At 56.8% G+C, this 47863-nt stretch carries 39 protein-coding genes, 1 tRNA gene and 1 pseudogene; 23 read left to right on the forward strand and 18 right to left on the reverse strand.

Annotated elements, in window-relative coordinates; genetic code table 11:
• Positions 1–83: 83 nt before the first annotated feature.
• The 3 genes and pseudogenes from BLT54_RS20815 to BLT54_RS20830 form a co-directional block, all read left to right on the forward strand.
• Positions 84–813, forward strand: a pseudogene (locus BLT54_RS20815) (transposase); the annotation flags it as partial.
• A 17-nt stretch (positions 814–830) separates the two neighbouring features.
• Positions 831–1277 carry a LysR substrate-binding domain-containing protein gene (locus BLT54_RS20820; RefSeq protein WP_083351931.1) on the forward strand — a complete coding sequence of 149 codons (447 nt, stop codon included), beginning with the start codon at positions 831–833 and terminating at the stop codon, positions 1275–1277.
• A 661-nt stretch (positions 1278–1938) separates the two neighbouring features.
• Positions 1939–2691, forward strand: coding sequence for a DUF2199 domain-containing protein (locus tag BLT54_RS20830; protein WP_083351932.1), 753 nt, complete (start codon positions 1939–1941; stop codon positions 2689–2691).
• Between the two features lie 537 nt (positions 2692–3228).
• On the opposite strand, the gene BLT54_RS20835 is transcribed toward BLT54_RS20830, so the two are convergent.
• Together BLT54_RS20835 and BLT54_RS20840 are read right to left on the reverse strand one after the other, a co-directional pair.
• A tRNA-Arg gene (locus BLT54_RS20835) sits at positions 3229–3305 on the reverse strand.
• A gap of 86 nt (positions 3306–3391) precedes the next feature.
• Positions 3392–3703: an ETC complex I subunit gene (locus BLT54_RS20840; protein ID WP_074647368.1), complete on the reverse strand. Its 312-nt coding sequence runs from the start codon at positions 3701–3703 to the stop codon at positions 3392–3394.
• Between the two features lie 545 nt (positions 3704–4248).
• Here BLT54_RS20840 and uvrB point away from each other — a divergent pair.
• Positions 4249–6435 carry an excinuclease ABC subunit UvrB gene (gene uvrB / locus BLT54_RS20845; RefSeq protein ID WP_074647369.1) on the forward strand — a complete coding sequence of 729 codons (2187 nt, stop codon included), beginning with the start codon at positions 4249–4251 and terminating at the stop codon, positions 6433–6435.
• Positions 6436–6718: 283 nt separating this feature from the next.
• Complete coding sequence (locus tag BLT54_RS20850; protein WP_074647370.1) at positions 6719–7006, forward strand: hypothetical protein; 288 nt, start codon at positions 6719–6721, stop codon at positions 7004–7006.
• Between the two features lie 72 nt (positions 7007–7078).
• Here BLT54_RS20850 and BLT54_RS20855 read toward each other — a convergent pair whose 3' ends face one another.
• Both BLT54_RS20855 and BLT54_RS20860 read right to left on the reverse strand, forming a co-directional pair.
• Positions 7079–7660: a rhodanese-like domain-containing protein gene (locus BLT54_RS20855; protein ID WP_074647371.1), complete on the reverse strand. Its 582-nt coding sequence runs from the start codon at positions 7658–7660 to the stop codon at positions 7079–7081.
• Positions 7660–7977 carry an antibiotic biosynthesis monooxygenase family protein gene (locus tag BLT54_RS20860; RefSeq protein ID WP_074647372.1) on the reverse strand — a complete coding sequence of 106 codons (318 nt, stop codon included), beginning with the start codon at positions 7975–7977 and terminating at the stop codon, positions 7660–7662. Before BLT54_RS20860 ends, BLT54_RS20855 begins: the two co-directional genes overlap by 1 nt.
• Before the next feature lie 412 nt (positions 7978–8389).
• On the opposite strand from BLT54_RS20860, the gene BLT54_RS20865 reads away from it, so the two are divergent.
• Both BLT54_RS20865 and BLT54_RS20870 read left to right on the forward strand, forming a co-directional pair.
• The gene (locus BLT54_RS20865; RefSeq protein ID WP_074647373.1) at positions 8390–9082 is read left to right on the forward strand and encodes a response regulator transcription factor; all 693 of its coding nucleotides are present in this window, start codon (positions 8390–8392) and stop codon (positions 9080–9082) included.
• An 84-nt stretch (positions 9083–9166) separates the two neighbouring features.
• Positions 9167–9670 (forward strand): pyridoxamine 5-phosphate oxidase, encoded by a 504-nt coding sequence (locus BLT54_RS20870; RefSeq protein WP_074647374.1) that lies wholly within the window; start codon positions 9167–9169, stop codon positions 9668–9670.
• A gap of 75 nt (positions 9671–9745) precedes the next feature.
• Here the strand turns inward: BLT54_RS20870 and BLT54_RS20875 are convergent, their stop codons facing one another.
• The 3 genes from BLT54_RS20875 to BLT54_RS20885 all read right to left on the reverse strand — a co-directional run bounded on the left by BLT54_RS20875 (position 9746) and on the right by BLT54_RS20885 (position 14366).
• Positions 9746–12034 carry a glycosyl hydrolase family 28-related protein gene (locus tag BLT54_RS20875; protein WP_074647375.1) on the reverse strand — a complete coding sequence of 763 codons (2289 nt, stop codon included), beginning with the start codon at positions 12032–12034 and terminating at the stop codon, positions 9746–9748.
• A gap of 214 nt (positions 12035–12248) precedes the next feature.
• A complete protein-coding gene (locus tag BLT54_RS20880) occupies positions 12249–12644 on the reverse strand; it encodes a DUF4864 domain-containing protein (protein WP_074647376.1) in 396 nt (131 codons plus the stop codon).
• 78 nt (positions 12645–12722) lie between these two features.
• Positions 12723–14366: a lysine--tRNA ligase gene (locus BLT54_RS20885; RefSeq protein ID WP_074647377.1), complete on the reverse strand. Its 1644-nt coding sequence runs from the start codon at positions 14364–14366 to the stop codon at positions 12723–12725.
• Between the two features lie 233 nt (positions 14367–14599).
• Between BLT54_RS20885 and BLT54_RS20890 the strand changes: the two genes are divergently transcribed.
• Positions 14600–15040 carry a tellurite resistance TerB family protein gene (locus BLT54_RS20890; protein ID WP_074647378.1) on the forward strand — a complete coding sequence of 147 codons (441 nt, stop codon included), beginning with the start codon at positions 14600–14602 and terminating at the stop codon, positions 15038–15040.
• A gap of 144 nt (positions 15041–15184) precedes the next feature.
• Here the strand turns inward: BLT54_RS20890 and dacB are convergent, their stop codons facing one another.
• Together dacB and BLT54_RS20900 are read right to left on the reverse strand one after the other, a co-directional pair.
• Positions 15185–16669 (reverse strand): D-alanyl-D-alanine carboxypeptidase/D-alanyl-D-alanine endopeptidase, encoded by a 1485-nt coding sequence (dacB, locus tag BLT54_RS20895; RefSeq protein WP_074647379.1) that lies wholly within the window; start codon positions 16667–16669, stop codon positions 15185–15187.
• A 121-nt stretch (positions 16670–16790) separates the two neighbouring features.
• Entirely contained in the window at positions 16791–17396 is a 606-nt protein-coding gene (locus BLT54_RS20900) for a nicotinate-nucleotide adenylyltransferase (protein WP_074647380.1), read from the reverse strand.
• A gap of 108 nt (positions 17397–17504) precedes the next feature.
• On the opposite strand from BLT54_RS20900, the gene BLT54_RS20905 reads away from it, so the two are divergent.
• On the forward strand, positions 17505–18380 hold the full coding sequence (locus tag BLT54_RS20905) for a helix-turn-helix domain-containing GNAT family N-acetyltransferase (RefSeq protein ID WP_074647381.1): 876 nt from the start codon (positions 17505–17507) through the stop codon (positions 18378–18380).
• Between the two features lie 10 nt (positions 18381–18390).
• Here the strand turns inward: BLT54_RS20905 and BLT54_RS20910 are convergent, their stop codons facing one another.
• Positions 18391–18999 (reverse strand): hypothetical protein, encoded by a 609-nt coding sequence (locus BLT54_RS20910; protein ID WP_074647382.1) that lies wholly within the window; start codon positions 18997–18999, stop codon positions 18391–18393.
• Positions 19000–19059: 60 nt separating this feature from the next.
• On the opposite strand from BLT54_RS20910, the gene ettA reads away from it, so the two are divergent.
• From ettA to BLT54_RS20925, 3 genes are all read left to right on the forward strand, one after another.
• Positions 19060–20715: an energy-dependent translational throttle protein EttA gene (ettA, locus tag BLT54_RS20915; protein WP_074647383.1), complete on the forward strand. Its 1656-nt coding sequence runs from the start codon at positions 19060–19062 to the stop codon at positions 20713–20715.
• 12 nt (positions 20716–20727) lie between these two features.
• Positions 20728–22032 carry a RelA/SpoT domain-containing protein gene (locus tag BLT54_RS20920; protein WP_245708088.1) on the forward strand — a complete coding sequence of 435 codons (1305 nt, stop codon included), beginning with the start codon at positions 20728–20730 and terminating at the stop codon, positions 22030–22032.
• A gap of 304 nt (positions 22033–22336) precedes the next feature.
• Positions 22337–22543 carry a cold-shock protein gene (locus BLT54_RS20925; RefSeq protein WP_009573514.1) on the forward strand — a complete coding sequence of 69 codons (207 nt, stop codon included), beginning with the start codon at positions 22337–22339 and terminating at the stop codon, positions 22541–22543.
• An 87-nt stretch (positions 22544–22630) separates the two neighbouring features.
• Here BLT54_RS20925 and BLT54_RS20930 read toward each other — a convergent pair whose 3' ends face one another.
• A complete protein-coding gene (locus tag BLT54_RS20930; RefSeq protein WP_074647385.1) occupies positions 22631–23140 on the reverse strand; it encodes a PhnA domain-containing protein in 510 nt (169 codons plus the stop codon).
• A gap of 202 nt (positions 23141–23342) precedes the next feature.
• Here BLT54_RS20930 and BLT54_RS20935 point away from each other — a divergent pair, with 202 nt between their 5' ends.
• Both BLT54_RS20935 and BLT54_RS20940 read left to right on the forward strand, forming a co-directional pair.
• Positions 23343–25097 carry an autotransporter assembly complex protein TamA gene (locus BLT54_RS20935; RefSeq protein ID WP_176832943.1) on the forward strand — a complete coding sequence of 585 codons (1755 nt, stop codon included), beginning with the start codon at positions 23343–23345 and terminating at the stop codon, positions 25095–25097.
• Positions 25094–28417 (forward strand): translocation/assembly module TamB domain-containing protein, encoded by a 3324-nt coding sequence (locus BLT54_RS20940; RefSeq protein ID WP_074647387.1) that lies wholly within the window; start codon positions 25094–25096, stop codon positions 28415–28417. Before BLT54_RS20935 ends, BLT54_RS20940 begins: the two co-directional genes overlap by 4 nt.
• 319 nt (positions 28418–28736) lie before the next feature.
• Here the strand turns inward: BLT54_RS20940 and BLT54_RS20945 are convergent, their stop codons facing one another.
• From BLT54_RS20945 to BLT54_RS23175, 6 genes are all read right to left on the reverse strand, one after another.
• Positions 28737–29039 (reverse strand): hypothetical protein, encoded by a 303-nt coding sequence (locus tag BLT54_RS20945; RefSeq protein WP_074647388.1) that lies wholly within the window; start codon positions 29037–29039, stop codon positions 28737–28739.
• A gap of 469 nt (positions 29040–29508) precedes the next feature.
• Positions 29509–30486, reverse strand: a complete 978-nt coding sequence (locus BLT54_RS20950) for an ATP-binding protein (RefSeq protein WP_074647389.1) — start codon at positions 30484–30486, stop codon at positions 29509–29511.
• The gene (locus BLT54_RS20955) at positions 30483–32669 is read right to left on the reverse strand and encodes a Mu transposase C-terminal domain-containing protein (RefSeq protein ID WP_074647390.1); all 2187 of its coding nucleotides are present in this window, start codon (positions 32667–32669) and stop codon (positions 30483–30485) included. The genes BLT54_RS20950 and BLT54_RS20955 overlap by 4 nt, the downstream gene beginning before the upstream one ends.
• Positions 32666–33427 carry a hypothetical protein gene (locus tag BLT54_RS20960; protein ID WP_074647391.1) on the reverse strand — a complete coding sequence of 254 codons (762 nt, stop codon included), beginning with the start codon at positions 33425–33427 and terminating at the stop codon, positions 32666–32668. The genes BLT54_RS20955 and BLT54_RS20960 overlap by 4 nt, the downstream gene beginning before the upstream one ends.
• A gap of 47 nt (positions 33428–33474) precedes the next feature.
• A complete protein-coding gene (locus tag BLT54_RS20965; RefSeq protein WP_074647392.1) occupies positions 33475–35421 on the reverse strand; it encodes a TniQ family protein in 1947 nt (648 codons plus the stop codon).
• Positions 35422–35707: 286 nt separating this feature from the next.
• Positions 35708–35941, reverse strand: a complete 234-nt coding sequence (locus BLT54_RS23175) for a helix-turn-helix domain-containing protein (RefSeq protein ID WP_074647393.1) — start codon at positions 35939–35941, stop codon at positions 35708–35710.
• A gap of 629 nt (positions 35942–36570) precedes the next feature.
• On the opposite strand from BLT54_RS23175, the gene BLT54_RS22060 reads away from it, so the two are divergent.
• From BLT54_RS22060 to BLT54_RS21020, 9 genes are all read left to right on the forward strand, one after another.
• Positions 36571–38175: a phage minor head protein gene (locus tag BLT54_RS22060; RefSeq protein WP_083351934.1), complete on the forward strand. Its 1605-nt coding sequence runs from the start codon at positions 36571–36573 to the stop codon at positions 38173–38175.
• 2 nt (positions 38176–38177) lie between these two features.
• Positions 38178–38507, forward strand: coding sequence for a hypothetical protein (locus BLT54_RS20985; RefSeq protein WP_074647394.1), 330 nt, complete (start codon positions 38178–38180; stop codon positions 38505–38507).
• Positions 38508–38531: 24 nt separating this feature from the next.
• Positions 38532–38951 carry a hypothetical protein gene (locus BLT54_RS22415; RefSeq protein ID WP_143026913.1) on the forward strand — a complete coding sequence of 140 codons (420 nt, stop codon included), beginning with the start codon at positions 38532–38534 and terminating at the stop codon, positions 38949–38951.
• Between the two features lie 82 nt (positions 38952–39033).
• Positions 39034–39171, forward strand: a complete 138-nt coding sequence (locus BLT54_RS22705) for a hypothetical protein (RefSeq protein WP_176832945.1) — start codon at positions 39034–39036, stop codon at positions 39169–39171.
• A gap of 2 nt (positions 39172–39173) precedes the next feature.
• Positions 39174–39509, forward strand: a complete 336-nt coding sequence (locus tag BLT54_RS21000) for a hypothetical protein (RefSeq protein ID WP_074647397.1) — start codon at positions 39174–39176, stop codon at positions 39507–39509.
• A 659-nt stretch (positions 39510–40168) separates the two neighbouring features.
• Positions 40169–40456, forward strand: a complete 288-nt coding sequence (locus BLT54_RS21005) for a hypothetical protein (protein WP_074647398.1) — start codon at positions 40169–40171, stop codon at positions 40454–40456.
• A gap of 285 nt (positions 40457–40741) precedes the next feature.
• Positions 40742–41308 (forward strand): ImuA family protein, encoded by a 567-nt coding sequence (locus BLT54_RS21010; RefSeq protein WP_074647404.1) that lies wholly within the window; start codon positions 40742–40744, stop codon positions 41306–41308.
• Positions 41259–42737 (forward strand): Y-family DNA polymerase, encoded by a 1479-nt coding sequence (locus BLT54_RS21015; RefSeq protein WP_074647399.1) that lies wholly within the window; start codon positions 41259–41261, stop codon positions 42735–42737. The genes BLT54_RS21010 and BLT54_RS21015 overlap by 50 nt, the downstream gene beginning before the upstream one ends.
• Entirely contained in the window at positions 42734–45982 is a 3249-nt protein-coding gene (locus BLT54_RS21020; protein ID WP_074647400.1) for an error-prone DNA polymerase, read from the forward strand. Before BLT54_RS21015 ends, BLT54_RS21020 begins: the two co-directional genes overlap by 4 nt.
• A 131-nt stretch (positions 45983–46113) precedes the next feature.
• Here BLT54_RS21020 and BLT54_RS21025 read toward each other — a convergent pair whose 3' ends face one another.
• Positions 46114–47262: an SEC-C domain-containing protein gene (locus tag BLT54_RS21025; RefSeq protein ID WP_143026914.1), complete on the reverse strand. Its 1149-nt coding sequence runs from the start codon at positions 47260–47262 to the stop codon at positions 46114–46116.
• Positions 47263–47863: the final 601 nt, after the last annotated feature.

Here is a 47863-nt window from a genome sequence, read left to right on the forward strand (position 1 = left end):
GGGCGTATTTTGTTGAAAAACTCGTGCTTGATCGAAGCGTAAGTTGCTGATTCAATTCTTCTGACGGGCGGGAGGGTTTGACGATGATGGGGCCGAGACAGGAAGCACAGGCAGCACTTTTCTACGAGTTCTCGCTTGAGGATCATGTCCCGCAAGACCACCTGCTGCGATCGATCGACCGGTTTGTCGACCTGAGCAGCATCCGTGCCCATTTGGCGGATTTCTACAGCCACACCGGCCGTCCCTCCGTCGATCCCGAGCTGCTGATCCGGATGCTGCTGGTCGGATACTGTTTCGGCATCCGGTCGGAACGACGGCTCTGTGAGGAAGTGCATTTGAACCTGGCTTATCGCTGGTTCTGCCGTCTCGATCTGAACGATCGCATTCCAGACCATTCGACCTTCTCAAAGAACCGCCATGGCCGTTTCCGCGAGAGCGAGCTGCTGCGCCATCTGTTCGAGACGACAGTTGCACGTTGCATCGAAGAAGGACTTGCCAGCGGGCAGCGCATGGCAGTGGACGCCAGCCTGATCGAAGCGGATGCGAACAAGCAGAACTCAACCCCGAAGGAAGAATGGGATGCGTCGACCATCGATCCGGCAGACGCGGGGCGCGCGCGCGGTCCGCGAGTATCTCGACACGCTCGACGATGCCGCATTTGGCGCTGCCAGCGATGTCCAGCCCAAGTTCACCTCGCATTCCGATCCGGCCAGCCAGTGGACTGCGGCCCGCAAAGGGCCTGCTTTCTTTAGCTATTCCGACAATTACCTGATCGACACGGATCACGGTGTTATTTTGGACGTCGAAGGCAACCCCTTGTGCCAAACGACATGATCGCCATCCCGCTCGGGCCTGCGCGGCGCTACGCGGTCGTTGCGACACCCACCTATTTCGAAAGCCGGGAACCGCCCAAGGTGCCTTCCGATCTGATGGCGCATGCTTGCATTCGGACACGCCTGCCGAATGGCGCGCTCTTTCGCTGGCAATTCGAAGCCGAGGGGCAGCCGGTTCACGCCGATGTCGAGGGGCCGATCACGCTGGACGAAGCCAGCCTCGCGCGCATTGCCGTGCTTGATGGTCTCGGGATCGGTTTCTTTATGGAGTCGGACGTGCGAGAGGATATCGAGACGGGGCGGCTGGTGCGTGTTCTCGACGCCTGGACGCCGCCGCTGGCGCCGCTTTGCCTATACTATCCCAGCCGGCGCAATCCGCCGGCGGCCTTCAAGGTCTTTGTCGACCTCGCACGGGAACTCGCGCGATCCTCGAGAGCGAGTTGAAGGCGTCGTGCTCATCCCGTCGCAAAAGCACCCAGTGGGAGTCCAACATCAGTGCAGCGAACGATTAAGAGGCCTCTCACCGCTGCCCTTCGCGCATCCGATTTTGCCGCGCAATGTGCCGAAAGGCTGGTCCGGGGAAGCTGCGTTGCAGCGATGATCACCTGGCGAATGTCGCCTGTGGGCCGGGCTCGCCGCTCGTGTCTCCGCAGGATGTACCATTTTGGATTGCTGGAGGCAGGGATTCGACAAGAATAGATCGGCGCTTGGGTAAGCCAAGACCTAGCAGCTTTATCGGCTAGATCTCGGCCAATCATCCTTTTAATGCTCAAGTTGTGTGGCAGGCATTTGCGCAGTAGAAGCACCCATTGGCGTTGTAGCCTTTAGCTTTTGCGGCAGAGACAGCTGAGTGGCAGTCCGAATGCCAGCCGAGCGAAACCCTGTTCCACGATGAAGCTGGATTCTGACAGCCTACTTCATCGCTCCGATGCACTTCATTGTCGCCATTAGCTTGAGCGTTTGAATTTACATAATAATCAGGCAATTTATATCCTCCCTGTTGGTAATGACATCGATGGTCACCTTCAGGAAGATTCGAGTCCAGTACTTTCACCTAAAGTGATAGCAGGCGTCCTCTGTAAAGAGCTGGGACCGCTCGTCTGTCATGCCTGGGGCAAAGGTCCGCGAAGGGCAGTCAGCGCCCGAAGGCCTGGCCCGCCAAGTTGAGGGGCCTGCTGCGCCGCCGCAGGTCTGCTTCGAGCCCGACCTACCTCCATTGCACACCAACACAATGTCTGCTTCAAATTGGTTCGAAGCGCGGAAAGGGAATCCATTGTTCAAACGACTGTTCGGCAAACGACAATTTCAGTACAAGTGCAACGAGTGTGGTGAACTTCACCAAGGATCGCCGTCGTTCTCGTTTAAGTTTCCAACATACTACTTTGACGTCCCCGAGGCGGAACGAAAAGATCGGACTGTCGCTTCGGATGATCTTTGTCACATTAGGCCTGCAAAGGATGATGACGAAGGCAACGAGATTTTCTGTATTCGTGTCGTCCTTGAGATCCCGATCAAAGGTGCCGATGCCCCATTTACTTGGGGAGTTTGGGTTACTCAGTCGAAAGATAGCTTCGAAAAATACGTCGAAACTTTTGGTCAAGATCAGTCGTCGCTCGGGAGCTTTGGGTGGTTGCCCGTCGACATGCCGTTCTACAATCTTTCTGATGCGGGCACTCCTCTTGAGCACCTTGAATGTGATATTCAATGGAGCGCGAAGGGACAAAGACCAAAGGCCTATCTTTGGGAAGGGTCCCATCCACTTTCAGTTGATCAACGCGAAGGGATAAGCTGGAGAAAGGCAATAAAAATTGCCAATCTCGCAAATCACGCTTTCTCAGGGAGAGACCATCTCGTTTAACATAGAAAAGCCGACATTCGCGCAGCTGTAGCGAACGGCAGGAATGTCCGCATACAGGACATTGGTCTGCCAGCGCGTGTAGCCGAGGTCGCGGTTGACCGGACAGCAGGAAACCGCACAGGAGCGTCGATCTCCTCAGTGAGGTTCCGCCCTAGGTCGAGGTGGTGTCCTCGTGGCCTCGCTATACAGGTCGGGGATTCTAGGCGGGGTCATAGGGATAAATTTTGCAGGTCCAATCAGTCGAATTTTGAATCATGGCGTTGTCAGGGTGCCTACCTCAGGTGCTGGGCCTGCTGATTGTACAATCTTTTGTCTCATCGACGCCTTAGGGAACTCCGTGTCGACGTTCCCAGGCAACCCTAGGCGCTTCCCCCACCCAACGCTCGTGAGGCTTCAATATCATTATTTATATATATTTATCAGCCTGTTGAGCTTGCCTCCGGGACCCACTGCAAAAACTTCTTGACACGACGTGCATGAAAAAATGCCATTTTGCGCATTCATATGCGCCATCTTCATCTTCACAATAAGAAAAAATGGCGATCCCGGGAGGACTCGAACCCCCAACATCCTGATTAGAAGTCAGGTGCTCTATCCAGTTGAGCTACGGGACCGTGGCTCTGTGATAACGGTTCGAAAAACGGTTCGCAAGCCCGAGCCATTTTCCTATCCGTCTGTTCTCGTTCGTCTTTTCAACAGATCAGTGCGACCAAGGCTCGCGGCGGTTGGTTGCGAAGTTTTCGCCATAGCCGCCGGGACGCACCACGGGGGCGCGGGTTTTGGGCTCTTGCACGACATAGTCGAGACCATGATGATCGGCATAGGCGATGGCGGCCTCTTTGCTGTCGAAGCTCATGCGCACTTGGGCTTGGGTATCATTGGAAGATGTCCAGCCCATCAACGGGTCAATGTCGCGCGCCGATGCGGGCGCGTAGTCGAGAAGCCAATGTTTGGTCTTACCCTGCCCGGATTGCATAGCATTTCGGGCGGGCTGATAGATACGAGCGCGCATCGGGAGACTCCTTTTTGCCTTGCTGCCTTATCCCCGTTTCCGTGCGCCGTTTCAAGCCCTTCGCACATCTGCCGCCACAGGGACAAACAGGTAACGCGGCTCAGGCGAGAGCTGTTGCACACAAACCAAGCAAAACCCGCCCACTTAAAGAAAGGGGACGGGCTTGGAGGGGGGGTGACTGCCCGGCCAAGGGTGGAGAGCGAGGGGTGGGGTGGGTGGTGCACCCAAGGCCGGGACAGTCTGTTCTGCTGCTTGCAAGATCAGACTAGAATCCGCACAGGCCATACGCAAGGATTAATATCCTTAAGGTTGTTTTTAATCTCATAAAAATCTCCCTAAAGTGGTAACTTTTTGTTAACCTTTCCGCAGTGCCCCCCACGGAGCCACACGGAGCCACACAAAACCCGCCGTTCTGCCCTGCGAGACTTGAAACGTGAACAAAAAGGGATCATTTATTCACCTTACCGCATCTCGAAACAGGCCTTGTCGAAACTTGCTTTTGAAATGCTCACGAAACGGAATGGACGCCAAGGAGTTCCGCCCCAATGCCGATGGACACGCCAATCCTGCACAGCCCGAACCCGGAACTAAAACTGCGCCCGAAATTGGAGGGCGGCAAACGGTTTGTGTTGCACAGCGATTTTGAGCCCTCTGGGGATCAACCGACCGCGATCAAAGAGCTGTCAAACGGGTTGAATGCGGGCGACCGTGATCAGGTGCTGTTGGGTGCAACGGGCACGGGCAAGACCTTTACCATGGCGAAAGTCATTGAGGCGACGCAACGCCCGGCGATCATCTTGGCCCCAAACAAAACCCTCGCCGCCCAGCTTTATGGCGAATTCAAAGGGTTTTTCCCGGAAAATGCCGTCGAATATTTCGTCTCCTATTACGACTATTACCAACCCGAAGCCTATGTCGCGCGCTCCGACACGTTCATCGAAAAAGAAAGCCAGATCAACGAACAGATCGACCGCATGCGCCACGCCGCGACGCGTGCGCTTTTGGAGCGGGACGATGTGATCATCGTGGCCTCCGTGTCCTGCATTTACGGTCTGGGGTCGCCCGAACTTTACATGGCAATGACGATGGATTTGGAGGTCGGCAAAGAGTACGACCAGCGTCAGATCATGGGCGATTTGGTCGAACAACAATATCGGCGCAACGATCAGGCGTTTGAACGTGGCTCGTTTCGGGTGCGCGGTGACAGTCTTGAGATTTGGCCCGCTCACTTGGATGACCGGGCGTGGAAACTGTCGTTTTTTGGCGAAGAGTTGGAGGCGATCACCGAATTTGATCCGCTCACCGGCAAGAAAACCGACAATTTCGACCAGATCCGCGTCTATGCCAATTCGCATTATGTGACGCCGAAAAAGACGATCAAACAGGCGATCCAAGGCATCAAGAAAGAGCTGCGACTGCGGTTGGATCAGTTCAACAACGAGGGCAAACTCTTGGAAGCGCAGCGGTTGGAGCAGCGCACCAATTTTGATCTTGAGATGTTGGAAGCCTCGGGATTTTGCAACGGGATCGAGAACTATTCACGTTATCTGACGGGCCGCGCGCCGGGTGAGCCGCCCCCGACCCTGTTCGAATTTATCCCCGACAACGCCATTGTGTTTGCTGATGAGTCCCACGTCTCCGTGCCACAAATCGGCGGCATGTATCGCGGTGACTTTCGGCGCAAAATGACGCTTGCGGAACATGGGTTTCGCCTGCCGTCCTGTATGGACAACCGGCCTTTGAAATTCGAGGAATGGGACGCGATGCGGCCGCAGTCGGTGTTTGTGTCCGCCACGCCGAAAGACTGGGAATTGGAACAATCGGGCGGGGTGTTTGTCGAACAAATCATCCGCCCCACCGGGCTTTTGGACCCGGTGATCGAAATCCGTCCGGTGGATACGCAGGTCGATGATCTGATGCATGAGGCCAAACGCCAGGCGGCCAAGGGCAACCGGGTTTTGGTCACGACGCTGACCAAACGCATGGCCGAAGACCTGACCGAATACCTCCACGAACAGGGCGTGCGGGTGCGCTATATGCACTCGGATATTGATACGATCGAGCGGATCGAAATCCTGCGCGATCTGCGGCTTGGGGCGTTTGACGTGCTCGTCGGGATCAACCTGTTGCGCGAGGGGTTGGACATCCCGGAATGCGGGCTTGTGGCCATTCTGGACGCCGACAAAGAGGGCTTTTTACGCTCTGAGACCTCGCTGATCCAAACCATCGGCCGCGCCGCGCGCAACGTCGAGGGTCGGGTGATTTTATACGCCGATAAAATCACCGGCTCGATGGAACGCGCTATGGGGGAAACCGAACGGCGCCGCGAAAAACAGATCGCCTATAACGTCAAACACGGCATCACGCCGGCGACAGTCAAAAAGAATGTCGAGGATATTTTAGCCGGTCTGTACAAAGGCGACGTGGACATGAACCGCGTCACCGCCAAGGTTGACAAGGCGCAGGCCGGGCAGAATTTGCAAGCCGTGTTGGACGGGCTGAAATCCGACATGCGCAAGGCGGCGGAGAATTTGGAATTCGAAGAAGCGGCCCGCCTGCGCGACGAAATCAAACGACTGGAAACTGTCGATCTGGTGCTGCACGACGACCCCATGGCGCGGCAAACTGCGGTGGACCAAGCGGTCGAAGGCGCGAAGGCCGCGAGTGGTCGGAGTACCGCTGGCCGTGGCGGGATGCGTGGGGGGAATGCTGGTCGGCGGGGGAAGCGGTGAGGGACATGCGTGTGCTTCACGAAATGAATATTTCTGAACATCGCATCCCAGTTCTTTTTCCGCAACTCGCCCTGTCTGTACCTCGTCCCCAATTTAAGCCTGTGCAATCCGACCCCACCTGAGATCAAGGCACGCATAGCGGGTTCCGGTTATACTCCTTTCTGTTTCAAGGGAGGTTTCTATGAGCAATTATATTTTCCAACTTACACATCCACGGACTAAAACGACGATCCGTATCCGAATGTACGTCGTCTGGACAATAAATGACGAGGGCGAAGAAATAATGATCATGCGCTGGGAGGAATTGCCCGAAGGCAAGCCGCCCTACAAGCTGATGCTTCAGGGCGGCTTGGTCTACTGGCTCCCGGCTTCAGGCGTCTGGACGCTTTGCAAAGACGTGATGTCGCAAAATTTCATCCTGAAAATCGACGCACCGTCCTATATCGGTCTTGATGACATGACCGAGGCCTACCATGGGTCGGTCCCGGGCAAAATCCAACTCAATCTCGATGCAAGCGACAAACACAAGCTGCCCAGCACCGGCTGGGAATGGCATTTTGTCGGCGATTAATACACTCTCTAAAGAGGTGGAGACTTGTACATCCCCTCTCGGTCACGATTGAAACGTCCTTCTGGGCGTTTCTCATCCCCCCGTCACCGTCAGCCCCAGCATTCGCCAGACCTGCATTCCGCCGCGGTAGTAGAAAATTTTCTCCGCCGGAAAGCCTGCTTCGATCATGCGGCGCGCGGCAGTGGGGGATTGGCCGCACCATGGGCCGTTGCAATAGAGCGCGACGGTTTTGACTTGATCGCCGTCGCAAATGAAGCCTTCGAAATCTGGTTCACAGCCCAGTTCGCCCAGCCGATCCGCCGCTTCCGTGTAGGGCATATGCACCGCTCCCGGAATGGCACCGCCGTCGAAATCCGGTTTGACCCGGCTGTCGAGCACCATGGCATTCGGGTCCTGCAACATCGCCATGAGTTCCAATTCGCCAATGGTGGTCACGCCCGGCGCTGGATTCATCGGTTGGATGCAAAAATTCGGACAAGGCCGCGAGGTTTGCGCCCATGTGCCGGAGAGTTCATTGGCATTGTCCTGAATGCGCGAAATCTCCATCGGACCGGAGGGGGTTTCGACCGTGATCGCCATCGTGTCGGGGGTGATCCCGACAGGCTCCGCAAAAGCCGCCCCAGCCATCAGGCTCATCATCATTGCCAAACGCATCAATAAATTCCTTCTACTTCATACATGACGGGTTCAAATGTTTTGCACATGCCGTTGATCACCCGGTTGCGTTTGCGCATCTCGTCGGTGCGCAACATCGCCTGATAATCCTCGCGCTTGGTCCATTGTGAATAATTGGCGATCCGGGTTTGGGCGTCATTGATATGAAGCGCCGCCGAAATGAACCCCGGCTGTTTGGAAATCACCTCCGCATAGGCGGATTGAAGCGCCTCCATCAGGTCATGCGCTGAACCGGGCGTGGTTTCAAATGTGGTCAAGACGGTTTGACAGGCATTGTCTTTGGAAATCGTTGGCATCGGATCCTCCCTGATCTGTCGCTGCGATCTCACTTAGCCTAACACGAATGTATCGGGTTGTAGCAACAGAGCTGTGGAGAATCATATTGCACAGGGGCTAAGATCAAAGCGCGGATGTTGTGTTTTGCAACGTCGATCCGGTCCAATTAACCACGGTTTTTGCACCATTCTCCCCATAGCTTTCACCCTCTCGCCCCACCTCTGCCGCATTCTATGAGGTGCGCCATGTTTTTTTGGATTTTCTTTTCTTTTCAGACATTAACCATAACAAATCCTTGCCAAAGCCCCACCCAAATTAGCTAAAATTAGATCAACCTCACAACAGCGCGCCAAAACGCCCGCCACAGTCGTCCAGAACGGACCCATCTGAGCCCCCGACCTCAAAGGGCGGCGAACAACAAAAGGGTCGAATATGCGTGTGCTTCTCTCTGAAACGAACTGGAATTCCATGGCGGCCGCCGCCGGGCTCGTTGACGCCGGTCTTTTGGTGACGCGGGTCAATGACGGGCGCGAAATGATGGATTTTGCCGAATTTGGCGAACAAAGCGCCATCGTGCTTGATCTCGACATGCCGGACATGGATGGGTGCAAATTGATTGAACATATGCGCCAGCGTAACCCTTTGATCCCGATCTATGTTTTGAGTGAAACCGAAAATTGGGACGTGCGCAAAAAGGCCTATGCCATGGGGGCCGACGATGTGATTTACGGCCCGGTCAATGCCGCGGCCCTTGCCGCACAAATCAAAGCCGCCGTACGCCGCACGGCGGGTTATTCAAGCAAAGACCTGACCATTGGGCCGCTGATCCTCGACACCCATCACGGCATCGCAACCCTGAATGGGCGGGCGCTGCATTTGACGCGCAAGGAGTATGAAATCCTTGAAATGCTGTCGCTGCATCGCGAACGGTTGGTGACGCGTGAGGCCTTTATGAACCACCTCTATGCTTGGGATGATGAACCCGATGCGCGGATCATCAACGTCTATCTCAGCCGCATTCGCCAACAGATTGACCTGAGCGGCGGCGAACCGGATATGGTGCAAACGGTTTGGGGGCTGGGGTACCGGATCGTCTCGCAACCTGCCGCTCAGCAGGCCGCTTAGGGGTTGACTTCCCCCTCTTGAGAACAACCGCCCCGCCACCATATTCAAGATTGGCGGCGCGGCAGTTAGGGGCTAGACAGAGGTATGACACAAGATGCCCCCTCCCCCTTTCGTGACACAGATGATGCGGCCCGGCGCTTGGCACAGGACGTGATTGGCGCGGCACGGCTCGCCGCCCTGGCTGTGCTTGACCCGACCACCGGCGCACCGCATGTCACACGCATCGCCTTTGGCTTGGCGCAGGATGGCACTTGGATGACGTTGATCTCGGATTTGTCGGCTCACACCCAGGCGCTCAAGGCCGACATCCGCGCCGGGGTTTTGCTTGGCGAAGCGCCGGGCAAAGGCGATCCTTTGGCCTTCCCGCGTCTTTCTGCCAGTGTCGATGCTCATTTTGTGCCCCGAGACGATCCGCGTCATCGCGACCTGCGCGCCGCATGGCTTGGCCATCACCCAAAGTCAGCGCTCTATGTCGATTTTGCCGATTTTTCCTTTGTCACCTTCACCCCGCTCTCTGCGGATTTGAATGGCGGTTTTGGCAATGCATATCGGTTGAGCGTCGCCGATCTCACCCCGATTCAGTCATAAAAAACCGGACAGCCTCAACCGCCCGGTCCATTTCCTTTTGCCACACTGTGCTTGAGACAGAGCTTGAATCAGGGCTTAAATCGGGCGGTCCATACGTGAAATCATGTTCACCGTGCCCTTTGTCGCTTCCGGGAAGGTCAGGCGGATCTGATTCGACGACGCACCATAGTTGACCGTCACGTAGGGGGTGTGGAACACGGTTGCGCCCGTGGCATTCGTCACCGCATTGCGGAACACAAGGCTTTCCACCCCGCGCGCCCAGCCATCAAATGGCAAATAGGCCGACGGGTCCAAAACCCAATTGGTTGCCGCTGTGCCTTGCGTAAACTCAAGCGCCACCGGGTTGATGGTGTTCTGGCTGACACCATTGAAGGTGTTGGCCTCAAAGGTGATGTTGCGCATCATATTATTGTCCAAAGTCGCAAAGGTCGTATCGACCTTATCCACCCGGTCGATATAGCCATTTATCGACTTAAAAGAGTTGTTCTGAACCGACACACCCTGGATGAAATGCCCCGGACCATAGGGTTTGACCACGATCCACGAGAACCAGCTTGCACAGTCACTTACGGTGAAAATATTGCCCGTGATCGTCAAGCCACCAAAGGAGAACTCGGAATTGAAATCCGGGGTTGCGTCATGCTCGTTGGTCATTTCGATAAACGAGTTATCAATGTAGTTGCCGGTGACGACCGAGTTCACATTCGGATAGGTAAAAACCAAGCCGGCCTTGCGCGGACTGTCGGAGTCGTTGTCGCCTTGGAACCAATGGTTTCCGACGAACATATGACCCGTGCCGTAACAAATCGCGGTATGGCCAAAGCGCTGGAACCGGCTGTCGCGAATTTTCGAATCATTGGCGTTTACGTTAAAGGCAATCGACTGACGATCCTCTGCACGCAGCGATTGTTCGTTAGACACAAAGGAACAGCGGTCAATATGCAAATCCTGACAGCCCTCCCCAATCGAGGTCACACCCCGGTTCAGTGGCGATTTGACATGGCAATCTTTGAGTTGGAAATTGTTGCCCGACGGTGCCAGCATCACCGCAGAAGAATGACCGTTGCACAGGAATTCCACGTCAGAAATCTGAAACTGGGACAGTTTCGACAGACCTGAAAAATCCAGCGCATATTTGAACCGCGTGAACGTATAGGTCTGGGTCGCATTCGGCGCATAAAGCGGTTGGCTCAAGGTCAAGGTCTGCGCCCCAACATTGACCGCTTGAACATAAACCTCGCGGCCAACTCCCGTCCCGGTCACAAGGCTGCCGACCTTGATGTTGGCGATGTTTGTCACATTGGTCATCTGGCGCGGCGAGGCGGCATTGTAGCTGCCCTCTGAGGTCATCACCTCAACGTCCCAATTGCTTGAGGCTTGGATGTTGATCTGACCGTTGCGGATCACCCGGCGCACCTCCAAAGTGCTCGCCCCGGAGACCACGGCCACATCAATCGGTTCGTCGATTTCAATCCGACGACCGCACAGATCGAGGCTGTCGTGATCCGAGAAGTAAAACAGCGCCTGAATCGCCTTTTTAAGCCCCAAAACTTCGTCGCCAAACGCATCAATATAGGTGTTGAGGTGAAACCCATGGCGCAGCGTCAAACGTGCTGCGTCTGGCATCGTGACCGTGCCATCAAACACCACTTCATTGATCATGGAAACCGTATCGGAGATGTAATACACTCCCTCCGGCACAAGAATCTGACGCCCATCCGCCGCCGCATTCGCCGCATTAAAGGCGGCTTTGCAATCGGTCACACCGTCGCCCACCGCGCCAAAGTCGCGAATGTCGATGCGCCCGGAACTGTCGCCCAGAAAATAGGAGGTCACATCCTCGATCACGATGTCCTCGATCCGAACTGTGCCGCCATTGGCCCCCGTCAAATCCAAACCAAAATGACCGTAAACCGCATCAAGCCCCCAAGGCATATCCACGCCGCCACGCGCACCAGAGCCGACAATGGCGGTCACTTCGACCACCTCACCATAGGCCGTCAGCGCCACAGTGGACCCGACCTCCGTCAGTCCTGCCACATTGGCAAAGCTGCTGTCCCCGGCCCAGCCTGCAATCCGCACAGAGGGCAAATTGCCCGAAATCGCTTTCACTTTTGCGGTGATCTGTAGATACATCCCCGGCAAAAGCGGTGTTTCGCCCATAAAACGTAGTTTCGTTGTCGTGGTGTTTTTGACGATTTCCAGACAGCCGCCGAAATCCGCGTCCGCTGCGACCAAAGCCGCGTTTGCGGCCCCGTCATAGGTCGCCGAGCCCGGCGTGCCGTTCTCGCTGGACCAAACGTTTAAACCGTTCGCAAAAGCTGGTGGCATCAGCGCCAGCCCGTCAGTAATGGCCTTGTTCATCCGAACCCCTTTCACATCTTTCAATACATGCGCGACCGGTGCCCGCCGAACCCTCACGGTGCGGCACGCTCTCTCATGGTCTCTCGTCATGGAAAGTCCGGGCGCATGACCCGAGATGTGAAAGCTCTACAGCAGCGAAGTTAACGCCGCTGTTAACCCTGCGCGCGGCTCAATTTGCCCCCGCGCAACGCGCGCCATCTCTCAAAAGGGCTCGTCAAACGGCAATATCCGGCAAGTCAATCGGGCGCACCCCGTTCACCTTCCAACCGGCATCCGTTTCAATCATGTCGTATTCATAGCCCTGCGTTTGGCCCGTCTGATCGGTGACAATCACCGTCTGACGCACCCGCCCCTCTTTGGCCATGGCGATGCCAAACCGCACCGTGGCGTTGTTCCAAATCGGGCCGTAGCCCTGTTCGACGATATGGGCAAAACTGCGCGGGTCGACAAACTGGCCTTGGATCATCGGACTGGCGTAGTCCCACGCCGTCCCGACATCGCGCTTTTGAAACGCCTGTAGTTGATCCGAAATCACATCCGTCATCTCGTCCGCCACAGCCACAAGCGGGGCAAAACTCATGACCGTTGTGGTGATCAGTGCTTTAAACATGTAAAAACCCTCCGTCTGTCTGCTTATCATACGCAGCCAAACGAAGGGTCGGATCACATTTGCGTCACATGTCGTGGCTTAGGCCAGCTCGCCCGCCAATCCTTTTGCGATCAGATCAATGGTTTCATTGACGCCGTAAAGAGCCGCAAAAGACCCAAAGCGCGGGCCTTCAGATTGTCCCAAAAGCACCTCGTAGAGCGCTTTGAACCAGTCCCGCAGATTGTCAAACTCGTGGTTCTTGCCCACGGCAAACACCACCGTTTGCAAGAAATCTCCATCGGTGAAATCCGCATCAGGCAGCGCCTCATCAAGACCATCCGCTGCGTTTTTCTTGGCGATCTCGGCCAAGGCCAGATCCGCCGACCCAAAGGCCGCCATCAAATCCGTCATTGCCGCCCGCTCTTGCTCTGTCGGCGCGCGGAAGGTCTTTTCGGGCTTCACAAAGTCATTGTAATACCGCACGGCATAGCCCGCCGCCGCATCCAATTGTGGATGGGTTTCGGCCAAGGCCTCCGGCGCATAGCGTTTGATATAGCCCCAAAGCTGATCCTTATCCTCGGCCCCCGCCACTGAGGCAAGGTTGAGCAACATGGTGAACGGCACGACCATATCAGAGGCCGGAACATCCGCCCCGTGAATGTGGAACACCGGGTTGTTGGCGCGTTGGGTGACGTCCTGTTTGGCATAGGCCCGCAGCTGTTGGTGATACTCGTCCATCGCCCGCGGGATCACGTCAAAATGCATCCGCTTCGCCGTTTTGGGCTTTTGATACATGAAATAGGACAGGCTTTCAGTCGAGGCATAGGTCAGCCATTCATCAATGGTCAAACCATTGCCCGACGATTTCGAAATTTTCTGACCGCTCGAGTCCAAGAACAATTCATACGTGAAATGCTCCGGCTTTTTCCCACCCAGAATTTCACAAATCCGGTCATAGATCGGCGTGTTGGTGCTGTGGTCTTTGCCATACATTTCAAAATCCACATCCAGCGCCGCCCAGCGCGCGCCAAAATCCGGCTTCCACTGCAATTTCACGTTGCCGCCCGTGACCGGCAGGGTCCACTCGCGGCCCTCTTCATCGTCAAAAGTGATCGTGTAATCGTCGCGGTTGACCGATTTCATCGGCACATAAAGCACCCGCCCCGTCTCCGGGTGGATCGGCAGGAAAATCGAATAGCTCGCCGCCCGCTCATCGCGCAGAGATTTCAACATCACCGCCATCACCTCATCATATTTGTCGACGGCGCGTTTGAGCACCTCGTCAAACTGACCCGATTTGTAAAACTCCGTGGCCGAATAAAATTCATACTCAAAACCAAACGTGTCAAGGAACCGCCGCAACATCGCATTGTTGTGATGACCAAAGCTCTCAAACTCGCCAAACGGGTCCGGCACAGAGGTCAGCGGCCGCTGCGCGTTCTCTTTCAACATCTCTTGGTTCGGCACATTCCCCGGCACTTTACGCATCCCGTCCATATCGTCGGAGAAACAAATCAGCCGGGTCGGAACGTCGGAAATCACCTCAAAGGCGCGGCGGATCATCGTTGTGCGCAAAACCTCGCCAAAGGTGCCGATATGCGGCAAACCAGACGGCCCATAGCCGGTCTCAAACAGCACAAATCCCTTCTTGTCCTTGGACTGCTCATAGCGCTTGAGTACCTTGCGCGCCTCTTCAAAGGGCCAGGCTTTCGAACTCATACCAGCGTCACGCAGGTCAGACATGGGGACAATCCTTATATCATTTGACAGCAGGCATCGGCGCAGACGCCGCCCGCAAACTCGTCGTCTATTGCCAGTCACGCCAAGGGTCAAGAATTACTGGGCAATTTGCGGCGTAATCCTCTGGATTTTCCGACCGCCACGCCCGGCCTGATCAGAACAAGACTTGCCCCCACCCAACGCCCCGCCTATCCTTCCTCCAACCGCCTTTGGGCCCCTATGAAAAGACCGTTCCGATGACCGATATGCCCCATTCCCTCACCCCACAGGACTGCCTCGTCGCCGTCATGATCGCGCAATCCATGTCTGACGAAAACATCCGCACGGCGGAATTGATCACGATCGAGAATATCGTCAACCACCTGCCGATCTTTGCCGATTATGATCCAGACCGGATCAAAGTGGTCTCATCAACCGTCTTCGACCTCTTCTCCGAAGAAGACGGTCTTGACGCGCTCTTCGGCCTGATCCGCGACAACCTTCCGGGCTATCTGTTTGAAACCGCTTATGCTTTGGCCTGTGATGTGGCCGCAGCCGACGGAAAGACCTACGAGGCCGAGTTGCGATTGTTGGAAGAAATCCGCTACGAACTCACCATAGACCGCTTGCATGCCGCCGCCATCGAACGCGGGGCTCGGGCACGCTATACCGTCGTACACGAAACAGAAAACGCCTGAGCTGCGTTTTTCAAATCCGCTCCACAACAGCCTAAAGCGTTCCGCCATAAACCTGTTTCACGGGTTTATGGCGGAACGCCCACACCATTGATATGTCTGGCAGCGTCACACCTTTCCCCTGTCTCAGGTGAAAGGCGTGACGCTTTAGCTCTGATACGCCGCTGCCCAGCGCGCAATCAACGCCTGTTGCAGTTTCTTTGCACCTGCATTGAAGCTCCTCGCCCCCTGCGGCACGTCCTGACCCGACAGCTTCGCGGCCTCACGCTTTGGCACATCTGCGGCAAAAATCGCAAAGGCCATCCTCTTGCCCCCCGGCGCCTCAAGATACCCGGCCAATGTGGACACAAAATCCAGCGTCCCGGTTTTGGCGACCACTGACGCCGGCGCATCCTTGATCACCTCGCCCTGCGCATTCTTCATCGGAATCGACTTCAAAAGCGGCGCAAGAGTTGCCTCAACGCCGGGCGTCGTCAGCATATGCACCATGTCAGACGCGGATATCTGTGACGCCCCACCGAGGCCGGAATGATCCACAAAAGACATATGCCGCAAGCCGAACCGTGCCTGTGCCCATTCGGTCATCGCCTGCGCGGAGGCCTGCAAAGACACCGGCTTTACCCCTCGCGCCTGTGTGGTCAAAAGCCCCAAAACCTCCGCCGTCAAATTGGTCGAATATTTCAACATACCCTTTACAATCAAACTCATAGGGGCACTCTCAAGACGGGAAATCTCGACAGCCTCAGGGATGACATTTGCCCGCTGCGCCTGTGGCAATCGCAGGCCAAGCTGTGCGGCAACCGTCTGAAACACTTCGCCCGCATAGAGCGTTGGCAAACGCACCGGCAACCAGCGCGCCCCGCCACTGCCAAGTGCGGAACGCGCCACCGTCCATTCGTCCCGCCCCTGCCCCGGCTCGTGATCAAACACCGGCTGGTCGCGCAGCGCGACGCGCATCTGGGCAATGCGCACATCAGGGGCAAATTTTGCGGCGCGCGCGTCCATTTTAAGGCTGTAATCCTCGCCCTGACGCCGCCATTCGAAATGCACCCGATTGTAATTCAGGTTCAGCCCGGTGATCGCCGGATTATAGCCCGCATATTCGGTCTGCGCCCCATCGATCTGTTCAATCCGCGGCAAGGCGCCATCATGGACCAAAAACCGTCCAGACACGCCCGAAATCCCAGCGTCGCGAAGCTGGCTCGCCAGTCGTGCCAACGCATCCGTGTCCAGGGTCGGATCGCCGCTGCCGATCAAAATCAAATCGCCCTGCACCACGCCGTTGCTGATCGGACCCGTCGCCAACACCCTTGTGGCAAACCGAAAGTCAGGTCCCAAATGTTCAAGCGCATAAAGGCTCGTCACCGTTTTCGCCACCGAAGCCGGCGGCAGTCGCAAAAGCGGGCCGCGCACCTCCAGCATCTCGCTTTGCGCCACATGCGCCACGGCAAAGGCGACCTCCCCCGACAGGCCCGCCCGCTCGACAAGCGCATCCCCCGTTGGAAGCCCCTGTTTATGGAGATCAAGCGGACGCGGTTTCGGAATCGGCGAGACCATCGTCTCTTGCCCAAACGCCGCCCCGGCCACACCGCCCAAAAGCAGCCCAAGTATCGCACGTCTGTTCAGACTCATACCCCAATCTCCCCTGATAAGCCGGAGTTAACCCTGTGGCAGAGATCCGAGCAAGACGGGAAAACATGACCAGGGTCAGGCGTTGCAAAATCGCCCGCATAAAGTCTTTGCCTGCAAGCGCTCAGACCCCGCCCCACTCGCCATTTGCGCGAATTTCGCTTGAGGACGCATCTGACATCGGGACATTGATGAAACACCAACTGGGGACACCACGTCGCCCCAAAAGCCGTGAAGCCCGCGCCGGAAGCTTTGCATAGTCAAAGGTTTGGGCCGCCACCGAATTGCGCGCCGCCCCGCGCGTGCCGGGTCGGGCGATCACCCCCACAAGTGTCGTCGCCATAATGCCTTGCCAATCTTGCCAAAGATGAAACTGGGCGAGGTTATCCGCCCCCATCAGCCAGACAAAGGTCACACCGGGATAGAGCGCCTTCACCGCATCCAGCGTGGCCGCAGTATAGCGGGTTTTGGTGTGGCTCTCGAGATCGGTGATCTCGACACGCGGGTGATCCATTATGGCACGGGCATGGGACAACCGCTTTTCCATCGCCGCCGGACCTTTTGATTTCAATGGGTTGCCGGGACTAACCAGCCACCACACCCGATCCAAGTCGAACCGTTTGAGCGCCATTTTAGTGATATGCACGTGGCCTTCATGCGCGGGATCAAACGATCCCCCGAGCAGGCCAATCACTTGGCCCGGACGAGCATATGGCAGGTCATACCGCATGACGTCCTGAATGGCGGGAAGGCAGGCGGCTGTCAATCTGTCTGGCTTGACAGCCGCAATTACATGACTAAAGTCAGGCAAAATATCAGACTAAGGTCAGCCTTTAAAATGTCCCTCAATCCCGTCTCCCGCATCCGCCGATTCAATCGCGCCGTCACCACCGAAACTGGCGCTTTGGATCATAGCTTTCTGGGGCGTGGACGCCCGCTTGGCGCCGCGCGCGTGCTCAATGCCATTGGCCCAACGGGACGATCCATCTCAGACATTCGCAATTTTTTGGGCCTCGACACCGGCTTGTTGAGCCGCCTTTTGCGCGGGCTTGAAGACGAGGGCCTGATCCATGTCTCTGAGGACAAGCACGACAAACGCCGCCGTTTCGCCGTTTTCACCCCCAAAGGTCACGCCGAATACGAGGCCTATGAAACCCTCTCCAATGACCGCGCCCAAGCCCTCATCGACCGTCATCCCAACCCAGAGGCGCTTTTGGCCGCGATGGATTTGGTTGCCTCCGCCTTGGGCCGCGACCGGATCGAAATTGCCGCAACAGACCCACAAAGCCCGCACGCGATGCACTGTTTATTGGCCTATTACGGCGAATTGGCCACCCGTTTTTCGATGGGTTTTGACCCGTCCGAAGCCGCCCCTTTGGATGCCACCGATATGCGTCCGCCACGCGGCACATTCCTGATCGCCATGTCCGACGGCCTGCCCTCCGGCTGTGTCGGCCTCAAAGGCACGGACAAAGGATATGCCGAAATCAAACGCCTCTGGGTCGCCCCCTCCGCGCGCGGGTTGGGATTGGCCAAACGCCTGATGAGCGAGGCAGAATCCCACGCGCGCGCCTTGGGCATCTCCACGCTCAGGCTCGACACCAACTCCGCCTTGCCAGAAGCCACCGCCCTCTACCACCGCACCGGCTGGACCGAAATTGACCGGTTCAACGACGATCCCTACCCGGATTTGTTCTTTGAAAAGCGGGTGTAGAGCACAGCGTTCAAGGACATTTCACGTAGGTCTCAATAACATCACGCCACGCGGCTTTTGCTGAAAAACCGTCGACCAACCCCGTGCCCGGCTTCCCCAACACGACATCCATCCCATGTTGGATCATGTAGCTGGGAATGTAGGATGGCGGCGGCGAGGCCCGAAGAGATGTACAAAATTCAATCTTCTTAGAACTCCCATCGACAAAAAACGCCGCAAGCTCATCCTGCAACATGCGCGCGTACCTCTGCCCCAACTTACTTTCCAAATTCATCGCGATCACCGTCACGGCCTGATGCGCGGTCCGGTCCTTCACGCGCTTGGTGTCGAAATATCCTCTCACCTTCAGCAAAAGGAACAGGCCTGCCATGTCCTCGCCCCGCTTCTTGCGAAAACAATCTCTGGCTCCCAAAGCAAGATCAGCAGGGCTTAGGTCAGGCCCTGCCTCAGCAAATCCAACGCATGTCATTTTATGGGTGGCGGCAAGGTTTCCCTCGGTTTCATATTGAACCACTTGTGCCTCTGCCGTGAGGCCTGTCCCAAAGACAAAAGCCGCACTCAAAATAGAAATAATATAACGCAATATGTGTCCTCCAAATCGTGCGAGCAGAATTGCCATTTCCGCCCGCCTTGTCTAGACCAGACCCCAAACCTATTCCCTCCCAAAGGAGCCCGCACAATGGCAGCCTATCAATACGTCTATTTCATGGACGGCGTGTCCAAGACCTATCCCGGCGGCAAGAAGGTGTTTGAAAACATCCGCCTGAACTTCCTTCCGGGCGTTAAAATCGGTGTGGTCGGTGTCAACGGCACCGGTAAATCGACCCTCATGCGCATCATGGCCGGTCAAGACAAAGACTTCCAAGGCGAAGCCTGGGCCGCCGAGGGCGCTAAAGTCGGCTATCTGCCGCAGGAGCCGGAACTTGACGCCTCATTGGACGTGCGCGGCAACGTGATGCTGGGCGTGGCGGAGAAAAAGGCCATTCTGGATCGCTACAACGAATTGGCGATGAATTACTCGGACGAGACCGCCGACGAGATGGCCAAGCTGCAAGATGAGATCGACGCACAGAACCTGTGGGACCTCGACAGCCAGATCGACATCTCGCTTGAGGCTCTGCGCTGCCCGCCCGATGACGCCGATGTCACGACGCTTTCAGGCGGTGAAAAACGCCGCGTTGCTTTGTGCAAACTGCTTCTTGAAGCCCCCGACATGTTGCTGCTTGACGAACCGACCAACCACTTGGACGCCGAAACCATCGCCTGGCTGCAACAGCACCTCATTGATTACAAAGGCACAATCCTGATCGTCACCCACGACCGCTATTTCCTGGATGACATCACCGGATGGATTTTGGAACTCGACCGTGGCGCGGGCATCCCCTACGAGGGCAACTATTCCGCGTGGCTTGAACAAAAGGCCAAACGCCTGTCGCAAGAGGCCCGCGAAGACAAATCCAAACAAAAGACGCTTGAGCGCGAACTGGAATGGATTCGCCAAGGCGCCAAAGCCCGCCAGGCCAAACAAAAGGCCCGGATCAACGCCTACAACGAACTCGCCGGTCAATCCGAGCGCGAAAAAGTCGGTCGCGCCCAGATCGTCATCCCCAACGGTCCGCGCCTTGGCTCCAAGGTGATCGAGGTCAACGGGTTGAAAAAACACATGGGCGACAAGCTTTTGATCGAAGACCTGTCCTTCTCCCTGCCACCCGGCGGCATCGTTGGCGTGATCGGCCCCAACGGCGCGGGTAAAACCACCCTGTTCAAAATGCTCACCGGCCAGGAACAGCCGGACGAGGGCACGGTCGAATATGGCGATACGGTCAAACTGTCCTACGTCGATCAGAACCGCGACGATTTGGACCCGAAAGCCAACGTGTTTGAAGCCATCGCCGACGGCCAAGACATCATCAAACTCGGCGACGCCGAAGTGAACGGCCGCGCCTATTGTTCGACCTTCAACTTCAAAGGCGGCGATCAACAGAAAAAGGTCGGCATCCTGTCAGGCGGCGAACGCAACCGCGTCCACCTCGCCCGCCTGCTCAAATCCGGCGGCAACGTGTTGCTGCTCGATGAGCCGACCAACGATTTGGACGTCGAGACACTGCGTGCCTTGGAGGACGCGCTCACCGACTTCGCAGGTTGCGCCGTCGTAATCTCCCACGACCGTTTCTTCCTCGACCGGATTTGCACGCATATCCTGGCGTTTGAGGGTGACGCCCATGTCGAATGGTTCGAAGGCAACTTCGAGGATTACGAAGAAGACAAGAAGCGGCGGTTGGGGGCTGAGGCGTTGGAGCCTAAGCGGATGAAGTATAAGAAGTTTAGTCGGTGATCGGGATCGAAATTGCCCCGCCAGTTCGGCGGGGCTTATTTCTTGAAAGAGGATAAAATGATTTCAAAAAGCAAAGTTGATAAAGCCGGTCGTATTCTAAGCGATAAAGACAGGAATTATGACGAGCTTTCGCTTGAACTCGATTATGTTTTTGAAGAGTTTCGCAAATCATACCTCGCACCACTGACCAAACTTACGCTTAGCCTCCAAGAGTGGTTACAAACCTATGGCCAGCAAAACTACATAGCCCAACGCCTAAAAAGAAAACCTCAGATACTCCGAAAGCTAAGGCGCTTTAGTGTACGCCTTACTCAGCTACAAGATATTGGTGGCTGCCGCATTGTAGTAGACAACAATGAGGCCGTTGATGGTCTCGTCAGCTTTCTTAGAACTAAGCTAACGGACTCCGGAGATTACACAATCGAACGAGAAACCGATTACCGTGATTGGGGGCGCGACGACTCCGGATACAGAGCATACCATATTATTTTGACCACGAGTGGAATACGGCTAGAGCTTCAGCTTAGAAGCCAACTTCAACACTACTGGTCCGAGAGCATTGAGAGGACATCCGTTATCTACGGCTCAAGGCTTAAAGAGAATGAGGGCGATAAAGAGGTATTAAAATATTTCAAGAAGTTTTCAGACGCACTGCACTTCCTTGAACAGGAGAAGAAGCTGTCTTCAGAACACGAAATTGAGCTTCAAAGATCAAGAGAACTTGCTGAAGCCATAATTGGTCAGGCATCGCCCAAAGCACTCGCAAGTTATGTGAATGAAAATATTATCAAAACCATGAGTGAGGCCGAGAAGAACTCTCAGAGCTCTTTAAATAACTGGATCCTGGTTTTTGACTGGAACGACGGCAATTTCGTTACTTGGGATCTAGTTGGTAGAGACCCCGACGAAGCAACTGAAGCATATTCAAACTACGAATCGCAATATCCAGAAGAAGATAAATACGAGGTTGTAATGATTGGCTCTTCTGAAATTTCCTCGGTCAAGCACACGCACAGCCACTACTTCGGAATCGAGCACCATAGCTCAGCTTTGGAAGACATGGAGCAATCGATCATTGGCCTTACAAGCCGAATGTCCATGGATGTAGGAGCGCGTAGGATACTATCTACATTGAAACGTCAAGGAAGATGGGGCAAAAAAGCAATCAAGATTGATACTCTGAAAAACCATTTCTGCCTTAATGTGGCGACATTCCATGAATCTCTCGAACTGCTAATGGAACGAGGGTTAGTTGTCGGATCTGACCCAGTGTCATTAAACATAAAGAAGAACAAAGAAATCTCCGAGCTTGTATGACGCTATTGCCAAACTGATCGGTGGGCACGTGAAACGCGCCCTCCCATGGGGGAGGGTCAGGCGCGTCACAGATGCTTTGCATCTGTGAATGGTCCCAATCTAAGAACCACCTGTAAACCACACCCCCAAATCCCCCCTCAAACATTCCCCTATGCAAGCGCATAGAATCCTGTCATAAAGGTCTTGCTACGTTACCTCTATCGACCCTTCTGTTCTCCTTCATCGGCTACAGTCTTCGATCGATCCCTGACTACGCCGGGTTGCCGCACTTAAGCGGGCAACATCTAAATTTAGGAGACACACGATGGCTAATGGCACCGTGAAATGGTTCAACTCTACCAAAGGTTTTGGCTTTATCGAGCCTGAAGGCGGCAAAAAAGACGTGTTCGTGCACATCTCTGCCGTCGAACGTTCTGGCCTGTCCGGTCTTGCCGATGGCGCGAAAGTGACTTTCGACATCGAAGCTGGTCGTGACGGCCGCGAAAGCGCAGTCAACATCGAAATGGCGTAAGCCCTTTTCGAACAGAATTCTAAAACGCCCGCAGATTGAATTCTGCGGGCGTTTTTCATTTTAGGCCCCGAGTAAGACCTGAGTAAATTAACGCTTCTTCACGAACTCGGTCAGGATCACGATCCGCTGACCTTCGACCCGGCCTTCGATATGCCCGGCGTTGTCTTGCACCAATGAAATCCCACGCACAGCCGTGCCGCGTTTGGCGGTAAAGCCGCCGCCTTTGACCGGAAGATCCTTGATCAACACAACCGTGTCGCCAGAGGACAGGACCGCCCCCAAACTGTCGCGGTGAATGACCTCGGGGCCGGCCGCCTTGGCCCAGTCTTCAACCTCGGGTTCAAGATAGAGCATCTCAAGCGCATCGGAGGCCCAAGCCTCTGACTTATAACGATTCAAAAGCCGCCAAGACAGCACCTTCACCGCATCGTTTTCCGACCACATCGACGTGGTCAACGCCTGCCAATGCCCCTCTGGCACCGCCTCGCCCTTGATCCCGCCCGCACAGGTCTCGCACAGATGCGCCACCTCCGTTTTGGGCGCGACGGTCACGTCCACCAATGCCGCATCCGCACCACATATTTCACATTCGGCCATACTGCCCTCCTTTTATTCCCGCGGACCCTAGGCCTCGCCCCCAGACCACGCAAGCAACAAACCGCCACCTCATCACAGCCGCGTGAAAAGACTCGTGCTGACACTGGAAACAATGCTGGGAACACCGCATAGTTGCTTTATGTAGAGGGCGAATGACCACGTCAAAGAGGAAGGCCAAGCGGTGCTTAGAGGGACTATGTTTGTGGCGGCTGCCTTGCTTTACGCAGGGACCTCGAATGCCTTTGAGGCCACGCTTGAAACCACGGCAGAGGGTGAGGTCAAAAATCGGCTGGAAAACGCCTCCGCCATTCTGGAAGCCGCCAAAAACGACGTCACAGCCCCCGAAGAAATCATCGCTGCCGTTCAGTCCGATTACCGCGCCCTGATCGGTGCGTTGTACCGCGAAGGCTATTACGGGCCCAGCATTTCAATCCGCGTGGATGGGCGCGAAGGGGCGGATATGTCCTTGATTTCATTGCCATCGACGATCAACACAGTGGTGATCAATGTCGCCCCCGGCCCAAGGTTCCGCTTTGGCAGCGCCACCGTCGCCCCGCTCGCCCCCGACACGCAATTGCCCGAAGATTTCGCATCGGGGGAGGTGGCTAAATCCGGTCTGGTCGGTGAGGCAAAAGACGTGGCCATCACGGCATGGCGACAGGCATCGCACGCCAAAGCGGCCCTGGAAGACCAACAGATCATCGCGGATCACAACAGCCAAACACTCGACGTCGCCCTCGCCATCGACCCCGGTCCATCCGTGCGCTTTGGCCGCTTGAAATTTGCAGGAGACACGCGCGTGCGCGAAGATCGCCTGTCGCGCATCGCCAACTTGCCGATGGGCTGGGCCTATGACCCTGATACGCTCGATCTGGTGACCAAACGGTTGCAAAAAACCGGCACTTTTCGCTCGATCACCTTGCGAGAGGCCGACGCTCTGAATGCCGATGGAACCCTGGACATCACCGCAACGCTAGTGGACGAAAAAAAGCGTCGCCTTGGCTTTGGTGCGGAACTGTCATCGCTCGAAGGCGGCACGATTTCGGCCTACTGGATGCATCGCAACCTCACCAAAAACGCCGACAGATTGCGCTTTGACGCCGAAATCGGCGGTCTCGGCGGCACCACAGGCGTGGATTACACCCTTGGCGCAACCTACCGCCGCCCCGCCACGATTACCCGCAAAACCACCCTTGTTCTGGGCGCTGAAATTGAACATTTGGACGAGCCGGATTTCCTTTCGGATCGCGGCGAATTCACCATCAGCGCCGATGTGGAAACGTCTAAAAACTCAACCTTTTCCTTTGGCCTCGGCTACCGCTATTCCGAGGTCGAGGACTCGCTTGGATCGCGCTCTTTTTCGCATGTGATTTTCCCGATCAACGGCAGCCGCGATGGGCGGGACAATGCGTTAAACCCGAAATCCGGCACCTATTTCAACGCCGACATCCTGCCCTTTGTCGGCGTGAGCGGATCGGCCTCCGGCGTGCGGGTTATGGCCGATGGGCGCGGTTATCTCTCTTTTGGGGACGAGGATCGGTTCACCTTGGCCGGGCGGCTGCAACTGGGGTCGATCTCGGGCGCGGATTATGCCGAAGTGCCGCCCGATTTACTGTTTTACTCCGGCGGCGGCGGCACCGTACGCGGGCAACCGTACCAATCCCTCGACGTCGATTTGGGCGGCGGCAATGCCACAGGTGGCTCAAGTTTCCTTGGCCTCTCAACCGAATTGCGCGCCTTGGTCACGGGCAAAATTTCCGTCGTGGGCTTTTATGACCTCGGGGGCATCGGCACATCGGCTTTGCCGGGCGACGCCGCAGAATGGCATTCGGGCGCAGGCCTTGGGTTGCGCTATGACACTGGCTTTGGCCCGATCCGCCTTGACCTTGCCGGACCTGTGACGGGCGACACGGGTGACGGCATCCAAATCTACATCGGCATAGGGCAAGCGTTTTGAACAAATTTCTTCCGGTCATGACCGCCATCTGCATCCCACTGACGCTGATGGCGCAGGACAGCACCGACACGGCACAAACGGACACGGCACAAACGGACACGGCGCAAACCGCCCGAGACCGCTCTGTGATTGTTGGCTTTTTGGAAGACAACCTGTCGGGTGCGGGCCGTGACATTCGCATCGAAGGCTTCAAAGGCCTGTTGTCTTCAAACGCCACGCTCGACGAGTTGACCATCGCAGACGACACCGGCGTGTGGTTCACCCTGCGAGATGTCGAACTGGACTGGAGCCGGGCCGCCCTTTTCTCCGGTCGTGTTGAAATCAACCGCATTACGGCGGGCGAAATCCTGTTTGACCGCCTGCCCGTGACGGAGGCCACGACCGCGCTCCCCGCACCCGAGGCCACACCGTTTTCCTTGCCGGACTTGCCCGTGTCGATCGACATCGGTGCGATTGAGGCCAAGCGTGTCCACCTTGGAGCCCCGGTGTTGAAACTGGGCAAAGCGGTGGATCTGAGCCTCTCTGGCAGCGCCAATTTGGCCGGAGGATCGGGTGCTGCGATGCTGGGCATTCAACGCCTGGATGCGGCGGAGGGGGCCTTTGCGGTCGATGTGTCCTTTGATGGACCGACCGAGGTGTTAGACCTCGATCTGTCCCTGACGGAAGGCACGGGCGGACTGATCGCCACCCTCGCCAATCTGCCCGGCGCGCCCGCACTGTCGCTGACGGCCAAGGGCGCGGGTCCGTTGGATGATTTCACCGCCAATATCGCCTTGGCAACACAGGGAAAAGATCGCCTCACCGGCACAGTGGCCCTCAAAGCCAAGGTCGATCCAGATGCCCCCAATGCCCCCACCCCACGCGCGTTTACGACCGATCTCTCGGGCGACCTCACCCCGCTGTTCAGCGCCGAATACGCGCGGTTCTTTGGCCCGTCTTCAACCCTGCAAGCCCGCGGCCTGTCCTACCCTGCGGGCGGGTTTGAGCTTGAACAATTCACCCTCTCGACCCAAACGGTGTCGATGGTTGGGGCGGCCAACATCGGGGCTGATGGCCTGCCACAATCCTTCGCCCTCTCCGGGTCGCTCAAAAGCCTCGACGGCCGCCCGACGCTGTTGCCCTTCGGCTCGGCGCGCAGTCAGGTCAACAAAGCCCTGATCATTGCCAATTACGATGCCGCCACAGATGACAGTTGGACCGCGCTGATTGATGTGGACGGCTATACGCAGGACGGGCTGCGCCTTGGCAAAGCGGCGATCAATGCGGGTGGCACCATCGCGCGACTGACGGGTGACAATGGCCTGACCACATTGGGCGCGGTGAGTGCCAAGATTGAGGCCACCGTCACCGATTTCGCCTCTGATGACCCGGCGATGCAAGACGCCATTGGCGCAAACCCCAGCCTGCTGACCCAACTGACATGGCAAGAGGGGCAGGACATCCTTTTTGAGACTTTCGAGCTCAAAACCGATGCGACCACCGTTGCGGTCCAAGGTCGGCTGGCCGGGTTTGACGCAGGGCTTGAATTCACCGGCGACATGCGCCTCGACACCCCGCGTCTGGCACGATTTGCCCGCCTGTCCGGCCTTGATCTCGCAGGAGCTGTTCAGGCCACAGGTTCGGGCAGCTACGCGCCACTGAGTGGGATGTTCGACCTGACCGCCGAAGCCAAAGGCACCAATCTGCGCTTTGGCATCGCGCAACTGGACGCGCTGACCAATGGCGCCAGCACGGTGAGCCTCTCTGCCAAACGCGACGAAACCGGCCTGACCCTGCGTGCGGCCGATTTGTCCACCGGGGCCGTGACCGCCTCCGCCAAAGGCACGTTGTCCTCTGAGGCGGGGGCGCTGACGCTCTCCGCCCGTCTCGATGACGTCGCGCGCCTTGGTGTTGGCCTCTCCGGTCCGCTGACCCTTGCCGCCGATGTCTCCCGCGCAAGCGTCACAGCGCCGTGGCAAACCGAAGCCAATATGACCGGCCCCGGCGGCTCGACCGCGCGGGTCACTGGCACCCTCGCCCAAGATGCGAGCCAAGCCAACCTTGCGCTGACCGGCTCCGCCCCTTTGGGCCTGTCCAACCGTTTCACCACCGCCGCACTGACCCAAGGCAACGCTGGCTTTGACCTTGCGCTCAACGGCCCGCTCGCCCTCTCGTCCCTGTCCGGTCAAGTTCAAGTCACCCCCGGCGCACGAGTGGTGGTCTCCGACGCGGGGCTGGCACTGACAGTGGAACGTGGCACCGTCACGCTTTCGGGCGAGCGCGCTCAGATTGACGTGGCAACCAATGCCGATACTGGCGGTAGCATTTCCGCCTCTGGTCAAATTGGCCTCACCGGCGCAGTTCCCGCCGATATGACGATGATTTTCAATGGCCTAACCTTGGTGGACCCGGCGCTTTACAGCACCTCTTTGAATGGCAGTTTGGCCATCACCGGCCCGCTGTCCGGGGGCGCTGCGATTGCGGGCAATCTCACATTGGGCCGCACCGACATCACCGTGTCGGCCTCGGGCCTTGGCGGCAGCGGCGACATCCCTGAGATCACCCACACCGGTCAAACCAACGCCGTTCAGACCACCCGCAAGCGCGCCGGACTGGTGAGCACCGATGCGAATGGTGGCCCAAGCGCCTCCTATGGCCTCAATGTCACCATCGCCGCGCCCAACCAGATTTTCATTCGCGGTCGGGGTTTGGATGCCGAACTCGGCGGGCAACTGCGCCTGCGCGGCACGACCCAAGATGTGATCCCGGTGGGGCAATTCTCGCTGATCCGGGGGCGGCTGTCGCTTTTGGGCAAACGCATTGTGATGAAAGAGGGCACTTTGACCTTGCAGGGCGAATTGGACCCTGTGGTGCGGCTTGTGGCGGAAACGCAGACCCCTGATCTGAACGTGCAATTGGTCACCGAAGGACCGCTGAGTGCGCTCGCCTTGACTCTCAGTTCCTCCCCCACCTTGCCGCAAGAAGAAATCCTCTCTCAATTGTTGTTCGGTCGCGGTCTGAGCCAAATTTCCGCTCTGCAAGCCGCGCAAATGGCCTCGGCTGTGGCCACATTGACCGGCGGCGGTGGCGGGCTTGTCGGTTCGATCCGCAACAGTTTTGGCCTCGACGATCTTGACCTGCAAACCTCAGAAGAGGGCGGCAGTTCGTTGAAACTTGGCAAATATATTTCGGATAAAATCTACACGGATGTGACCATCGACAGTGATGGGAAATCGGTGATCAACCTGAACCTTGACGCCACCGACAAAGTGACCGTCAAAGGGTCCGTGGCCTCGACCGGCGATACCGGCATTGGGGTGTATTTTGAAAAGGATTATTGAACCGCCATTGTGCCAAAATCGGGGCTGCTCCCCCCTCTTTCGACCCGCAAGAGCGTCTTTTGATCTTGGTCCCCTCGCATCCGGGTTGGATCCATGGGATCAAGCTGCAATTGGCGACGCAAAACAAGTTCCCGTGGCGTAAAAGAGCGCACGAAATTCGAAACCCGAAATCGAATCATCAACAACATACTGTTTTAAATTTATAAATTTTTACAGATTCAGATTTAACCACAAGCACAGACGTTTGAAGCATAACCGCGCAGCATTGGCGGGGATACTTCAAACCCCGAACCCGAGCGGTCACCAATACCGAAGACCATCACCGCCCCATCCATCTGGCCAACCGAAACCTGTTCCGGCTCCGCGAGGCCAAGATCACAGCGGCTTCCACAGTGGCTGCAATTCCTTGCGTTGAGAGGTTGAGATCACTCAGAGACGGGGCGGTCAGTTCCGAGTTCGCGCTCAGATTGCGGAGCCAGTCGGGCGGTGCATTTGGCTCTTCCGGGTCGGTCGTGAGAATCCGGTCTGCCGGAATGCCTTCTGCTTCAAGCCGCGCAACGACGGCCTCCCGGTCTTCCGCGCTTCGTAGTTCAGAGATCACGCCATAGCGATTTTCGGGCATTGGGGACCTTTCGGGGTTTCTGGGAGTGAAGTGTGCCGTTACGACCCGGCAGAGTTGGTGCAGAACCGACACTACATCTTGTGTTTTAGAATTTTCTTGACACTGAGGTGCATGTTTATGCTCCAAATATGCACTCTTATGGTCCAGTGATGTCAGTGGAGCAAAAGAGTGCACGAAACTCAGAAACTGAAATCGAATCAATCATAAGCCTCTGTTTTAAAATAAAAATTCAACCAACAATTTAGTTCGGACCCATAAACATGCACGTTTGGAGCATAAACGCGCAGCATGCACTGGGTCACCCAAACTCCAAAAACCATACGCTGCCGCCCCGAAAACAAAAAGGCCCGCGTAAATGCACGGACCAATTTGGCTCAAAAAGCTTATGTTTCTCAGGCTGATCTACCGAAATACCCCCACCTAATATTTTGCGAAACCAGCTGAACCTTCTCGTCAGCTCGAAACCATTTCAGCCTCCTCTCCCTTTCTTCTCACTCCATAGATCGAAAATCTTGCTCGCCTTGAACAACGGCTCAAAATCCTCGACCGAAAACGGTGAATACCCCGTCGGCAAGGAAGTTCGGTCAGTAAACGCACGGCAGAAATGACGGGTATCCAACCGAACCTCCCTACTGCGGCTTGCTTCCACCAGCGCGTCAATCAGCAGCTCAATTACCAGCCCCCAGCGATAGGAACAGGCGCAGGAAAGACGTCGATAGAAATCCATCGAACTGAGCGGTGTGAAATCGAACCCGGCGGTGTCGGCATAGGCAAAACAGAGCCGGTTGAGTTCCTGAACATCCTCGTCTCGCGTCAGAGAGATTTCGCGGAACGGCACGGGCCGGAGCAGATAGGCCAGTTGCTCTTCGCTGTTGATGTGACCAGCAAGTTCGTCAACGCCCGACAGGATCAGCATCAGCGGCCAGTCGGGCTTTTTGAGGAGCGATTTGAAACTGTCGAGGATCATCGCCCGCCCTTCGGCGCTTTTCTTCGGAAAAATGTGCTGACACTCGTCATAATGAATGCCGTGCACACCCTGTTCACGCGCGTGGAAGCCAACCATATCCCAGATTTCGCGCTGCGTCATACGGCCCGATGTTGGCAAGCCAAATCCCTCTCGCAGGGTGTGAACGCCAAGGTCCTTCCATGACATGGTTCCTTTCAGCATGACGCTGACGATACGCGCGGGGCGCCCATCTGGCATGACGGTTGATCCATCGTTGAGCATTTCAAGTTGGTGCCGGATTTCTCCGGTTTTGCCGATCCGCGATGGTCCCGTCACCATCAGGCCGCGCGCCTCAAAGGTCTGGCCCGCAGAGGCTTTGGCCCAATAGTCAGTAATCATCCACGAGATCCCCGCGCGCAGATCGTTTGCACGCGGGAAGTCATAATGCAGGGCTTTGAGGGCTGCGATTTTCGAGGCCACGGCTGTATCTAGGAAACTCATTTCAGCTTCCCCGCTTGTTCCGGGCGACCGAACACGGCGCGCCCGTCCTGAGTGCCGGACGTCAGATCACCCTCAATCGGCGGCTCGAACCCATCGCCGATGTCAAATGCAAAGGGATCACACTCCAGATCAGCGAGTGTGCCGGGCGCAACCGTGCCCACAGTGATTTTCGGTTCTGACGACTGCATCCCGGTCGTGAGCACGGCGGCTTTCTTTTCGGCCTCCGCCCGCGTCATGTAACTCCGGGCAAGGCCGTTCTCGATGGCCTTGCTCTTCAGATAATCGAACCTTTCCTGGCGCAAGCGCGCCAGGCGAACACGCGTGTCCTTCAGATTGGCCGGATCGTTCCTGCGCAGTTCCTCGTAGTGCGCCAGAACCTCAGGAATGGTCATATCGCGCATTTCTGTCCAGCTCAGATCCACGCAAATTGGGGCCGGATGCCCCTCGACAATAACAGTGACTTCATTCACGCAATCAGGGTCACAAAACACGGCAACTTTGCGCTTGGTGCTATCCCGGAATTTTTGAAGCTCGGGGGAGTTATACGGCAGGCCGAAGACTTTCACGCCTTCGTCAGTGATCATGGCTTCCTTGCGCCACCCAAGATGCAGCCGCCGATCCTGCGGAGACGGAACCGCGATGGCCCAGCCTTCCTCTGCAAGCTGGGTCGCGACGTGGATCGGTGAGCGCCCGAACACCGTTGTCCCATAATGATTTTGGTATGGGTATTCGTCGATCAGATAGCGCGTGATCAGGCGAAACAGGTCCTCGCGGAAAATCACTGCATTCTTCTTGGCATCGTAGCCTTTGAGATGGCCCGCCGTGCGCCCCGTGTAGCCATGAAGCAGATTGATCAGCTGGCTTTCCATTGTGTTCCACATCCGCTCGACGAAGGGCGTATCGCCAGAGTGATACGCTCTGACATCGACCACCTGAGCCCCCGCTCCTAAAAGCGCCGTCTTCACGGCCCCATTGCGCAGGCCGGAGCCATTGTCATTTGGGACACAAGCCAACCCGACCGCAGGCATTGGATCGCAATCGCAGCCACACATGATTTTCTCGCGCTCTTTGCTGCGGGTCGCCATCCGCAGCGCATCCAAAGTGGCCTCATGGTTCGGGGCGTCGGTCAGCGTCCAGCCGAGCGGCATGCGCGTCGCAACGTCCAGCACGAGCACCAGCCATAACCGTGACGTCACATAGTCCTCGATCTCTTCGAGCGCCTCTTTGTCCTCCGCGCTCAGCGCCTCCCAAAATCCGGTTTTTCTCACTGGGGTGAGCACAGATAATTTGCACTCATCAGTTTCAACGTCTTCGCCAATCATGAGAGCGCGGGCATCGGTGCTACCTCGTGTGCGCGCGTTTGTTGCCGCACGCTCACCATCTCGCGCAATGGCGAGCGCCGTCGCGTTGATCATGTCGACATGGTTAGAAACCGTCTTGTGTGTGACGCAATTCAGCTCACTCTGTTCGCGCACAGCGCGCCGTTCATTTTCCGAGGTTATGAGCGTGTCCAGACGACTTAGGGCCAAAGAGACCTGCGGCTTTTTCAGATCGAGATGCACCTCATCAATCGCCTGATCAATCAGTTCCCGGACACGCCAATGGATACGTGGGGTGCGATTGCCTTTCAGCCAGTTTTGATCGGCCAGCGCCATTTCATCAAAGCCCGCATCGACATAGCGCGTCCAATAGTCTCGCAAGATACGCCCGGAGGGCATGATCGCACACTCTCGCGTACTCCCGCCGCGTGGTGTGATCCAGATCGGTCGATCCGGATAATGCGGCTGCGCGAAATCACGGATCTTTCTGCGGTTCTTCAATTTGGCGAGAGCGGGTCCCGTGATCTTCAGCCCCTCTGCGGCAAGCGCTTCGACACCTACCATTAATGCTTTGCGCAGTTTGACCGTATCACGCCCCTTCGCGTTCAACTGATCCCGGTGGAAAAGCCCACCCGCCTGGATGCGTGCGGACGCGCGACTTCCGCGCACATTATGGTATGAGCGCGACGCGTCACTTCGGCTTGAACGGTCCAGAAATTGACCCGCCGTCCACGTCTCAGACCGCCCCGTCGCAATGTCTTCCGCACGGTATCTTCCACCTTTTTGCGGGTAGAGAAAAAAGGACCTGCCGCCGGTCATCAACTGGGTACCAGCGGGCACATGATAATTCAGACGCACACTCATTTTGCAGCACTCCAGATACGGGATTGAGCCCCGATCACAGCGTTCATATTGGCCTTGAGTGCGCCCCGCGCGATGAGGCGGAGGCAGGATTTCATGATCGTCCCATTTGGCAAGTCCACGACATTGAACAAATCAGACACGCGCCAGAGCGTTTTGAGATCGTAAGCCGCTGCTTCCACAAGCGCATCTGCGCTTGGGTCGGGTTCAAAACAGGCAAAATGATGCATACGGCGCAGATTGTCGCGGCGCGCGCGATTGTAACCATCGGCATCGATGACAATGAACTTATGCGCCTCGGCCCGTGGCGCAGCTTGACGGATTGCCGTGATCTCAGCGATGGTCTGCGGCTTCAACAGGCTGGTCGCATTCCTCACGAAGCCAAAGCACATGAGCCCATTGGGAAGCGTGAACCTAAAATCAATCGTATGCCAGTGCATCCCTCCATCCGGATGTTCGTAAGGAAAACGCACGGGCTGGAATTCCACGTCGTAGAAACGCCCGGATGAGAGCGCTTCATGCGCGACAGCGGCCTCAGCCAAGCTCTCTGCCGCGCCGACTTTTGGGACAAAATTATTCGCGGCTGTTCTGTAGGTCAGTGCAACTGACTGGCTCGTGCTGCTGGTGGTCAATGGATTGCGCACGCCGGAGAAAGGAAGGACCCCCGGAATGTCTCCGATGGTGATCTTACCTGCCGTCCGGGTTTTGGGCAGGTTGTAGGCCCAGCTGTCGTGCTCGATGATTTCGATTTTGTCGGTCATTACTTTTACTCGTTGTTTGGGCCTCTGGGCCCTGTTCATCTAGGGGATCAAAACACGCCGTCAGTGAGGCGCGGGTGCATCTCGTCAGCGGCCAAAAGGCGCGCAAGCGCATGGCCTCCGGGTCGGTAGGCAAGCCGCTCAATCTCAACGCGCTTGAAGAACTTTCCGGCTGTCTCACCGAGTGGAAGCGGCTCGACGCCCTGCTGTGCAAGCATACCTTGAAGAGCCTCAAAATCGGCGCGCCGCGTTCCGCTCAGAGCGCGCAACAAGATGTAGTCGCGTTCAAAAGCCTCCAAATCCGCGAGCGAAATCAGACGCCGTTTGCGGTTGGACAGTCGCGCATCCTGCAACTGCGAGCCGATAAAACCGTCATTTGCGAGAGCATGGATCGAAGCCACATTACAGCCCAACAACTTCGCAGCCTGAGCCGCCGTCACCTGCCCGTCGGGGAGCTGATCCAGTTGGTCCCGGACCTCTGATAGCGACACGCAGAAATCGGGCAGTCGAAACGGTTCTTTGAGCTTTGAGACGAGCCGGAGATTGCCTGATAGCGCTTGCACCAAAATCCAATAAATTGTGCAGTGGCATTGACGCGAAGCGCCCGCCAGCGGCAGATCATCATCGCCAAGGTCCGGCCTCACTTCGGTTACAGCTTGCAGACGCGAGACAAAGCTCAAGATTTGATCCCGGTGAAGCATCGGCAAACTGCCCTCGCCCGCCGGGAAATGCAGGGGCATCATCCCGCTCTCGATGAGGCGTTCCATCGTATAACGGTCGCAGCCAAGCACCTCCCGTGCGATCTTGAGAGAGGTGAGCTTTTCCGCCTCAGAAATGGCCGCATCCATCACCGTAGCAGACACAAGCATCGCCCGGTCACTCAACCCGTTCTTCATCTCCGACGTGAGCTCTCCACTGCGTTTGAGCTGACGCGTAAGCGTGGAAATCGGAATGCCTGATCGCTTTGAGGCCACCCCCACGGTGAGAACACGCGGTGCCCCGCAGGTTTCGCCCAAGAGCGACGCGCCTTCAGCGACATAGAAACGATCCAAAACGTACTCACGCATGTGGTACCGCAACACATCGAAATCCGGATCGTTTCGCCGTGCCCGCAGTTCCACGATCACCGGGCCAAAGATTTTCGAATAATCAGGCTTTTGGGATTGGGGCGCCGACGTCCGGATGGTATCGAGCGCATTCCAAATGGCCTCCGGCCCGTGTTTCGCAACAGCATACCCCGCCGCACCGGCTTTGATCAGATCGGGAGCGGTAAGTAGATGCGGACGCGCTTTTGACCCGAATTGCAGCAGGGTTCCGAGTGCTTCGCAAAACGAAGAGACAACGTGAAACTTGAACTCGTCGAGCCAAGCCTGTTTGCGCCCCAGCCTGATCCGATCTGCAAGGTAGACTTCAAAGCCAAGGTCTTCATCTGTCACCTTGGTGATTTCGCCCGGCGCCCAACCTTTGATATGCTGCGCAAAGTCATGTGCTGATTTGCTATTGCCCGAGACCTCCAATGGGACAAGTACCACCTTATGTTTTAGGCAACTGTGCAGGTTTGAGACCTGCCAGACGCCCTTTTGAAAAGCGCCGTTGCGCGCATCATCCGCGCGGCCTTCGAGCACGCAAGCGGGACAGACCTGTCCGCCTGAACGCGTGAACGCCGTGGCTTTGATCCGCTCTGCCCCAAGCCGGAACCAACCTTGCTGATTGAGGCAAGGCGTATTGAAACGTAATGTCTCGAACTCAATGCCGGTGAGCTCCGCAATATGCGCCACTTCGGCATCAAAACCGTTACAGAGGTTCAAAACATGGATACGTTGGTCGCTGCACAGGGCTTGCAGCGATGCATAGCCGTTGTTTTGGGCAGCACGACTGGCCCGCGACGTGGCCGTTTCGCCATCCGCCAATCTCGTCGCAATCGGCAGGGGTGGTCGACACCCGCGCACGACCGCATCCCGCCCGCCTCGCGCCGGGGATTTCCTGATATTTTCCATTATTGATGAGCAGTCATGTCAAACGCGCGCAAGCGCTGCGCCGCATCCGACATCTGCAGTCCCTTCATTCCGTTTCAGACAGGCCTTCCGGCAGCGCAGACGCCGTCGAAAGGTTGACAATTCGTTGGATGTGGGAGATGAATAGGGAAATCGGCGCTAATCGATTTCACGAGGCCTTGGGTTCGTAACACCCAAGGCTTCAACTTATTCAGGCCACATGCATGGAGGCACTCACTCTATCGTCACGATAGGGGATTGCTTTCGATGCTTTTGGATGATTAATATCTTACGTCTCTAGATCATTTTGATCTCCGTACCTGTCGGCGAATAAAGTTTCGACGGGGGTCGACAAAGCCGTCGCAAGCGCGTGCTCGACGCGCCTTGAGCGCGACGTGCCCAAGCTGACTTCGGAGACAGAACTAGGCTTGATCCCCAATTCTGCCGCGACGTTAGAAAAGTTCGTTCCGGCGATGCGCAAAGCACACTTGATTTGCTCATGGCGAACCCTATCTACGCGCATTTTCAGCCTCCTTCCCACCCTTCTTTATAGGTGGAGAGAATCACTGATATTGCGAATCGGGTCAAGCATAAAAATGGAATACCAAGTAACTGATTTTAAATTGAAAATGAGTTTCAACGCAATACTCAGTTTGACCCCCAAAACGGAGTTTTAAAGTGAAAATCAGTCTCATTTCATAACTCAGTTTGCCCTCAAAACTGAGTTTTGAAATAAGGCCAAAAAAACGACTATAAAACTGATAGTTCGCTAGATTTCGCTTCGAGACAAAATGACGAAGACCAAATCCTCTCGGGTTAAAACGAGAGAAACTCTGCTTACATCCGATTACAAATGAGTGCCGTAATGGTCGCCAAGTTTGGTGTTTGCATGACAGTTCCTCCGATCCACCACGCCCTCCCACATCGACAACCCGACGCTGACAGCGCATCATATCACGAAATATCACGAAATGCTGCGATGCATCCGAGGTCGGCTTCGAGCCCATTTTGTCGGATGCTGCGTCGTGCATGAATGTCTGGCTCCAATGCAAGCAGGATGCGTTGCTCTCCGCAAAAAAGTTGCGAACGGTGGTCTTGGGCTTTCTTTACCAATTGTGAATAGAACATTTCCGGCACGCTTTCGGAGATTCCATGCAACACAGTTTCAGCCACTTCCTAAGGCACGGCGGTGACGGCCAGTACGAGATCGTGCAGCGACACGGTCATCTGATTGGCCGCCGCGTAGGATTGTCGCTCAAGTCGACATTTCCTAACTACACAGCTCTACGGGCCGATTTCAGCGAACGCCTCGACCAGGTGATTTCCGAAAACACTCGGATGCTCCTGAACGCGCTGACCCCGCCTGACACAGTGCCAACTGTCTCCGAAGCTGAGTTGCGGGATGTGTCAGACGCAAAGTCAGAAGCGCTCGACGCCTGGGACGCGCGCCTTGAGATTATATTCGGCGAATACCAAAACCATCCGCAACGGTTGCGGCCACTGCGAACAGTCATGGAAGAACGTCTCGTTCGGGCTTTTGCGGGATTGATAAATCAGCTACGGCAGGAAAACTTGGGGATTCAGCAATACATCTGGCGCTCGCGAGATGATGCCAAGGTGCGTGACAGCCATGCGGCCTATGACGACCGCGTACTCCACTGGAACAATCCACCGGAGGGCGGGCATCCCGGCGAGGCACACAATTGCAGGTGCTACGCCGAGCCTGTGTTGCCGGGCGTTCAGAGCAATGTGGTGCTTGCTGACTTTGCACCCACGGCAGATGGTGTCCCTGCTCTCGATCTGACGGAGGCGATGCGTGGCTTGCGCGCTCTGACGGGCTTTGGCGCGGCGCTTCTTGCGTCTGATGCGCTGCAAAACTGGACGCAAGCCATGCGTGATCGGCGCGTGGACGACGCTGGCGCGCGACTGGGGGTCGATGTAACAACTGTCGAAGGTCGCTTGGCGGCGACAGCCTATGCCCTCGTGCAGGAAGGGATCAGCAGCGGCGGGTATCCGGTCCTGCCCAAGAACCCCGAATTTGCACGAATAGGGGCCGAAGCGGCAGCGCTTTATGAGTTGCTGAATCCCGGCACCATTCTTGAAACGGGCGTTGGCGGTGATCCCGCGAAACAGCGCGCTTTGCAGGATTTCATCGCAGCCGCCGGGGCAGCGTTCGCGCGTGGGGAACTGCGGCTTCAGGATGGGGAACTAGCGCAAGGCTGGGTCGAAGTCTTTCCTGAGCTTACGGAGGATGAACGCCGCTTGGGGCAACTGCCGGGCTTCACTCCGGAACGGGTCGAGCAATGGCTTGAAACCTATCCGATTGAAGAGCTTGGCCTGCCGAACCACACCGGATCGCCAATTCCTGATGATCCGACCGACAACATTGTCTCAACGCCGATCCCGGAAGAGGCGGGGCCGAATATTGTCGAAGCCCGACCTGGGACCACAACGACACCTGACGGCAACAGAATTCTGCCCCATGGTGGCAAAGGGGACGGGCAAGAATACATCGCCGGCAAAGGTCACACAGTTGAGCAGATCGACGATATCATTGTCAACCCGAACCCTGAGCAGAGCGGCTTTATCGAAGGTCGTGGTGTCCGTAGGGGGCAGGATGTTAAGCTATTGACGGGGCCGGACGGCCACTGGGTCAAAATAGATGAAGAGGGAAATGTCTTGGCTACAAGCAATCGAAACCTACCATTGCGAGACAACGAAAACGAGCCCGGCACGATCATTAGGCCTCTGGAGTGAAGATGAACAAACGGTTTGAACAGCTTATCCTGCAATCCGAAACCGGATGTGGCACAGAATGGCTTTCTGAGGCTGAGCTGCTGGAATTTAATGAATATCTGGCTGAACGCGGCTACGGCATTTCTCGAATGGAAGTGAAACGCGCAGAAGGAGGAACCCAGCCGCCAAACTTTGGCTACGAGGTTTCACCGCAACCATTTCGCGGCGATGATGAGCATTGGATGCATCATTTTGATCCCGCACGTTCCGCTGCTTACGTTCGCAGGCAGGTTCAGTACGCCAAAGAAGACGGGGCACTGTTCGACTACAAGGTCTGGGCAGAGCAACCCTGACGATTGGGCGATCCGTAGCCAAGGTTGTTAAAAGCCGCAGAGTGGGCGTGCCAGCTCGCGGCAGACGCCTTGGCCGCGTTGGACGCATACCTTCTTACCGCGGTGGATGGCGAACTGGCGCAGGGCTGGGTCGAGGTTTTCCCGGAACTTACGGAAGACGAGCGCCGCTTGGGGCAACTGCCGGGCTTCACTCCGGAACGGGTCGAGCAATGGCTTGAAACCTATCCGATTGAAGAGCTTGGCCTGCCGAACCACACCGGATCGCCAATTCCTGATGATCCGACCGACAACATTGTCTCAACGCCGATCCCGGAAGAGGCGGGGCCGAATATTGTCGAAGCCCGACCTGGGACCACAACGACACCTGACGGCAACAGAATTCTGCCCCATGGTGGCAAAAGGGGACGGGCGAGAATATATTGGCCACAAAGGCCACACAGTTGAGCAGATCGACGATATCATTGCCAATCCGCGTCCCGACTTGAGCGGCTTTGTCGAAGGGCGTGGCAGATACAAAGGGCAGGATATGACCCTGTTGACAGGTCAAGATGGCCATTGGGTTCTTTTGGACCCCGATGGTAACGTCATTGCTGTAAGCAACCGCAATGTCCCGCTCGGCGACAATGAAAACACCCCGAGAGACATCATTCGACCACTGGAGTGATCATGAACGAACGATTTGAAACTCTTATTGCACAGGCTGAGACGGGCGGTGGAACGGATTGGATATCCGAGGCCGAGCTTCTGGAATTCAATGAATATCTTGCTGAACGCGGCTATGGTATTTCCCGCATGGAGGTGGCCCGAGCTGGGGCTGAGGGCCGGCAGTCTCCAATGGACGTTACCTACGGCATCTTGCCTGCCCCAATCGGCGACGACCCCGAACACTGGCTCAATCATTTCGATCCCCAACGTTCCGCCGCATATGTTCGCGAAACTGTTCAGTTCGCCAAGGAAGACGGCGCCCTGTTCGACTGCAAGGTTTGGGCTGAACAGCCTTAAATCACCGAGAAGCTTGGTCAAAAAAACCATACGTTTCTGCCCTGCCAACCCTGAGCCGCCATTGGTGCGACCGCAGCGAAATGAGGCTTTGTCCCGCGTTGCGACCATTCACGGCCAGCGCGGCGGATGAGTGCTTTCAGTTCGCTTGAGTACCGCAGAGACAAATTCTCTGACCAAAAAAGGCAGAACTATCTGGTACTTTTCAGAGGCTGGTCCACAAGCGTATCGAGGGCCGAGGCTTCATCTCGCCGAATGTGCGGAACCGTATGATCAGTCCGAGAAAGGCGCAGTTTGACGCCCCGCGGTGGCCTCTGATATTTCTGGAACGAAGCAAACCATCGAAGGGGATCGGATTTGACCAAACCAAAGAATGATACACCCACCGGAAGTGCCGGCCCCAGCGAGCAGACCTCTTCATTCGAAGAACGCATAAGGGCAATACAATGAAAAGTGAAAGAAATCGGGACAGGTAAGCCCCTGACAGAAGCGGAGCTGAAGGCGTTTATGGACGAATTGTGGGGCGAATAGCATTCTGGCGCCACGCCGAATGAAGGGCCCGCCTAGATTTGAATTCCGTTGTCCTCACTCCACGCACAGCCCTGCGTCTGATGAATGCGAACGGGAGGGCTACACAAAGAAGAATTAAGGAAGAATTAAGAATGGTTGATCTGACGATATCTAACATCCCAGACAATGTGATGATCACGCTAGAGACGATGGCAGTCAGTCGGAATATGACGGTGGAAGATCTCGTGCTTGAGATGATTTGCCAAGAGGTCATAGTCGCCAAGCCAGCACAATTAATTGAAATCACCGAGGAGCAATTTCGACAGAATATTGACGTGCTGTTGGCAGCCTATGACCGACAGCCGATAGCCATCGTCGATGAAAAAGGGCGCCGCTTTGTGATGATGCCTATAGAGAAATATAAGGCAGGTTTTGATTGATAGTTGGCGTCCTAAACGCCGACAAATCGAAGCGGCTGTATTTCCCGTCCTCAGGCAACGACGACAACACAAAGAACTAGGGTCAAAATCTGGGTGAATGCTGTTTTCATAGCAGCACCCCTTCATGCTTGAGAAGAAATTCCTTCACCGGCAACCCGCTGCCAAAACCCGTTCGGAAGTCGTTTGCGCCGATGACGTGGAAGGATGATTGGCAAGGGATTGTTCCCGTTCGCTGCGCCAACAGCGCGGCTCGCATTCCGGATTTCATGATGTATGATCGCAAACATGACTGAATTCAGGACCCATTTCCCACCCGTGAATGCCCGCACCCATGAGGTCTGCGGGCCGTCTGCTCTGTCCTTTGCCTTGGCTTTGGCCGGGCAGCTGGGAGGCACGGTGCTGTGGCTGCGCGAGGCATGGTGGGGAGATCAGATCAACCCGGTCGGATTTGCCCCCTATCTCGACCCGCAAAAGCTGCTTTTGGCCTTGGCCCCATCACATCTCGACCTGCTCGCCAGTGCCGAAGAGGCGCTGCGCTCTGGCTCCGTGGCCCTTGTGGTGATGGAGATCACCAAACCCGTGGGCCTGACCGAAGGGCGGCGTTTGCAATTGGCGGCGCAAGAGGGCAACGCCACGGGCCTGTGCCTTTTACCCGAGGGCATGGGCAGCAATGCCGCGCAAACCCGGTGGCACTGCGCCCCGGTTTTTGATGCCGCGCGCCCGGCGACAGACTCGACTCTGCAGCGCTGGGAAATTACAAAGAACAAATCAGGAACACTTAAGGCTTGGACAGTGAAGTGGGATGCACAAACGCGTCGTATCAGTGTGGTTTCCGAGGCTGCCCAGCGATAGGGCTCTGCGCGCACGCGCGGTCGACCGCACCGCTTGTGCGGCCGACCTCCCCCCTTTCGCACTCACCCTGCATGAGAAAAACACTGATCGCATCTATTGCCTGAACCACGCCGCCGAAGCGCACGGGCTGCATCGTGGCATGGGCCTGTCTGATGCGCGCGCCTATTGCCCCGCTTTGGAAAGCCGCCCCGCCAACCCAACCGCAGATGCGCGATTTTTGACCATGCTCGCGCGTTGGAGCAAACGCTACTGCCCTTGGGTGGGCTTGGATGGGCGCGACGGGTTGATGCTCAACATCGCCGGATCTGCACATCTTTTTGGCGGTGAAGCGGGCCTGTTGGAGGATATGCGCGCGCGGCTGGCACGCGCCGGGTTGACCGGTCATATTGCCGCCGCCAACACGCGTGGGGCGGCCTGGGCCCTGACCCATTTTGGCACATCGCACAAAGATGGCGAAGGCATCGCCGGGTTGCCCGTCGCCGCGCTGCGCCTTGATCCCAAGACCGACACTGCGCTGCAACGGCTCGGCCTGCGCCTGATTTCTGATCTCATGGCCCTGCCCCGCGCCACGCTCGCCCGTCGCTTTGGCCCCGACCTTGTGCTGCGCCTTGATCAGGCGATGGGCACGCAGGACGAGGTGATTTCACCGCTGGGCGAAACACCCCATTACGGCGTGCGCCTGACCTTGCCGGAGCCGATCGGTCTGCGCGACGATGTCATGGCGGGCACCGCGCGCCTGTTGGAGCGGCTCTGTGCCAAGCTCAAAGACCAAGACATGGGCGCGCGCCGTCTCACCCTGATCCTGCGCCGCGTCGATCAGGGGGCGCAGCAGGTCGAGCTGCGCCTTGCCGCGCCAATGCGCGAGGCGGCCCGGATCTTGCCGCTGTTTGAACGCGGTGTGGCCGAGGTCGATGCGGGCTTTGGCATTGACCAAATGCGTCTTGAAGCCACCCAAGTCGAACCTTTGCTCAAAAGCCAAATCACCCATGCCACAGCGGCGCGCCCGGAGGGCTTAGATGATCTGATCACCCGGCTTGGCAATCGGATCGGGCTCGACAATATCCAACGGTTTCTCCCCGCCGACAGTCACATCCCGGAGCGCAGTTTCAAACGGGTTGTGGCCGCTTATAGTGCCCCCGAAGGCCCTTGGGGCAGCCTGCGCCCCCGACCCATCCGGCTGTTTGCGTCCGAACCGATTTCTGCCACGGGCCCCCATCCGCCGGAGCGGTTTCGGTGGCGCAACATGTCCTTCACCACCGGGCGTGCCACAGGACCGGAACGCATCGCGCCGGAATGGTGGTTGCCGGAGGACACATGGCGCACGGGTCTGCGCGATTATTGGAAAGTGGATACCACACAGGGGCGGCGCCTGTGGTTGTTTTACACGCCGCAAAACCCCGGCTGGTTTGTGCAGGGGGAATTTGCATGAGCGCACGCAACCCCGCCTTTGATCCTGGCTATGCCGAGCTGTGCGTCACCTCAAATTTCACCTTTCTGCGCGGTGCCTCGCATCCCGAGGAGCTTGTGACCCGCGCGGCGGAACTGGGCCTGAGCGCCATTGCCATCACCGACCGCAATTCGCTTGCGGGCGTGGTGCGCGCCTATTCTGCGCTCAAAGAATTACGCCGCGAGTTCGGCGATGAGGCCCCCCTGCCACGTCTGATCATCGGTGCGCGCCTTGTGGTGCGCGACAGCGAGACGCATTGGATTGCCCTGCCCCATGACCGCGCGGCCTATGCCCGCCTCACACGGCTTTTGACCCTTGGCAAACGCCGCGCCCCCAAAGGCGACTGTTATCTCGACCTGCGCGATCTGTGTGCGGGCTGTGCCGGCATGTCCCTGATCGCCCTGCCGCAAACCCAACCACACAACAGCCGCTCCGACATTCTCGTGCTCAAGAAGCACTTTCCGGCCCATGTCTTTTTGGGCGCTGTGCCACGCTATGATGGCAGTGATCAGACGCATTTCGATGCCTGCGCCCACCTGGCACAACGCAGCGCCGCGCCGATGGTTGCGGTCGGGGATGTGTTGATGCATCACGGATCGCGCCGCCAATTGGCCGATGTGTTGACCTGTCTGCGCCACCACATCCGCATTGATGACATCGGCACCCGCGCTCTGCCCAATTCTGAGCGCCGCCTCAAAGGGGCCGCCGACATGCAGCGGCTCTTTGCCCGCCATCCCGCCGCCCTGCGTCGCACGGTAGAGATCGCCGCCAAATCGAGCTTTTGCCTCTCAGAGCTCAGTTATGAGTATCCCGATGAGATCGCAGGCGATGAGCCGCCACAAGAGCGATTGACGCGATTGGCGCGCGAAGGGCTCAAAACCCGCTACCCGAAAGGCGCACCAGATAGCGCCATCGCGCAGATGGATAAAGAGTTGACGCTGGTCAAATTGCTCAATTTTCCGGCCTATTTCCTGACCGTGCATGACATCGTGCAGTTCGCCCGCGCGCAGGGGATTTTATGCCAAGGGCGCGGCTCTGCGGCCAATTCGATCCTGTGTTATTTGCTGGGCATCACCGATGTCGGCCCCGAAACGATCACCATGGTGGTGGAGCGGTTTGTCTCGGAACATCGCGGTGAACCGCCCGATATTGATGTGGATTTCGAACATGAGCGCCGCGAAGAGGTGATCCAACACATCTATGCCAAATATGGCCGCCACCGCGCCGGGCTTTGTGCCACCGTGATCCATTTTCGCACCCGCGCCGCGATCAGCGAGGTCGGCAAAGTCATGGGCCTGTCTCAGGACGTCACCGCCAATCTGTCGGGGCAGATTTGGGGCACCTCAAGCGGGGGCGCGGACCCGGAGCGGGTCAAGGAACTTGGCCTCGACATGAGTGATCCGCGTTTGGCGCTGACCCTCAAACTCATCGGCGAAATCATCGGCTTTCCACGTCATCTCAGCCAACATGTCGGTGGCTTCATCATCACCAAGGGCCGTTTGGATGAACTTTGCCCGATTGAAAACGCCGCCATGGAGGATCGCACCCTAATTGAGTGGGACAAGGATGATATCGACGCGCTTGGCATTCTCAAGGTCGATATTCTCTCCCTCGGGATGCTCACCTGTATCCGCAAAAGTTTTGATCTGATTGCGCTGCATGGTGGTCCTGCGTTGTCGATTGCCACTGTGCCCCAAGCCGATGCACCGACCTTTGACATGCTGTGCGTGGCCGATGCGATCGGCGTGTTTCAGGTCGAAAGCCGGGCACAGATGAATTTCCTGCCCCGGATGAAACCGCGCAAGTTTTATGATCTGGTGATCGAGGTCGCCATCGTGCGCCCCGGCCCGATCCAGGGCGGCATGGTGCATCCCTATATCAACCGCAGGCAGGGCCGCGAGCCGGTGAGTTTTCCCTCCGCCGCCTTGGAAAACGTGCTGGGCAAGACCCTTGGCGTGCCGTTGTTCCAAGAGCAAGCCATGCAAATCGCGGTGGTCGCCGCCGGATTTACCCCCTCCGAGGCCGACAAGCTGCGCCGCTCAATGGCGACGTTCCGGCGGATGGGCACCATTGGTCAGCTGCGTGACAAATTCATCTCCGGCATGTTGGCGCGCGGCTACACGCCAGAGTTCGCCAACAGTTGCTTTTCGCAAATCGAAGGCTTTGGCGAATACGGTTTCCCCGAAAGCCACGCCGCCGCCTTCGCCATGCTCGCCTATGTCTCCGCCTGGCTCAAACGCCATCACCCGGCAGCCTTTGCCTGCGGTTTGCTCAACTCACAACCGATGGGGTTCTACGCCCCCGCCCAGATCGTGCGCGACGCCCGTGAGCATCAGATCGAGGTGCGCCCGATCTGCGTCAACACCAGCGCCTGGGACAACACTTTGGAGCGCCGATCCGATGGCAGCTTGGCGCTGCGCCTCGGGTTTCGTCAGATCAAAGGCTTTCGCGAAGAGGACGCCGGGTGGATCGTCGCCGCGCGCGGCAATGGCTATCCCGACCCGGAGGCATTGTGGCTGCGCGCAGGCCTCGCGCCCGCCGTGCTCGAACGGCTGGCCGAAGCGGACGCTTATGCTGGGCTTGGGCTCGGGCGGCGCGATGCGCTTTGGGCCGTGAAGGCCATTAAAGGCACCGCGCCCTTGCCGCTGTTCAACGACCCGATTGAAGGCGAAGGCATTCATGAGCCACATGTCGATCTCCCGGCGATGCATTTGGGCGAGGAGGTGGTTGAGGATTATGTCGCGGTGCGCCTGTCGCTCAAAGCCCATCCGATGGAGCTTTTGCGCCCAAATATCCCCGGCCTCACGCCCCATGCCGCTCTGCCCAATGTCCCTTTAGGGCGCCTCTCGGTCTGTGGTTTGGTGATCACACGGCAACGTCCAGGCACCGCCTCCGGCGTGGTGTTTTTGACCTTGGAGGACGAAACCGGCATCTCAAACGTGGTGGTTTGGCCGAAGGTTTACAAACAGTTCCGTCGCGCCGTCATGGGCGGGAGACTCTTGCGCATCACCGGGCATGTGCAACGCGAAGGCATCGTTGTCCACCTCATCGCACAAACTGTCGAAGACGTCTCGCATCATCTCAGCGATCTCGGCCACCCGATGGACGACGCCGTGGGACAGACGATGCCGCAGGCCGACGACGCGCCTCGCCCTCGCGCCCAACCCCGCGCCATGCATCCACGCGATCAGGCCAAGCGATTGTTCCCCAGCAGGGATTTCCATTGAGGGTAGAGAACGGCCCAAAGCCGCCTTCCACCCGTGACGCCGAACCCGCAACGCAGCTTCACCAGACCGGACATTCGTGCATCGTGCAGCATTTTCGGAGGGTGAAGGTCAGATAAACCCCTATGCCAAGATCACGGCTGAAATGTTCTCGATGCGATAGGTAGCTGAAAATCGATTTCCAGGCGGACAGGCGAGGATGGAACGCTACCTATTATATCCACGCCGTCGGTTACCAAGCGGTTCAAGTGCTCTTTCTGCTTGTCGCCTAAGCCTTCGTACCAATTCGGATTGAAGAAGATGTTCTCTACGTGCTTCGTCACGATTTGAAATAAAGCGGAGGCTTGTTGATCAGCGGCAAGCGCCTTGATCTGCTCTGCGATGACTTTCCCGGGCGCGCCGCCAATATCCCGCCAAGAAATACAAACCATCGCACGTTCGTCTCCTGCAAATGAAGAAACAAATATCTGCTGAAGAAGCTCTTCCGAATACCCGTTCTGGAGCTCATTGCCGTAGAAGTCGGTAAAGGGCGACCAAGCACCTGCAAACATGAACGGCAATGGCGATTCAAATTCAAAGACATATGAACCAATGGTTTCTGGTTGATTGTTGACCAGCGCGGAGGTCAGCACATCATGTGTAACCTTCGCCTCACGCCGAGCAGCCTCATTTCCTGTGTTTATGTCGTCAAGCATCTTCTGGAACATAAACTGTTCAAAAGGTTGCATTCCTTTGTCGGCTCCGCGCAACGTCTCACGCAGATGGGCTGCCGCGTCCTTCCCATAGAGTTCCCGGCTAATCGTGCGGTAGGCCACTGCAAGGCATTGGTCTGGGCGGCCTGCAAACGGCTCATTTTCGATGCAAGAGAAGAGCTCGCGGTCGTGCTTGCCGCAAAAACCATAGAAAACCGACGCATCTTTGATACCGACCTTTTTGACTGACAGTTTGCCGCCATTTTTGTTCAGATCCTGAACGGTCGCAGTATAGTGAAGCACATGACCATTCTCGGCGATCTTAGCCAAATTGGGTCCGCGTGAAACTGTGTGGGCTTTGATCACACCACCATCACAAGGGCCCAAACCTACGTCGCGCGCACAGCATTTCTTCTTGGCAAAAGACTTCCGATTAACGTCCACGGCGGACCAGGGATTATCCTTCGGCTGATCATCTCGGTTCAGGTGGCATTTCTTGTATTTCTTGCCTGAGCCACACCAGCAGGGAGCATTTCGATCTCTTCCTTTCATCGTTCGAAACTCATCAGATTTTCCTGTCCAATTTCTCAATGATAGTCTTTGATCCACATCGCGGCTGGAGATTGTCGGTCAAACTGGAGATTGTCGGTCAAAGGCTGTCTTCCGCATCGGAAAGGACGATTATTTGTTTCGCAAGCAGTGACTTGGCAGCTCGAAACACCATCATGAACGACTTTTTTCCTGCAATGACTGATCTGTACTGAATGCGAGCGTAAATGCAAGGCGCAGCATCCGTCAAATTGGGCTCTTAGCCTGAAATCGCCGCGCTCAGAACGAATGGCCTCTGTGGGTGGCTCCCGCATTGCAAGCGTTTTCTGGCAATTTCTGCGGTTATTTTCGTCAGTACCGTCGTCTGTCCGGCCTGTTTATGTTTTGGCATTGCCTCCACTGGCCCTGATGAGTTCCGCAAGCGAGGTTCCAATCGGCTTATCGACCTCAAAGGGCCGCTGCCATTCCCGGAGTGTCCTTGCTCTTGGTTGACTTAATTCCGCATCATCACTTCAACGTCTTGCATCTCGTAGGCAACTGGTGCGCTTAGAACGCGGGTTGCCGGTATTCCTGTTTCTTGGTGAGCATCGCCCAGACGGCCCGGGCTGCCTTGTTTGCCATTGCGACTGTTGCCAGCCGGAAG

The organism is Celeribacter baekdonensis, assembly GCF_900102315.1.
In the GTDB taxonomy this organism is placed as follows: domain Bacteria; phylum Pseudomonadota; class Alphaproteobacteria; order Rhodobacterales; family Rhodobacteraceae; genus Celeribacter; species Celeribacter baekdonensis.

Bases quoted from the DNA above. Each gene is read 5' to 3' on its own strand.
- BLT54_RS20930 (WP_074647385.1), bottom strand. From the start codon at position 23,140: ATGGCCGAATGTGAAATATGTGGTGCGGATGCGGCATTGGTGGACGTG.
- BLT54_RS20855 (WP_074647371.1), bottom strand. From the start codon at position 7,660: ATGCGTTTGGCAATGATGATGAGCCTGATGGCTGGGGCGGCTTTTGCG.
- BLT54_RS21015 (WP_074647399.1), top strand. From the start codon at position 41,259: ATGCACAAACGCGTCGTATCAGTGTGGTTTCCGAGGCTGCCCAGCGAT.
- BLT54_RS20950 (WP_074647389.1), bottom strand. From the start codon at position 30,486: ATGAGTTTCCTAGATACAGCCGTGGCCTCGAAAATCGCAGCCCTCAAA.
- ettA (WP_074647383.1), top strand. From the start codon at position 19,060: ATGGCAGCCTATCAATACGTCTATTTCATGGACGGCGTGTCCAAGACC.
- BLT54_RS22060 (WP_083351934.1), top strand. From the start codon at position 36,571: ATGCAACACAGTTTCAGCCACTTCCTAAGGCACGGCGGTGACGGCCAG.
- BLT54_RS20885 (WP_074647377.1), bottom strand. From the start codon at position 14,366: ATGTCTGACCTGCGTGACGCTGGTATGAGTTCGAAAGCCTGGCCCTTT.
- BLT54_RS20985 (WP_074647394.1), top strand. From the start codon at position 38,178: ATGAACAAACGGTTTGAACAGCTTATCCTGCAATCCGAAACCGGATGT.
- BLT54_RS20870 (WP_074647374.1), top strand. From the start codon at position 9,167: ATGACACAAGATGCCCCCTCCCCCTTTCGTGACACAGATGATGCGGCC.
- BLT54_RS20960 (WP_074647391.1), bottom strand. From the start codon at position 33,427: ATGACCGACAAAATCGAAATCATCGAGCACGACAGCTGGGCCTACAAC.
- BLT54_RS23175 (WP_074647393.1), bottom strand. From the start codon at position 35,941: ATGCGCGTAGATAGGGTTCGCCATGAGCAAATCAAGTGTGCTTTGCGC.
- BLT54_RS21005 (WP_074647398.1), top strand. From the start codon at position 40,169: ATGGTTGATCTGACGATATCTAACATCCCAGACAATGTGATGATCACG.
- dacB (WP_074647379.1), bottom strand. From the start codon at position 16,669: ATGAGTCTGAACAGACGTGCGATACTTGGGCTGCTTTTGGGCGGTGTG.
- BLT54_RS21000 (WP_074647397.1), top strand. From the start codon at position 39,174: ATGAACGAACGATTTGAAACTCTTATTGCACAGGCTGAGACGGGCGGT.
- BLT54_RS20875 (WP_074647375.1), bottom strand. From the start codon at position 12,034: ATGAACAAGGCCATTACTGACGGGCTGGCGCTGATGCCACCAGCTTTT.
- BLT54_RS20910 (WP_074647382.1), bottom strand. From the start codon at position 18,999: ATGGCAATTCTGCTCGCACGATTTGGAGGACACATATTGCGTTATATT.
- BLT54_RS20865 (WP_074647373.1), top strand. From the start codon at position 8,390: ATGCGTGTGCTTCTCTCTGAAACGAACTGGAATTCCATGGCGGCCGCC.
- BLT54_RS20830 (WP_083351932.1), top strand. From the start codon at position 1,939: ATGCCTGGGGCAAAGGTCCGCGAAGGGCAGTCAGCGCCCGAAGGCCTG.
- BLT54_RS20945 (WP_074647388.1), bottom strand. From the start codon at position 29,039: ATGCCCGAAAATCGCTATGGCGTGATCTCTGAACTACGAAGCGCGGAA.
- BLT54_RS20890 (WP_074647378.1), top strand. From the start codon at position 14,600: ATGACCGATATGCCCCATTCCCTCACCCCACAGGACTGCCTCGTCGCC.
- BLT54_RS20900 (WP_074647380.1), bottom strand. From the start codon at position 17,396: ATGCGGTATGACCTGCCATATGCTCGTCCGGGCCAAGTGATTGGCCTG.
- BLT54_RS21010 (WP_074647404.1), top strand. From the start codon at position 40,742: ATGACTGAATTCAGGACCCATTTCCCACCCGTGAATGCCCGCACCCAT.
- BLT54_RS20905 (WP_074647381.1), top strand. From the start codon at position 17,505: ATGTCCCTCAATCCCGTCTCCCGCATCCGCCGATTCAATCGCGCCGTC.
- BLT54_RS20955 (WP_074647390.1), bottom strand. From the start codon at position 32,669: ATGAGTGTGCGTCTGAATTATCATGTGCCCGCTGGTACCCAGTTGATG.
- BLT54_RS20925 (WP_009573514.1), top strand. From the start codon at position 22,337: ATGGCTAATGGCACCGTGAAATGGTTCAACTCTACCAAAGGTTTTGGC.
- BLT54_RS20860 (WP_074647372.1), bottom strand. From the start codon at position 7,977: ATGCCAACGATTTCCAAAGACAATGCCTGTCAAACCGTCTTGACCACA.
- BLT54_RS22705 (WP_176832945.1), top strand. From the start codon at position 39,034: ATGACCCTGTTGACAGGTCAAGATGGCCATTGGGTTCTTTTGGACCCC.
- BLT54_RS20880 (WP_074647376.1), bottom strand. From the start codon at position 12,644: ATGTTTAAAGCACTGATCACCACAACGGTCATGAGTTTTGCCCCGCTT.
- BLT54_RS20965 (WP_074647392.1), bottom strand. From the start codon at position 35,421: ATGGAAAATATCAGGAAATCCCCGGCGCGAGGCGGGCGGGATGCGGTC.
- uvrB (WP_074647369.1), top strand. From the start codon at position 4,249: ATGCCGATGGACACGCCAATCCTGCACAGCCCGAACCCGGAACTAAAA.
- BLT54_RS20850 (WP_074647370.1), top strand. From the start codon at position 6,719: ATGATCATGCGCTGGGAGGAATTGCCCGAAGGCAAGCCGCCCTACAAG.
- BLT54_RS20820 (WP_083351931.1), top strand. From the start codon at position 831: ATGATCGCCATCCCGCTCGGGCCTGCGCGGCGCTACGCGGTCGTTGCG.
- BLT54_RS20840 (WP_074647368.1), bottom strand. From the start codon at position 3,703: ATGCGCGCTCGTATCTATCAGCCCGCCCGAAATGCTATGCAATCCGGG.
- BLT54_RS21020 (WP_074647400.1), top strand. From the start codon at position 42,734: ATGAGCGCACGCAACCCCGCCTTTGATCCTGGCTATGCCGAGCTGTGC.